Source organism: Nocardia sp. NPDC004654 (assembly GCF_040609595.1).
Lineage (GTDB): Bacteria > Actinomycetota > Actinomycetes > Mycobacteriales > Mycobacteriaceae > Nocardia.
Window position 1 is genome coordinate 889,359 of record NZ_JBEXKI010000001.1, and the last position, 57,454, is coordinate 946,812.

Consider the following 57,454-nt stretch of genomic DNA (forward strand, 5'->3'; position numbering starts at 1 on the left):
TCGTGGAGTCCGGCGGCGCCGACTTGCCCACGCAGAAGGAGGTTTTCGTCCCGGGCGGCCGGATGTTCCGCGACCTGACGAAGCTTTCCGCGATGGGCATCCCGACCATCGCTCTGGTGTTCGGCAACTCCACCGCGGGCGGCGCGTACATCCCCGGCATGTCCGACTACACGGTGATGATCAAGGAGCGCTCCAAGGTCTTCCTCGGCGGTCCGCCGCTGGTGAAGATGGCCACCGGTGAGGAGTCCGACGACGAATCCCTGGGCGGCGCCGAAATGCACGCTCGGACTTCGGGTCTGGCCGACTACCTGGCCGCCGACGAGCAGGACGCGATTCGCATCGGCCGCTCCATCGTCAAGCGTCTGAACTGGAAGAAGCAGGGTCCGGCGCCGCGCGCGGAGGTGATCGAGCCGCTGTTCGATCAGGAGGAGCTCCTCGGCATCGTTCCTTCCGATCTGAAGATTCCGTTCGACCCGCGCGAGGTGATCGCGCGCGTCGTGGACGGCTCCGATTTCGACGAGTTCAAGCCGCTGTACGGCAGCAGCCTGGTCACCGGTTGGGCCGAGCTGCACGGTTATCCGGTCGGCATCCTCGCCAACGCGCGCGGTGTGCTGTTCTCCGAGGAGGCGCAGAAGGCGGCGCAGTTCATCCAGCTGGCCAACCAGTCGGCTACGCCACTGTTGTTCCTGCACAACACCACCGGCTACATGGTCGGCAAGGAGTTCGAGCAGAAGGGCATCATCAAGCACGGCGCGATGATGATCAACGCGGTCTCCAACTCGAAAGTGCCGCACATCTCGCTGCTGATGGGCGCCTCCTACGGCGCGGGCCACTACGGCATGTGCGGTCGCGCCTACGATCCGCGCTTCGTCTTCGCCTGGCCCAGTGCGAAATCCGCGGTCATGGGCGGTGCGCAGCTGGCCGGTGTAATCTCCATCGTCGGCCGGGCCGCCGCAGAGGCCAAGGGCATGCCGTTCAACGAGGAGGCCGACGCGGGCATGCGCGCCATGATCGAGGCGCAGATCGAGGCCGAGTCGCTGCCGATGTTCATGTCGGGCAGGCTCTACGACGACGGCGTCATCGACCCCCGCGACACCCGCACGGTATTGGGCATGGCGCTCTCGGCCATCCACAATGCCCCGATCAAGGGCGCCGAGGGCTTCGGCGTCTTCCGGATGTGAGGCAGCCGTGAACGAAATCTCGACTGTACTCGTCGCCAATCGCGGCGAGATCGCCCGACGCGTCTTCGCCACCTGTCGGCGGATGGGCTTGGGCACCGTCGCGGTGTACTCCGATGCGGACGCCGCGGCACCGCACGTCGGCGAGGCCGACGCCGCGGTCCGCCTGCCCGGCAATACACCCGGCGAGACCTATCTGCGCGGCGAGTTGATCGTCGAGGCCGCGCTGTCGGCAGGCGCCGACGCCATCCACCCCGGCTACGGATTCCTTTCGGAGAACGCCGAATTCGCGCGCGCCGTGCAGGCGGCTGGTCTGGTCTGGATCGGACCGCCGATCGAGGCCATCGAACAGATGGGCTCGAAGGTCGCGTCCAAGAAGATGATGGACGCCGCGGGTGTGCCGGTGCTCGCCGAGCTGGACCCGGCCGGGGTCACCGAGGCGCACCTGCCGGTGCTGATCAAGGCGTCCGCCGGTGGCGGCGGACGCGGCATGCGGGTGGTCCGCGAACTCGCCGACCTGGAACCGCAGATCGCGGCGGCCCGGCGCGAGGCCGAGTCGGCGTTCGGCGACCCGACGGTGTTCTGCGAGCGGTACCTCGAGACCGGCAGGCATATCGAGGTCCAGGTCATGGCCGATACGCACGGCACGATCTGGTCGGTCGGCGAGCGCGAGTGCTCCATCCAGCGGCGTCACCAGAAGGTTGTCGAGGAGGCGCCCTCGCCGCTGGTCGAGCGCGTCGACGCCATGCGTGCGTCAGGCCCGGAGGCGGTAGCGGAGCGTGACCACGCAGGGCCCGCGCGCGTGGCAGGCGGGCAGAGCATGCGGGATCGGCTGTTCGAAGCAGCCCGGCTCGCCGCGGGCGCCATCGGTTACACGGGCGCGGGCACCGTCGAATTCCTCGCCGACGAGCAGGGTGATTTCTTCTTCCTGGAGATGAATACCCGTCTCCAGGTGGAACATCCGGTCACCGAATGCACTACGGGGCTGGATCTCGTTCGCCTGCAACTGGAAGTGGCCTCCGGCGCGGCGCTGCCCGCCGAACCGCCCGCCATGCGCGGGCACTCCATCGAGGTCCGGCTCTACGCCGAGGATCCCGCACACGACTGGCAGCCGCAGAGCGGCACCGTGCACCGACTCGAGATTCCCTCGGTCATCGCGGAATTCGATCTGCTCGACCGTCCGGGCGTGCGCCTGGACACGGGTGTCGTCGACGGTTCGGTCGTCGGCGTGCACTACGACCCGATGCTGTCCAAGGTCATCTCCTACGCCGAGACCCGCACGGAGGCAGCGCGTCTGCTCGCCTCGGCATTGCAGCGGGCCCGCATCCACGGTCTGGTGACGAACCGCGACCTGCTGGTGCGGGTGCTGCGCCACCCCGCTTTCCTGGCGGGCGACACCGACACCGCGTTCTTCGAGACGCACGGATTGGATTCGCTCGCCGAACCTTTGGCGTGGGAGTCCGACGAGGCGCTGTCCCTCGTCGCCGCAGCCCTCGCGGATGCCGCTGCCAACCGCGCGGCGGCGCGGGTCGGCGGCGGGCTGCCGAGCGGCTGGCGTAACCTGCCCTCGCAGTCGCAGCGCAAGTCCTACGAGAGTCGTACCAGTGGCGTGCACGAGGTCGGCTACCGGTTCACCCGCGACGGTGTGGTGGTGGACGGCCACGAGGGCGTCGAGCTGGTGGAGCTGAGCCCCGAGCGAGTGGTGCTGAACGTGCCGGGCGAACGCGGTCCGGTGCGGCGGGTGTTCACCGTCGCGCGCTACGGCGACCTGGTCTGCGTCGACTCCCCGCTCGGCCCGGTGAGCGCGCGCAGACTGCCGCGCTTCAGCGATCCGGCCGACCAGGTGGCCACCGGTTCGCTGCTCGCGCCCATGCCGGGCAGCGTGATCCGGCTCGGCGCCGAGCTCGGCAGCCGGGTGGACGCCGGTCAGCCCATCCTGTGGCTGGAGGCGATGAAGATGGAGCACACCATCGCCGCGCCCACCGCGGGTGTGCTGAGCGCGCTCAATGTCACCGTCGGCCAGCAGGTCGACATCGGCGCCGTCCTTGCCGTCGTGGATCCCGACGACGCGGTCAACGAAAACCAGGAGCAGTGATGTCCTTCATCGAATCCGACGAGCGCAAGCAGCTGCGGGCCGCGGTGGCCGCGCTCGCCGCCAAGTACACCTACCGCGACTACGTGCTGCCCAGGGCGCGCAAGAACGAGCCGCTCACCGAATTGTGGGACGAGGCGGGCAAACTCGGCTTCCTCGGCGTGAACCTGCCGGAGGAGTACGGCGGCGGTGGCGCGGGCATGTACGAGCTTGCGCTGGTGATGGAGGAGCTGTCCGCGCAGGGCGCGGGGCTGCTGCTGATGGTGGTGTCCCCGGCCATCTGCGGCACCATCATCACCAAGTACGGCACCGACGAACAGAAGCAGCACTGGCTGCCCAAGCTCGCCGACGGCACCGGCAAGATGGTCTTCGGCATCACCGAGCCCGACGCCGGGTCGAACTCGCACCAGATCACCACCACCGCCCGCCGCGACGGTGACGACTGGATCCTCAACGGCCGCAAGATCTTCATCTCCGGCGTGGACCAGGCCGAGGCGGTGCTGATCGTCTCGCGCACCGAGGACCACAAGACCGGCAAGCTCAAGCCCGCCCTGTTCATCGTGCCCACCGACGCGCCCGGCTTCACCAAGGTGCCGCAGGAGATGGACATCATCGAGCCGGACCACCAGTACAACCTGTTCCTCGACGACGTCCGCCTGCCCTCCGACGCCCTGGTCGGCAAGGAGGACGCGGCGCTGATGCAGCTGTTCGCGGGCCTCAACCCGGAGCGCATCATGGGCGCCGCGATGGCCGTCGGCCTCGGCCGCTACGCCATCGATCGCGCCGTGGAATACGCCAAGGAGCGCACGGTGTGGAAGACGCCGATTGGTGCGCACCAGGGCATTTCGCATCCGCTGGCCCAGGTGAAGATCGAGCTGGAAATGGCCAAGCTGATGATGCAGAAGGCCGCGACCCTCTACGACGCGGGCGAGGAGATGGGCGCGGCCGAGGCCGCGAACATGGCCAAGTACGCGGCGGCCGAGGCCAGCATCAAGGCGCTCGACCAGGCGATCCAGACGCACGGCGGCGCGGGCCTCACCGCGGACTACGGTCTGGCGGCCATGCTCGCCGCGTCTCGCATCGGCCGGATCGCGCCGGTCAGCCGCGAGATGGTGCTCAACTTCGTCGCCCAGTTCTCGCTGGGTCTGCCGAAGTCGTACTGACGCAGCCGATTTCGCCCCGGCCATCGACAGCGCCGGGGCGGAATCACCGGATCGACGAACCAGAGGAGACCCGATGACCGACACTTCCACCGCGCCGCTCGTTCGCTACGAGATCCGCGACGGCTTCGCGGTCCTCACCTTCGACTCACCGCACAACCGCAACGCGCTGTCCTCGCGGCTCGTCACCGAGCTGTTGCGCGGCCTGGACGACGCGGCCGCCGACCCCGCGGTGCGCGGCATCGTGCTCACGCACACCGGCAACACCTTCTGCGCCGGCGCGGATCTCAGCGAGGCCAGCGACGCCGACCCCGCGGTGGCCGCCGACCAGCGCACCCGCGTGATGATCGGCGTGCTGCGCAAGCTGGTGGAGGTGCCCAAGCCGGTGATCGCGCAGATCGACGGCAACGTGCGCGCGGGCGGCATGGGCATCGTCGCGGCCTGCGACCTGGTGGTGGCGGGACCGGGCAGCTCTTTCGCGCTCACGGAAGTGCGAATCGGGTTGGCGCCGTTCATGATCTCGCTCACCCTGCTGCCGCGGCTGAGCCCGCGCGCCGCGAGCCGCTACTACCTGACCGGCGAGAAGTTCGGCGCCGACGTCGCCACCGAGATCGGGCTGGTCACGGTCACGGCCGAGGACCCGGCCGCCGAGGTCGCGCGGTTGATCGGCGAGCTGCGCAAGGGGTCGCCGCAAGGTCTGGCCGAGGCGAAGCGTCTGGTCAACGCGGACATCCTCGCCGGGTTCGACGCCTCGGCCGAAGAACTGGCGCGGCGTTCGGCGAGTTTCTTCGGCACGCCGGAGGTGCACGAGGGCATGCTGGCCTTCCTACAGCGGCGCGCACCGAGCTGGGCAGAATAGCGCCATGGCGACACCCCACGAACCCAAGCAGGACCGCAGCCGAGCGACGAGGCAGCGCCTGCTCGAGGCGACCATCGACTGCCTGGCCGAGATGGGCTGGGCCGCCGCGACGGTCGCGGTGGTCGCCGAACGGGCGGGGGTGTCGCGCGGTGCGGCCCAGCACCACTTCCCGACCAGGGAAGACCTGATCACGGGCGCGCTGGAGTACATGTTCGACACCCGCATGGACCAGGCCAAGGCGGAGGCCGTGACGATCGCCGGAGTGGCCGAGGGCGCGGGCCGGACCCAGGCCGTCGTGGCGGGCCTCGTCGAGTCCTACACCTCGCCGCTGTTCAAGGCGGCGTTGCAGGTGTGGACGCACGCGGCCGCCGACCCGGTGCTGCGCGAACGTATCGTGCCGTTGGAGGCGAAGTTCGGCCGCGTCGCACACCGCAGGGCCGTCGAGGCGCTCGGCGTCGACGACTCCGATCCCATCGCGCACCACTTGGTGCAGGCCACGCTCGACCTGGCCCGCGGTCTCGGCCTCGCCGACGTCCTCACCGACGACTCGGCCCGGCGCAAGGAGATCGTCCAGCAGTGGTCGGCGACACTGCATTCGGCGCTCACCGCGCCGCGCTGAATCTCTCCGGCACGGATCGCGGCCGTCGAAGCGCGTGCCGTGCGGTCGCGTGCCGTGCGGCTCCGCGTGGCGCGGCGCTGGATTCACCCGAGGACTGCCGTCGACCTGCGCGTTCGTCCCGATGTCACACTCGCCCGACCTGCTTCGTCCCCTCTGTGAACGCGGAACACCGCAGCGCAGCAGAAGGAGCAGGACATGAACGCCAGCAAGAAGATCGCCGTCGCCGGAGCCACCGGACGCCTCGGCCGCCACGTGGTCGACGTGCTGAACGAGCAGGGCCACGAGGTGGTGGCCTTCTCCCGCGCCAACGGCGTGGACATCGAGACCGGCGCGGGCCTGGTCGAGGCGCTGGCCGGGGTGGATGTGGTGATCGATGCCTCGAGCACGCCCTCCGCGGACAAGGACATCGCCACCGAGTTCTTCACCGCTGCCGCGCGCAACCTGCACGAGGCGGGCAGCAAGGCGGGGGTAGAGCGGCTGGTCGTGGTGTCCATCATCGGCATCGACGACAGCGTCGCGGGCTACAACGCCGCCAAATTGGTGCACGAGCAGGAGCTCGCCAAGGGTCCGCTGCCGGTGCAGATCCTGCGGGCCGCGCAGTTCCACGAGCTGGTCGAGGTGATGACGCAGTGGGGAACCCAGGGCGACGTGGCCTACCTGCCGAAGATGCGCACCCAGCTGGTGGCCGCCCGCGCGGTCGCCGAGAAGCTCGTCGAGATGGCGGTGAACCCGGCTCCCGCGCGGACCGACGGACCGTTCCCGGAGATCGCCGGGCCCCGGCCGGAGACCATGGCGGGCGCGGCCGCGGTGCTCGCCGCACGGCGTGGCGACGCGATCCAGGTGCAGGAGGTCAGCGACCCGGCCAACCTGGACCGGGACCAGTTCGAGAACGGCGCTCTGCTGCCCGGCTCGCATGCCACGCTGGCGGGCCCGACCTTCGCGGAGTGGGTCGACGCGAACTACCCCACCGCGAACTGAGCGCTGAACAGACGCGCACCGGCTTACGAAAGAGTCGGTGCGCGTCCTTGTTTCAATAACGGCTCCGCGGTCGGCGGTGGAGCTCCGTGGGATCGGGCTGTGAGGTTCCTTGGACCGTGTCCGCTCGGCGGTGGAGCAAGCGCCGGTACGCCCGGACGATGCTGCCGGACTCAGTCCGTCTCAGACCGCGCATGACCGGAGCGAAGGCTGAGGTACGCCTAACGCAGGCGGCGGATACGCAGCACCGTGTCCTCCCTACGGCCTTCCTGCCCCTCGGGCCCGACCCATTCGCGCTCGACGACGTCCTCGGTTTCGACCCGCCAATCCTCGGGCGAGAGCGCGAGGGCGGCGAGAGTGCCTGGGATGGTGGGGAATTCGAAGAACGGCGGCTCGACCATCCAGGTCGGCCAACCCGCGTGCGCCACGATCAGCAGCGTGCCGCCCGGGGCGACGGCATCGGCGGCGTGCCGCAGGATCTTGTCGCGTTCGCCGTCCCCGGCGACCGGCGAGTGCAGGAATTGCGCCGAAACGAGATCGTAGGAGCCCTCGGGGAAGGAGTGCGCGAGATCGTGCCGCGCCCAGGTGATGCGATCGGCGACGCCCGCGGCCGCGGCGTGCTCGGCGCCGCGCGCCAACGCGATGGCCGAGACGTCGACGGCATGCACCCGCCAGCCGCGCTCGGCCAGCCAGAGGGCGTCCCCGCCCTCACCGCAGCCGAGATCGAGCGCGGTGCCCGGCGCGAGGTCGGCGGCTTCGCGGACAAGCAACGCGTTCGGTTTGCCGGTCCAGACCCGCTCGCGCTCGCGGTAGAAGTCTTCCCAGTACTCCTGAGCGGTGGTTTCGGTCATCGAACACCCTTCCTGACCTGCGTATGCCCGGTGCTTGTCGAGCGGAAAACCCGCACAGGGCATGGTGCGCTCAGTCCGCGACCCCACGCCAGTTTCCTTGCCAATCCGGCAACGGTCCCTGGAGGGCGCACTTGTGCGGAGAAGGCGTACCGCAGGCCGTGTGATTTCCGTTGGCAGGCATTCGCGCAGAGAACCACACTCTATGACCAGGCAAACCCGTCCCTGGCGGGCGCACATGTGCGGAGAAGGCGTACCGCAGGCCGTGTGATTCCCGTTGGCAGGTATTCGCGCAGAGAACCACACCATGAGCAGGCAAACCCGTCCCTGGCGGGCGCACATGTGCGGAGAAGGCATACCGCAGGCCGTGTGATTCCCGTTGGCAGGTATTCGCTCAGAGAACCACACCATGAGCAGGCACACCCGCCCCCGTCACTGATCGAAGTCGATGCGGACGTGGTCGGAGACGGGAAGGGCTTGGCAGGCGAGCGTCAGACCGAGGGCGAGGTCGGCGTCGACGAGCGTCTCGTTGCGCAGCATCCGCACCTCGCCCGCGCGGACCGTGCAGGCGCACGCGCTGCACTCGCCCGCCCGGCAGGAGAACGACGCGTCGTAGCCGTTGGCGAGCAGCACGTCGAGCAGCGTGCGAGAGCGCGGCCATGACAGCTCCAGCGTGCGTCCGTCGAGGGTCACCGTGGCGGTGGCCGCGCCCGATTCGGCGTCCGCGCCAGAGAGTTCGATGTCCGCGAACGGGTCGCCGGTCAGCGACTGGAACTTCTCGTGGTGGATGTGCGACCCGGGCATGCCGATCGCCCGCAGCGCCGCGGTGCCCGTCGCCATGAAAGGCGCTGGGCCGCAGAGGAACGCGTCGTAGCGCGGGTAGGGCGTCAACAGCTCGCGCAGCCCGGACACCGTCGGCAGGCCGCGCTCGTCCACCAGCCAGTGCACCACGGTGAACCGATCCGGGAACTCGACCGCCATCTCCTCGAGTTCCGCGCCGAAGATCACCGCGCCCGCGTCGTCGTTGGCGTAGACCAGCAGCACCGTGCCGGAACCCGCGATCAGCGCCGATTTCGCGATGGACATGATCGGTGTGATGCCGCTGCCCGCGGCGAGCAGGAGCAGATCGGCGTCCAGCGACTTCGGCACGAACACCCCGGACGGCGCGAGCACGCGCAACCGCATGCCGACGGAAGCGTTGTCGCACAGCCAGTTCGACGCGTAGCCGCCGGGCGTACGCTTCACCGTCACGATGGCGTCGTCGTCCAGATGCGGTGAGCTGGACAGCGAATAGCAGCGCGCGACCGATCCGGTGCGCTCGCTCGGCACCTCCAGCGTCAGGAATTGCCCAGGGTGGTAACGGAATCGGGGAACCAGCGCGTCGGGAACCTCGAAGACCAGCGAGATCGCCGCGTCTGTCTCCTTGATCACCTCCACCACTTCCAGGGTGTGCACGTGCGAATTGGACTGCGCCATAGCCCCTCCTACAGTTCGATGCCGAAACGGCCCGCGGCCCGCTTGCCCAGCCGGTACAGCGGTACGCCGAGATCCGCGTAGTGCGGCCCGAGCAGCCGCGGCACCAGGTCGAAGCCGCGCGCGTCCGGCCCGATCAGCACCCGCGCCTTGTTCTTGCGCACGCCGCGCAGGATGATCTTGGCCGCGGCTTCCGGGCTGGTCATGGTGATCAGCCCGAAGCCGCGGCGCACCGTCTCCCGATCGATCCCGCTCGGAATGCCGCGGGCGTTGACGGCGATATCGGTCGAGACGCCGCCGGGATGCACGCAGGTGACCCCGACCGGGTGCCCGGCGATGCGCATCTCCTGCCGCAGCGCCTCGGTGAAGCCGCGAACAGCGAATTTCGCGGCGTTGTAGGCGCTTTGCGACGGAATGCCCATCAAGCCGAAGACCGAGGACACATTGACCACGTGCCCGTCGCCGGAGGCGATCAGGTCGGGCAAAAAGGCCTTGGTGCCGTGCGCGACGCCCCAGAAGTCGATGTTCATCAGCCAGTCGAAATCGTCCCAGTCCATGTCGAGGACGTCGGCGCTCAGCGCGACACCGGCGTTGTTGATCACCAGGTCGACGCCGCCGAACTCCGCGCGCACGTCCTCGGCGTGCGCGTAGACGGCGGCTCGCTGCGCCACGTCCAGCTGGTACGGAATGGCGGTGGCGCCGAGCTTTTCGCAGCGACCTGCGGTGTCGGCGACCGCGCCGGTGTCGATGTCGGACAGCGCGAGGCGACTGCCGTTGCGCGCCAGCTCCAGCGCGAGCGCCCGGCCGATGCCGGAGCCCGCGCCCGTGACGACGGCGACCTTGTTGTCGAAGTGGCGCACGGGAGCCCCCTGTCAGTTGCCTGTGAGAGTGGTCGGAAAGGTTTGGGACGGAAGGTTTTCCAGCACGACGGTCGATCGCACCGGCGCGCTCGGCGGTGGCCCGATGAACTCGTATTCGTCCGGACGCAACCGCCTCGTCCGCAACCAGTACTCCCAGGTGAAACCGGACCACAGCGTGCGGTTGTTGCCGTGCTCGTCCAGGTACCAGCTGCGGCAGCCGCCGGTGTTCCACACCGAACGGGCCAGCTTGCGCTGGAGTCCGGCGTTGTAGCGGTCCTGCGCCGCCCGCCGTGGCGCCAGCGCCGCCGCCCCGCGCGTCCGCACCTGCCGGATCGCGTCGAGCACGTAGTGGATCTGCGACTCGATCATGAAGATGATCGAGTTGTGGCCGAGACCGGTGTTCGGACCGAGCAGGAAGAAGGCGTTGGGCATGTCGGCGACGGTGATGCCGCGGTGCGCCTGCACGCCCTCGACGGTCCATCGCGCGCCGAGATCGACGCCGTCGCGGCCGGTGATCGACAAGTTGGTGAACGAGTCGATGACGTGGAAGCCGGTGCCGTAGACGATCACGTCGGCCGGGTGCTCGACGCCGTCGGCGGTGACGATGCCCGCGGCGGTGAGATGGTCGATGCGGTCGGTGACCACGGTCGTCTTCGGGTCGGCGAGCGCCGGATAGTAGGTGTCCGAGCCGAGCAGCCGTTTGCAGCCGGCCCGATAGTCCGGCGTCACCGCGGCGCGCAGCGCGGGATCGTCGATCTGGCGCGCGATGTGCCGTCGACCGACCCATTCCACCGTCTTCAGCAGGTCGGGTCTGCGCGTCATCGCGTAGGCGGCGACCTCCGCGCCCCAGTAGATGCCGTTGCGCAGCGCGAAGCGCAGTCCGGGCACCCGCCGCAGCGCGGTGCGGAAACGCTCGGAGAAGACCACGTCGGCGCGCGGCAGCACCCACGGCGCGGTGCGCTGGAAGACCGTCAGAGCGCCGACTTCGTCGATGATCTCCGGCACGAACTGGATCGCGCTCGCGCCGGTCCCGATCACCGCCACCCGCTTGCCGCGCAGATCGACATCGTGGTCCCACTGCGCGGAATGAAAAGCGGCGCCGGTGAATTCGGTTCGGCCGGGGAATTCCGGAATGCTCGGAATGTGCAGCGCGCCGATGGCCGAGACGATGAACCGCGCGACGTACTCGCGGCCGTCGGCGCTGAAGGCGTGCCAGCGCCGTTCGTCCTCGTTCCAGTGGCCGCGGACCATGTGCTGGCCGAACCGGATTCGCGCACGCAGCCCGTACTTGGCGACGACTTCCTTCAGGTAGCCGAAAATCTCGGGCTGATCGGAGAACAACCGGCGCCAATTCGACCGTGGCTCGAAGGAATAGGAGTACAGGTGTGTCGGCACGTCGCAGGCACAACCCGGATAGGTGTTGTCGCGCCAGGTGCCGCCGATCTCGTCGGCCTTCTCCACGATCAGGTAGTCGCCGAGCCCCGCCTTGTCCAGCGCGATCCCCATGCCGAGGCCGGAGAACCCGCTGCCGATGATCAGCACCCCGGTGTGCACCGGGGTCGAGGATCGCGCTGCCATCGCGTCACTTCCGATCGGATCACGCCGCCGCGCGGCGCTCGAGTTCATCGAGGATGTCCTGCGGCACGCTCCGCGAGAGGCGGTACAGCCGCCGTGTCACGGCGCCGTCGAGCATGCCCACCTCGTGCGCGAAACGCAGCAGCGGTTCGCCGGCGAAGGTCGCGTTCACCCGGAAGTTCGGCGAGGTGAAGGCGGCGACGAAGCCACGGAGCGGATCGATGCCAACTGACCGGTACACGCGCGGATTGATCAACACGGGGTACACGCCCAGCACCATCACCGCGAAAACCAGCCGGTGGAAGGCGTTGGACACCTTGCCGCGCTCCTCGATGGCGCGCACCAATTCCTCACGGGCGTAGGTGATGTGGCGCGCTTCCTCCAGTACGTGGATCTTCATCAGTTGGCGCACATGGGGTTGCAGGTCCGGATCGTTCATCGCCTCGCGCTGCAACCGGTCCAGGATCTCCTCGATCAGCAGGGTGCCCGCGTAGGCCGAGGGACCGAGCGGGATGAACGCGACGAGGCGGCCGAGCTTGCGCCCGGTCTTCGGCAGCAGGTACGGCCGCAGGCCGGTGAGGTTCACCAGGCGGCTGAACATGGTGGAATGCCGTGTCTCCTCGCCGATTTCGGCCAGCGCGTAGCGGGTGTGGTCGTCCACCAGCCGCTCGCTCTCCAGCACCGTGCGCAACAGCATTGTGCTCAGTCCGGCCTCGGCGAGGATGCCGAAACTGAGCACGCTCACCAGCTCGTGCAGGCCGAGCTCGGTGCGCTGCTCGGGGGTGAGCCGTTCCCACAGCGCGGTGCCGTACAGCGACTGCCGGTGTTCGGGTATCCAGTGCTTGCCGGGCTCGATCGGTGCGTCCCAATCGATGTCGAGCTCGCCGTCGTAGGCGCGTTCGGCGGAGGAGCGCAGCAGCCGCCGGGCGGTCTTCTGTCGATCGCCGACCGTCTTGCGGCGCACCGTCGATGCGCCCGCGGTGGTGACGATGGGTCCGGGGGTCTCGGTGGTCATCGCACCGCTCTCCTGTTCCTGGTCGAGCGAACGCCCGGGTGGTGCGTTTCGCGGAGGAAGTCGCGCACGGTCGCGGTCGCGGCGCGTGCGTTGCTCCGGTAGGCGCCGGTGGTCAGCGCGGCCGCCGCGCCCACGAGAGGGTGAAGTCCGACGGCGCGGTACACGGCCGGATGCACGAGCGCCGCGTAGGCGACGGCGGTCACGGCGCTCAATGCCCAGCGGTGCAACGCGGCGCGAATCGGTCCGCGAGAGTCGATGGCGCGCAACAATTCCGCGCGCGTCGCCTCGACGTGCCGCGCGCTGGACGCGGCGTGCAGCAGCGCGAGCTGGCGTAGGTGCGGCTGGATGTTCGGATCGGTGGTCAGGTCGCGCAACAGCTGCGCCGCCAGCTCCTCGACGAGCAGACGGAAGCCGAGCGCGGTGGGACCGTCGGGGATCCACAGCGTCAGCTTGGTCAGCGCGCGCAGCGGCGGGGGCAGGCGATAGGGCGGCAGGCCGGTGGCGTTGATCAACCTGCTGTACATCGTGGAGTTGCGGCTCTCGTCGTGAATCGCCGCGAGGGTGAACCGGGTCTGATCGTCGACGGGATCGCGGCTTTCGATGACGTCGCGGAACATCAACATGGACAGCATGGATTGCGCGTAGATGCCGACGCTGAGCATGCTGACCAGCTCGTGCTTGCCGAGTTCGCGTCGCTGCTCGGGGCTCAGCCGCTCCCACAGCCCGCTGCCGTACAGCGAAACACGTTCGGGTGGAAGCCAATTCAGCGCCGGATCGGGCGTCGCGTCCCAGTCGATGTCGAGATCGGGGTCGTAGGCCGCTTCGGCGACGCCCGCGAAAAGCAGCCGTCGGGCGATGCTCTGCCGATCGCCGATGTGGCGACGGCGGCGCACTTGCGCGCCGGACGGCGTGGTGGCAGGCCGAAAGCCATGGTTGTGGCTGGACGTCATTGTCCGCACCAGCTCTCTGTGCGGGGTCGCCAGCTGTGCTCGAGTGCTGCGCTGGGACCGCTGCGTCGGAGACGCGGTACCGGGAAAGAGGAGGACCGTGAATGCGGAACTTCTAGTACCCAATACCGCCGGTTCCGTGTACATTTACGAGTGTGTCCCACGTCTCACTCGATGTCAACGGCCGAGGTGAGGTGGGGTTCCGAGGAGTCGAGATGAACAGCGACAGTCCGCATGCGCGGTCCGACTATCTAGGCGCGGCAACCCTCGTCGTGCACGGCCGCGAAATTCCGGTGCAGGTCGAGTTGCGCGGTTACCGGGAACCGATCGACGGCATCTACCGGTGGTTCGGCCGGATTCGTCCGAACGACGATCTCGCGGCCGCGCTCGGTGACGAGCCGCGCACCGGGGTCGTCATCCGCACCGAGCACGGCGCCCGCGACGGGTACGTCGGCGACCCCGATCCATGGCGGCGGTTCCGGATAACGGGAAAGAGCACGCCTCCGTTTCCGGTGCCGACCGAGTTGACCGAGGTGGAGTGAAGAATTGGTACGGTCGGATTCGTGATGCACAGCCGCCGGGAAGTCGACCAGGCGCGGCCCAAACGGGTCGACGCCCGGACCGAGCGGTGGCGCGCGCACCGGGTGAAGGTGCGCGACGAGTTCGTCGACGCCGCGTTCCGCGCGCTGGACAAGTTCGGTCCGGAAGTCAGCATGGGCGATATCGCCAAGGAGGCGGGCGCCGCGAAGCCGAAGCTGTACCGGCACTTCGAGGACAAGACCGACCTCTACAACGCGATTGTCGACCGGGTGCGCGACATGCTGTGGGAACGCATCATCTCCAGCATCGATCTGAGCAACGACTCGGCGCGTGAACTGGTTCGGCGGGGGGCCGCGGAATACGCGCTGGTGGTCACCGAGCACCCGAACGTCTTCCGTTTCATGCTGCACAGTCACTTCACCCAGCAGGCCGACGAGTCCGAGCGGGCGCTGCAGTCGGCGCGACAGTCGGCGCGGCGGGCCGCCGAGATGTTCGCCGGGCTTGTCGAGGACGAGTCGATCGACGTGGCCAGCATCGAGCTCGTCAACTATTCGATATTCGGCGCGGTCGCCTCGGCCACCGACTGGTGGCTCGGCGCGAACCGGCTCCAGGCCAACGCGATGCCGATCGAGAAGTTCGTCGCCTATATCGCCGAGATAGTCTCGGCGCTCGCCGAGGCCAATGCTCGCCTCAACGGCATCGTCATCAATGCCGATCTACCTCTGCACTGCGCCTTTTCGAAAATCTGAGCCTTTTCGAAGATCTGAGCCTTTCGGCAATCCGAGCGCCTTCGGCCACCTAGCGCCTTTGGACCGACTCAGCGCCTTTCGACCGACACGACTCAGCGCCTTAAGGCGCAACCATGCGTCTCGCCCCGGCGGTGCCGCCCGAGGGCGGCACGGGGGCGTAAGGCCAGCGCTGCCGGACGTCGTCATGCCGCGCATGGCCGGAGCGAAGGCGGAAGTCCGCACAACATGCGCTGCTGGACGTGTCCGTCCTCAGGCTGCGCATGGCCGGAGCCTATGCGGGACACGCATAACTTGCGTGTCCGGATGGAGTCCGTCCGTCGGACGGCGCATGGCCGGAGCTAGTGCGGAGATACGCCTTGTCGCGTCCACTGCGAACGCCGTTGTTCTCAGCCGAGCCGCGCCGTTGAGGCCGACCGTGTTCGCGACATACCCAGTATGGACCCGCCCACCGACAAGTTTCGGTGCCCGGATCGGTAGGCGAGACAGCCTGTTCTTCGCGGAATATCTCAGGAGGAGTGCAGCCGCCACAGCGGAGAGACCGGGCCGTGGCCGGCGCCGAGATCGTAGGAGGCGGCCAGGCAGCGGCGTGTCCATTCCTTGGCGAACTCGACCGCCTCGGGCACCGGGTAGCCGTGCGCGAGGGCGCACGCGATGGCCGCGGCGAGGGTGTCGCCGCCGCCGTGGTCGTTGCCGGTGGTGATGCGCGGCGCGGGGAATTCGTGGAAGTTCTCGCCGTCGAAGAGGAGGTCCGTGCTCAGGTCGGAAGAGCGCATATGTCCGCCCTTCACGATCGCCCAGCGCGGGCCGAGCGCGTGCAGGGCCTCGGCGGCGCGTCGCGCCTCGGCCTGGTCGGTGACCGTGATCCCGGTGATCAGTCTGACCTCGTCGAGATTGGGCGTCACGATCGTCGCCAGCGGAATCAGGGTGTGGCGCACCGCGTCCAGCGCCTCGGCGTGCAGCAGCGCGTCGCCGTGCATGGAAGCCGCGACGGGGTCGACGACCAGCGGAATCTTGCCGTCACGCCCGATGCCGACTTCGCGGCAGACCCCCGCGACCGCCTCGATGATGGCCGTCGAGGCGAGCATGCCGGTCTTCGCCGCGCCGACGCCGATGTCGCCGACCACCGAACGCACCTGATCGGCGACGATCTGCGGCGGAATCTCGTGGAAGCCGCTCACGCCCACCGAGTTCTGCACCGTCACCGCCGCGACCGCGACGCACGCGTGCACGCCGCACATCGCCATGGTGCGCGAGTCGGCCTGGATTCCGGCGCCGCCGCCGGAGTCGGTGCCTGCGATGGTGAGGACGCGGACCGGGGTCTGTCCGTCGGCGGGGAGGGGCAGCAGTTTCACAGGGCGACCATAACCGGCGCGGTCGGACGCGGGTCCGTCGAGAACCTCGCCCATGGCTGGGGCGGTGGCGGAGGTGCGCGGATCTCGCGGTTCCCGGCCGCATGGCGTCTCAGAAATGAAAACCATTACCATTAGGCCGTGACCACTTCATCGCGCACCGATCCGCTGCCCGTCACCGTGCTGTCCGGCTTCCTCGGGGCGGGCAAGACCACGCTGCTCAACCACATCCTGGCCAACCGCGAGGGCCGCCGGGTCGCGGTCATCGTCAACGACATGAGCGAGGTGAACATCGACGCCGCACTGGTCGCGGGCCAGGGACACCTGGACCGCACCGAGGAGAAACTGGTCGAACTCACCAACGGCTGCATCTGCTGCACGCTGCGCGAGGACCTCATCGAGGCGGTCGGCAGGCTGGCTCGCGAGGGGCGCTTCGACCAGCTGGTCATCGAATCGACCGGCATCTCCGAGCCGATGCCGGTCGCGGCGACCTTCGACTGGGAGTTCGAGGACGGTTTCAGGCTCGGCGACATCGCCCGGCTGGACACCATGGTGACGGTGGTGGACGCCTCGACCTTCCTCGCCGAGGTGGTGCGCGGCCAAGCGCTGGCGGAACGAAAACTGGAGGCGGGGGAGGGCGACGAGCGCACCATCGCCGATCTGCTTGTCGACCAGGTGGAATTCGCCGACGTGCTGTTGATCAACAAGACCGATCTGGTGAGCGCGAATGCCGCGGGAACTGTGGAAGCCACACTGCGGCGGCTCAATCCGCGTGCGCGGGTGCTGCGCACGTCGCATGGAGTGGTGGAACTCGGTGAGGTGCTCGGTACCGGTCGCTACAACCCGCTGGTTGCCGCGGAAGCTGAGGGGTGGGCGGAAGAGCTTGCGGGCGGGCATGTTCCGGAGACAGAGGAGTACGGCATTCGGAGTATCACCTATACCGCTTCGCGCCCGTTTCACCCGGCGCGGTTGGCTGGGGCATTGGAACAGTTGCGAGGGGTATTGCGCAGCAAGGGATTCTGTTGGATCGCCAGCCGTGCGGGACTGGCGGCCGTGTGGTCGCAGGCGGGGCCGAATCTGAGCTTCGAGCCTGCTGCTTGGTGGTCGTCGATGGAAGTTCCCGCGGGGCAGGAGATCGTTTTCATCGGGGTGAAGTTGGATGGGGATCGGGTTCGGGCGTTGCTGGATGGTGCGCTGCTGACCGATGCGGAATATGCGGCTGGGGCTGAGGTTTGGAGTGCGTTCGATGATCCGTTTCCGGCTTGGGGTGAGTTGCACGAGCATGTGTGAACGGTGCGTCGGTTGACTGGGGGCGTCCGGTCAGAAGCCACCATATGACTACCGTGGAATCCATTTCTCTATCGACGGTAGTCATATGGTGGTTGGAGGTTGACAGGCTGGCGGCTGTTTTCTGTCTGCCACCTGTAGCGGCAGCCGACCACCCGCAAAGCCAGCGCCTGTTCAGTGCGAGATCCCCGGCGCCTGGTACAGATAGGTCGAGTCGGTGAGCTGCTCCAGCAGGAACTCGGCGATGTCCGCCCGCGCGATCTTCAATGTGAGCCCGCGCTCGGATCCGGGGAACGCCCGCCGGTAACTGCCGGTCCGCGGCCCGTCGGTGAACGCGCTCGGCCGCACGATGGTCCACTCCAGGCCGCTCGCTCGCACGTACTCCTCCTGCTTGACGTGGTCGTTGTAGGCGCGGCGCAGCAACATGCCGAACAGCAGGTGCTTCCACAGGAAGTTGAGATTGTCGCGGCTGTCGCCGATGCCCAGTGTGCTCTGGCAGATCAACCGCTTCACGCCGGTGCGCTGCATCGCCTCCACGACCGCCTTGGTTCCGCCGAAGCGAACGAGACCCTTGCGCCCGTCGCCGAGCGCGATCACCACCGCGTCCTGGCCGGTGACCGCCTTCTCGGCCTGGTGCGTGTCGAAGACGTCGCCCTCCACCACGCGCAGCCGCTCGTGCCGCTGGGTGACTCCCGCGGCGTTGCGGGTGAACGCGGTGACCTCGTGGCCCTGCTCGAGCGCCTGCTCGACGACCAGTCGGCCGACGCTGCCGGTGGCTCCGAAGACTGCGATTTTCATGGTGTTCTCCTTGCGGGGAAAGCTTGTGTGCCGTTGGTGAATCCAGTACATCAACGCGAAGCGAGACGAACCATGGCCGTGACTCTCGATGACATAAGCGAACGTCCACGCACCGCGGCGCACACCCGGAGCCGGATGTGCGCCGCGGGTCGGCCCGCCGACCGCACCGCCGGGTCGGGACCGATGTGCCCCGACCCGGCGGCGAACCTCGATGGCACCTACCGATACATCGCGAAGAACTCGGTGATCTCGCCCGCGATCAGCTCCGGCGCCGAGTGGTGCAGGTAGTGGGAGTGCACGTCGTGGGTCTTCCAGGACGCGATGGCCTTGTGGTCGCGGTCCGCGAAGCGGCGGATGCCGTGGAAATCGCCGGTCGATCCGCAGAGCGCCAGCGGCACCGTGGTCGGCTCGGCGGGCTGCGGCGCCTTGGCGTTCTCGAAGTACTGCCGGATCGCCGAGCCCGCGGTGCCGGTGAACCAGTGGATCGCGATGTTCGTCAGCACGAATTCGTCGTCCAGCTCGGGGCCGAGCAGCTGCGCGTTCCAGCCGACCAATCCGGTCGGCGAATCGGTGATCGCGTGCGCCAGCGTCTGCGGCTGCTGCGCCTGGAGGATGTTGAAGCTCATCTTGTTCTGCGCGAACCACTCCAGCGTCGCGAGCGCCTGCTGCTCCTCCTCGGTGAGGTCGGTCAGCTCGGCCGGATCGCCGGACGGGAACGAGTACACCTGCGAGACGTGCACGCCGACAACATGTTCCGGATCCACCCGGCCAATCTCGGCGGAGATCTGCGCGCCGCCGTCGTTGCCGACCGCGCCGTAGCGGTTGTAGCCGAGCCTGCTCATCAGTTCCGCCCACGCCTTGGCGATGCGGGTGTTGTCCCAACCGGATTCCTTTGTCGGACCCGAGAATCCGTAGCCGGGCACCGACGGGATCACCAGGTCGAACCCGGCAGCGGTGAGCGGGGCGACGATGTCGAGGAATTCGATGAAGGTGCCGGGCCAGCCGTGACTGAGGATCAGCGGAAAGGCGTTGTCCCGCTTGGACTTCACGTGCAAGAAGTGCACGGTCTGGCCGTCGATCTCGGTGGTGAACTGTGGATGGGCGTTGATATTCGATTCGATTGCGCGCCAATCGAATCCGGTGCGCCAGTAGTCGACCAAGTGGCGGACGCGGTCGACGCTCACGCCGTAGGTCTCGCCGGAGCCGGGGATCTGATCGGCCCACCGGGTACGGGCCAGCCGTGACTGGAGGTCGTCGAGCTCGGCCTGCGGGATGTCGATGCGGAAGGGGGTGATGGCGGGCATCGGGCGCTCCTTGTTCTGAAACGGAATGCTTCGTTCTGTTAAAACCGTAGCAGAACGGATCATTCCGTTTCAAGTGCTAGGCTGAACTCATGCCGAAGACATCCGAAGTCCCAGCTCGCAAGGGTCTGCCCGGTCGCAAGGCGCAGGCCGCCCGCAACGACGGTCTGATCCTGGAAGCGGCGCGGGCCGTGTTCCTCGCCGATGCCAACGCGCCGATCGCCGCCGTCGCCGAACGCGCGGGCGTCGGCATCAGCGCGCTCTACCGCCGCTACCCGAGCAAGGAGGTGCTGCTGCGCACCCTCTGTCACGAGGGATTGCGCCGCTACAACGCGGAAGCGGATGCGGCACTGGAGGATTCGGACGGCTGGCGTGGGCTGGTCGGCTTCTTGGAGCGCGTGGTCGACGCCGACGTCCACTCGCTCACCGTCCACCTGGCGGGCACCTTCACCCCCGACGAGGCGATGCTGCCCGACGTGGTGCACGCGGACGAGGTCAACGAAGAACTCATCCGCCGCGCCCACGCTTCCGGACGGCTGCGAGCGGAGGTGAATCCGCTGGATCTCGGGCTGATCCTGGAGGCATGCGCGGCCATCACCATGCCGGACCAGGAACGCACCGCCCAGCTCCGCCGCCGCACCCTCGCCCTTCTCATCGCGGGGCTCGCCGCCGACGGTGAGCTACCGGGGCCACCACCGCAGCCTGGTGAATTCGCCTGGCGCTGGCAACCGCGGGTTTGACGCGGCCCGCTCCCGGTGAACCTGCCCGGCGACGAGGCACGCGAATGGGGCGCGAAGTCCGGATGTGGACTGGTAGGAACGAACCATCCGTGCGAGGTGAAGGGGACAGGCATGAACTGGACGCCCCCTCGACGACGTCGGCTTCCTCTTCTTCTCGGACCCCGACGGCAACGGCTGGGCGATCCAGCAGATCTCCACCCGGCCGTAGTTCAGCGCACGCCGAGATAGAGGGTTTGCGTGCTGCGGCCGAGGGGGCCTTTCTCGTCGAAGAGGGCCGATTCGGCGAGGCCGATGCCGTGCGGTTGGGGGTAGGTGACCGCGTCGAGGCAGACCCATTCGCCCACCGGCTGGCGGTGCAGGGTGACGGTGAGGTCGGTGTTGATGAACAGGAAGCGGTTCCAGTCGAGGACCGCGCTCACGCCGTTGCCCGAGTCGGCGGCGGCCAGGGTGCGTTCCAGCGGGCTCGGCGTGGTGCCCGCGACGATCGGATACTTCAGTCGAATCCAGCAGATCGCCGGGCCCGGTTCACCGAAAGCGCCTGTGACGAAACGGTATTCGATCGCGGTGTGGAAGCCGATCTCCTGTGCTGCCGGGAACGGCGTTGGTGCGGGCGCGTGGTCCGGACCGGGCCGCGCGCCCACCGGATGGAATTCCTCGGGCAGCGGAAGTTCGGGCTCGGCAAGCTTGAACCGCCAGGCATTGGCCTTCATGACCGGACCGCGCTCGGTCGAGAGCATCGCCTCCACCAACTCGACGCTGCGTCCCGGCCGAGTCACCCGCGCCTCCGCGATCAGCGGCTGCAACGGCACAGGTCCGAGGATCTCCACCGCGACCCGCCCGACCTGGAACCCCTCCCGCGGCTCACACCGCTCGATGACGTGCCCGAGCAACGCCGAGGGAGGTCCCGCGTGCTGCGCGTCCGGCGACCACGGCCCACGCGTGAGTTCGGTGGAGATGAACCGTTTCGGGTCGTCCGGATCCGGGAGGTAGAAGGCATCACTCACGTCATCGTCCGTCCCTCGGACCGGCCGCACTGCCGGTTGTCGAATAGTTCGTCCGGTTAACGATTCTGCCACGCGGGGTAGCGGTGGACCGGGCCGGTCGACGCTCGTGGCAGGTGCGTGAGGCAACCCGACGACCGGAAGTGTCGGGTGGCGGCGGGATGCCCGGTGTCCCGAGTCGGCGGCTCGATGCGGTCGTGCCGCAGCGATGGCGCGCGTCCGGCGTGATCGCCGGGCGGGTGGCTCACGCCCGTCCGAAGGTGAGGGCCACGTTGTGTCCGCCGAATCCGAAGGAGTTGTTGACGGCGTAGTCGATTCGTTGGCGGCGGGGTGCGCCGGCGACGATGTCGAGGTCGATGTCAGGGGCCTGGTTGTCGAGGTTGAGGGTGGGCGGGATGATCTGGTCGCGCAGGGCGAGGACCGTGAGGATGGACTCGAGCGCGCCGACCGCGCCGATGGAATGGCCGAGCGCGGATTTCGGGGCGTAGACCGAGGCGTGCGGCGTGGCGGCCGCGATGGCGTTCGCCTCGGAGGCGTCGCCGATCGGGGTCGAGGTGGCGTGCGCGTTGACGTGGGCGATGTCCGACACCCCGAGGCCCGCGGTCTCGATGGCCTTGCGCATGGCGCGGGCCGCGCCGATGCCCTCCGGGTCGGAGGCGACGATGTGGAAGGCGTCGGAGGTGATGCCCGCGCCGAGCACGCGAGCGTGGATCTCGGCGCCGCGCGCCCTGGCGTGCCGCTCGGATTCGAGCACCATGAGCGCGCCCGCCTCGCCGAAGACGAAGCCGTCCCGGTCCCGGTCGAAGGGGCGCGAGGCGCGCTCGGGTTCCTCGTTGCGGGTGCTCATCGCGCGCATCATGGCGAAGCTGGCGATCGGCACGGCGTGGATGTTGCCCTCGACGCCTCCCGTCACCACCACGTCGGCCTCTCCGGAGCGGATCAGCCGCCAGGCGTGCGCGATCGCCTCGGAACCCGAGGAGCACGCCGAGACCGGCGCGAAAACCCCTGCCTTGGCGCCGATTTCGAGCCCGACCGTCGCGGCGGGCCCGTTCGGCATCACCATCGGTACCGACATCGGCGACACCTTCCGATAACCGCCCGCGCGCATGGCATCGACCGCGTCGATCAGCGCGTCGCCGCCGCCGAGTCCGGTGCCGATGGCCACCGCCAGTCGCTCGCCCTCGACCTCCGGCGCGCCCGCCGACTGCCACACCCGCCTGCCGAGGACCAGCGCCAGCTGCTCGACGTAGGAGTGCCTGCGCTGTTCGACCCGGGTGAGCTGCGCGGCGGGATGCGCCTTCAACTTGCCGCCGATGCGGACCGGCAGGTCGTATTCGGCGACGAAGTCGTCATCGAGTACGCCGATGCCCGTCTCCCCTCGCAGCAGCCTCGACCAGGTGGTTTCCATGTCGTCGGCGAGTGAAGTGGTGGCCGCGTAGGCGGTGACGACGACGGAGTCCGTAGTTTCTGAAGCGAGTGTTACAGTCACGGTCTTCATGAATACCTGTAGCAGTCGGTACAGTCAACCCATGGCCCGCCCACTCGACCACGCCAAACGCGCCGAACTCCTCGACGGCGTCGTCGGCTACATCGCCACGCACGGCCTCGCCGAACTCTCCCTGCGTCCCCTCGCCGCGGAACTCGGCACCAGCTCGCGCATGCTCATCTACTACTTCGACACCAAGGAAGAGCTGCTGGTCCAAGCCCTCGCCACCCAGCGCCCGGACATCAGGGCGCTCTTCGCCGACATCGCCGACGCCGCCGCCCTCCGCGCTCGGCTGTGGGATTTTTGGTGCGCCAACACCATTGGGTCGGGGGCGACCAGTGTGAAGGTGATGTTGCAAGTGCTCGGCGCGGCTTGTGCGTCCGACGGGCCGTACGCCGGGTATGCCACCGACGCCATCGGCACTTTCGTCGCGGCGCTCGCGGACGGGTTGCGTGGGTTCGGCGTGGAGGATGCAGAAGTTGTTGCGACGGTGCTTGTTTCGGGATTGCGGGGGATACTTCAGGATCGCGTGATCACCGGGGATGTCGCGCGGACCGACAGGGCGGCTCGGTGGCTTATCGAGAGCGCTGTTCGTTAGATTCGGGCGCGGCCAGCGGCTTTACGAGAAGCCGAAAAAGCGAAGCGGCCACCCTCTCCAAAGAGAGGATGGCCGCCCGCTGCGAGTGGGCCGGGTGCGCCGCGGAGGTCTCCAGATGCCGACCCGACGCGCAGCAACCCTACGAAACCACCGGCAGGTAGACCTGCTTCCCCGCCCCGGCGAACTCCGCGGACTTCTCCGCCATCCCCGCCTCGATGGCCTCCACTTCCGTCAAGTTGTTCTTCTCCGCGTACTCCCGCACGTCGGCGGAGATCCGCATCGAGCAGAACTTCGGCCCGCACATCGAACAGAAGTGCGCGGTCTTCGCTGGTTCCGCGGGCAGCGTCTCGTCGTGGTACTCGCGCGCCGTGTCGGGGTCGAGCGAGAGCGCGAACTGGTCGCGCCAGCGGAATTCGAAACGCGCCTTGGACAATTCGTCGTCGCGCTGCTGGGCGTGCGGGTGGCCCTTGGCCAGGTCGGCGGCGTGGGCGGCGATCTTGTAGGTGATCACGCCGACCTTGACGTCGTCGCGGTTGGGCAGGCCGAGGTGCTCCTTCGGCGTGACGTAGCAGAGCATGGCCGTGCCCGCCTGGGCGATGATCGCGGCGCCGATGGCCGAGGTGATGTGGTCGTAGGCGGGCGCGATGTCGGTTGCCAGCGGGCCGAGGGTGTAGAACGGCGCCTCCTCGCACAGTTCTTCCTCGAGCCGCACGTTCTCCACGATCTTGTGCATCGGCACGTGGCCGGGGCCCTCGATCATCACCTGCACGCCATGGGATTTCGCGATCTTCGTCAGCTCGCCGAGGGTGCGCAGTTCGGCGAACTGGGCCTCGTCGTTGGCGTCCGCGATGGAGCCGGGGCGCAGGCCGTCGCCGAGGGAGAAGGTGACGTCGTACTTCGCCAGGATCTCGCAGAGCTCCTCGAAGTGGGTGTACAGGAAGGATTCCTGGTGGTGCGCCAGACACCACGCGGCCATGATGGACCCGCCGCGCGAGACGATGCCGGTGACCCGCTTGGCCGTCAGCGGGATGTAGCGCAGCAGGACGCCCGCGTGCACGGTCATGTAGTCCACGCCCTGCTCGCACTGTTCGATGACGGTGTCGCGGTAGATCTCCCAGGTCAGCTGAGTCGGATCGCCGTTCACCTTCTCCAGCGCCTGGTAGATCGGCACGGTGCCGACCGGGACGGGGGAGTTGCGCATGATCCACTCGCGGGTCTCGTGGATGTTCTTGCCGGTGGACAGATCCATGATGGTGTCCGCGCCCCAGCGGGTGGCCCACACCATCTTCTCCACCTCCTCCGCGATCGAGGAGGACACCGCCGAGTTGCCGATATTGGCGTTGATCTTCACCAGGAACTTCTTGCCGATGATCGTCGGCTCCAGCTCCGGGTGCTTGTGGTTGGCCGGGATCACCGCGCGCCCGGCCGCGACCTCGTCGCGCACCAGCTCGGGCTCGACGCCCTCGCGCGCCGCGATGAACCGCATCTCCGGCGTGATGATGCCTTGCCGGGCCCAGGCCAGCTGGGTCGGCGGGCCGTCCACCTGCGGCTTGGCCCAGGTGTCGCGCAGCTTGGGCAGCCCGGCTTCGAGGTCGATGGTCGCGTTGTCGTCGGTGTACGGGCCCGAGGTGTCGTAGACGTCGAAATGCCCCCCGGTCGTCAGATTGACACGACGTACCGGAATGCGCAGGTCGTCGACTTCCTGGTAGTGCTTGACGCTGCCCTCGATGGGCCCGGTGGTCACGGTGTCGACGGCGGCGCCGTTGGCGGTGGCCATGCTTCTCCTCCCTACGCCGGCATTACCCGGTCAGGTTCATACGGTCGACGGCCCTGATCGCCCCGTAAGGGCTAGCCGTCCTCTCAGCCCGCTGGTGCGAGCCCCCGTTGGCGATGTGAAATTTCCCGCCCGACCATACCCGCCCGCCGCATGGACACGCCCGGCGATGACCCGAACCCGCGCGTGCGGGCGCAGGCCAGCGCCTCACCTCGGTAGATCGGGCCGAGTGAGATTCGGCTCGGAAGATGGTCGATCCGGCTGGCCAGGCCCTCCGCTCGGGCCTGGCCGCCGAACAAGCCCGCTCAGACCGCCTCGTACGCGTCCCGCATGGCCTGCACGTCGATCTTCTTCATGCCGAGCATGGCCTTGGTCGCGCGGGTGACGGCGGCGGGGTCCCCTTTGAGCAGCTCGTTGGCCTGCACCGGCCAGATCTGCCACGGGATGCCGTACTTGTCGTTGAGCCAACCGCACTCGATCTCCTGACCGCCGTCGGCCAGCAGCGCCAGCCACAGGCGGTCGACCTCCTCCTGGCTCTCGCAGTTGACCAGCAGCGACATGGCGTGCGTGTAGTGGTACTCGCCGCCGCCGTTGATCGCGGTGAACTTCTGACCGTTCAGTTCGAAGTCGACGACCATGACGAGCCCGGCCTCGCGCGGCCCCGCCTCGTTGTAGTACTGGATGTCGGTGATCTTGGAGTCCTGGAAGAGCGAACAGTAGAACTCCGCGGCCTCCTCGGCCTGGGTGTCGTACCAGAGGTTCGTGACGATCTTCTGCATGGCCATCTCCTGACGTGGGGTAGGTCCTCGCGTGTGCAGACTTCCCAACGCCGCCGAATTCATCGCATCGCGGCCGGGAAATGTGCGGCCCCGACCGCCGGTCAGCGTTCGCGGGGCCCGATCGGGAACCCGAGCGCGCCGAAGGTGGCGTTGAGGTTGATCTCGATCTGGCTCAGCAGCGCGTCGACGTCGGCGAGCATCGAGACGACGTTCTCGGTCCGGCAGCCGACCTGATCCGGCGCGTTCGGCGCCAGCCTGCCCTTCAGCCAGTTGAAGGTGTCGGCCATGCCGAGGGAGGGCAGCGTCAGGTGCTCGCTCAGGTGGTCGCGCTTGTAGACGACCGAAGCGCCTCCCGCGCAATATTGTTGCGCGAGAGCGTCGTTGGTCCACACGGGCACCGCTTCATCGAACACGCCTTGGTACAGGTGGATAGGCATGGTCGGCGTGTTGCCGCCGAGAACCGTCGCGTCGAACACCTCCCGAATCTCGGGAAGGGCGAGGTAATCGGCGATCGGAATCGTCAGCAGCCGTTGGTAATCCACGAACATCTGGGTCAGCGCGTTGCGCGGGAGACACTGCGTGTTGGTGCGGTCCATCAGCGCGCGGCCCTCCGGCGTGAGGTGCCGGTAGGTCACCTCCTCGAAGGTCGGATACGCGTTGGACAGGGAGGCGATGCCGATACCGATCAGGCTGGCGAACATGGAACCGTTGACGTGCAACAACGATTCGACATCCGAGACCGGCGCGCCCATCGCGGCGCCCTCGACGTTCAGCTCCGGCGCGTAGCTCGGCTGCATCTCGGCCGCCCAGCCGGTGGCCATGCCGCCGCCGGAGTAACCCCACAGAGCCACAGGGGTATTCGTGTTCAGGCCCATCGGCTCGAAACGTTGCGCGGCCCTGATCCCGTCCAGGGTCATGTAACCCGGTTCCTTGGCGACCGCGAGATGGCCATGCGGCCCCTCGTAGTCCGGGATCGACACCGCCCAACCCTGGCTGATCAGCGCGGCGAGCGCGATGAGCTCGCTGTTGGAATGGATGCCCTCGACGCCGGGCAGCCCCGCGCCCTGCCGGAGCACGTACGACGGTGCGCAGGAAGGGCTGGCGCTGTCGTAATAGAACTGGAGGGAGACCAGCGGGCGGGAGCGGCCGGGGTCGGCGCCCGCGGGCAGTATCACCGTCGTGACCGCGACCGCGGGTTCGTCGAACAGGTCGGTCGTGCGGTACAGCAACTGCCAGGACCGAACGTTCAGCGGCAGCACCGTGAGCACCGCGAGCCGCACCTCGCGCGAGCGCAGGATCGTCCCCGGTTCGGCGCTCGCGAAGTCGGCGGGCGGCTCGTAGAACGAATCATGTTGCGGTAGCGGCATTGCCGACGCCGGTCTCGCCGCCACAGCGCTCGTCAGCACGGTCGCCGCGACGATCATCGCGACCGCGACGGCGCGCACGAACACTGGGCTTCTTCCGGCCGGATCGCCTTTGATCACTGACACCCCAGGTCCCTTCCTCATCGGTGCAGCGATTACAGCACGAGTTCGAGTTACCAACAAGAACTCTTTTTGAAACAAGTGCCGCTATCGTCGTGACATGACCCGCAGCAAATCCGCCGCGCGGCCCGCCCCGACTCCGGATCGGCGCCGGATACGCGGCCTCGACGCCGAGCAGCGCAGCGCGCAGCGCCGCAGTCAACTGCTGGACGCCGCCACCGAACTGTTTGCCGAACAGAGCTTTTCGGGGACGTCGATCGAACAGATCTGTCAGCGCGCCTACGTCGGGACGAAGGGGTTCTACGACCACTTCGACAGCAAGGAGGCGTGCTACATCGCGCTGCTCGAGCAGATCACGGCGCAGATCCAGCAACGCGTCGCCGAGGTGGCGGCGGAAGTCGCGGGACGGGACTGGGGAGAGCGCGCGGCTGCGGTCGTCGGTGCGTTCGTGCACGCCATCGCCGACGACCCGCGCCTGGCGAAGGTGACTTTCGGTGAGGCGGGCGGTATTTCGCCGATGGTGGAGAAGCAGCGCCGCGGCAACCGGCGCTGGGCCGCGGCGTTTCTGGACAGCCAGTGGTCATCGGATGCCGCGCCGGACGAACGCGCTCGACGCAGGCGGCTGGCGTTGGCGCTCGCGACCATCGGCGGGATGTTCGAGCTGATCGCCGACTGGCTGCACCATCACGACGACGGTGGCGCGCGTGATGATGTGCAGACGCTGATCGACGATTTGGTCGAGTTCGTCGGCGTGGTTTACGCCGGGCGGGAGATGCTGTCGTAAAGGGCTGTGGTGCAGACGGATCCGCGTCAGAGCGGCGTCGTCGACGCAGCGTCGCCGGTGCCTGCGCCCTCCACCTCGACCCGCAGCGCCGGACCGTCCGTATCTTCGGCCGACTCCGAGCGTCGGTGCTGGTTGTGCGGTGCGCTGCTCACAATGGCAGTGCCATTCGCGCGTATGCGTCGCCGTTCGTCCGGCTACCGCAGCGTAGTGCGTTCAGGCGCAGCGCTATTCGCTGACGAGGTCCGCGACCCTGTCGGCGCGGGTCCGCGATGCGGCGTCGCCGGTGCCTGCGCTCTCCGCCTCGACTCGCGGCGACGGGTCGTTCGTCTCCTCCGCCAGGCCGAAGCGGCGATGCAGCGCCGCAAGGGGTTTGGGCGCCCACCAGTTGGCGGTGCCCATCACCCGCATCAGCGCGGGCGCCAGCAAGGCGCGGATCACCGTGGCGTCGCTGAGCACCGCGAGTGCGCACCCGATGCCGAACAGTTTCATGGCGGCGACGCCGGAGCTGGCCAACGCGAGGAAGACGATGCTCATCAACAGGGCGGCGGCGGTGAAGATTCGACCGGTTCTGGCGACACCCATGGCGACGGCGTGGGTGTTGCCCGCCGCGGTCTTCTCGCCCGCCAGCCACTCCTCCCTGATCCGGGAGAGCAGGAACACCTCGTAGTCCATCGAGGCGCCGAACGCGAGGCTGAACATGAGGATCGGCATCGCCAGGTCGAGCTTGCCGGTCGGCGTGAAGCCGAGCAGCCCGGACAGGTGCCCGTCCTGGAAGATCCACACCATCGCACCGAAGGTCGCGGCGAGCGAAAGAATGTTCAGCAGAAGCGCTTTGACCGGAAGCAGCAGACTGCCGGTGAACAAGAACAGCAGAATCAACGTGGTGACGGCGATGAGCGCGGCGGCGAGCGGCAGCCGGTCGGCGATCGCCGAGACCGAGTCCTGGTTCAGCGCGGCGGCTCCGCCGAACAGCACGTCGCCGGGCGCGGGGACCGCCCTGATCTCGGCGAGCTGATCCTTGCCCGCCGTCGAATACGGATCGAGCCGCGTACCGATCGACAGGAATGTGCCCGCCGGACCGGACATCTCCGGTGAAGCGGCGGCAGCGCGCAGACCGTTGACGTAGACGCCGTCGCTGGACAGCACCGCGGGAACGTCGGCCACCTTCGACAGCGCCGCCGCGTACGCGCCGATTTCGCCTTGGCCGCTGCGGAAGCCGGGCAACACCGCGTAGGCACTCGCGCCGAGGTCGGCGGAGAAGTCGCTGCGCAGCGCGTCGCCGACCTGACGGCTCGGCGCGGACTGCGTCAGCGCGCGATCGTCGGGATAACCGAAATGCGCGGACAGGAAGGGCGACCCGAGCAAGAGCAGCGCGATCGTCGTGACCACCGCGACCGGCGCGGCACGCTTCATCACGCCGACAACCCAGCGGTACCAGAGGCTCCGCTCCGGTTGCGGCTCGGTAGGTTCGGGTCGACGGAACATGCGGCGCAACGGAACCCGCAGATCCAGCGCGTTCACCCGATCGCCGACCAGCACCAGAATCGCTGGCAGAACGATCACCGCCGCGCCCGCCGCCGCGGCGACCACCGCGATCCCCGCGTACGCGAACGACTTGAAGAAGTACTGCGGGAACACGGCGAGCGCCGCCAGCGAGAGCGCTACCACCAACGCCGAATACACCACGGTACGTCCGGCGGTCTGGATCGAGCGCACCACGGCCGCACGAGAATCCAGACCGTTGGCCAGTTCCTCCCGATAGCGGCTGACGATGAACAGGCTGTAGTCGATGGCCATCGCGAGACCGAGCGCGGTGGTCATGTTCAGCGCGTACATCGAGACGTCGGTGACCACCGTCAGCGCCCGCAGGATGCCCAGCGCGGCCGCGATGGCGAACAGGCCGATCGCGATCGGCAGCGCGGCGGCGACCACGCTGCCGAACACCAGGATCAGCAAGAGCCCGGTCAGCGGCACCGCGATGGCCTCCGCGACGATCAGGTCCTCGCTGATCTGGGCGTTCATGTCCGCGAAAACGGCGGCCAGCCCGCCCGCACGGACGGTGACGCCATCGCCACTGGTCTGCACCGTCTCGCTGATCTTGGCGGCGCGCTCGCTGAGCTCACCGTCGTCGCCCTCGATACTGGCCACGACGATCCCGCTGCGACCGTCCTTGCCGCGCAGCGCCTGCGCGAGGTCAGGCCGCGCCGACCAGTACGACTGAATGCCGCTGACCTCGGGATACGTGCGCAGCTGATCGGTGACCCGTTGCGCCGCCGCCTTCGCCGCAGCGCTGTCCACCCCGTCCTCGGCTTGGATGAGCAGCACATAGTTCGGATCCCCACCGGTGAAGTGGTCGGCGATGAACTCGGCGGCCCGAACCGACTCGAGGTCTTCGGTGACGAACCCACCGGACTTCATGTGCGCCTGCGCCGTCGCCCCGAACAGACCGCACAGCACCATGAGCAGAAGCGCGATACCGAGAACAACGCGAGGACGCGCGGCGGCGAACCGTGCGAGGGTGGTCAGCATTGACGCGGGCTCCCGTCCCGATGGAGGTGATCCCCCGAACGGTAAACCGGCCGGTCGTCCGAACAGAATCGGACGAGAGGGTGATGCTGGCCACGTATGCGCTGAAAAGTGAGCGACATCTCCATCGCGCAGGTAGCGCTATCTCCGCGCACTCGAAAGTCGCCGCACCTCGAAACCCAAATCACCCCCGCGACCCGGCAGGCAGAACCCGCCCCCGCACCTCCCCCAAACCCACACGCCTCCCGCCAACCCCTGGCGCAGACGCGGTAATCACGACCTCATCCCCATCCTCCAAGAACGTCCGCCCCTCCCCGCCAACCACAACCGGCTCCGCACCGCCCCAAGACAATTCGATGAACGACCCCCGCTGCCCCGGCTCAGGCCCCGAAATAGTCCCCGACGCAAACAAATCCGCACTCCGAGCAGCCGCCCCATTCGCGGTCAGATGCGCCAACATCTGCGCGGGCGACCAGTACATCCGCCCATACGGCGGACGCGAGACGACCTCCCCGTTCCAGCTCACGGTCAGCTCGATATCCAGCCCCCATGGCTCGTCCACCGTCAAATAGGGCAGCGGCGGCGGTGACTGCTCCGGCAGCGGAATCCGCGCCGAATCGAGCGCGGCCAGCGGCGTCACCCATGCCGACAACGACGTGGCGAACGACTTACCGAGGAACGGCCCGAGCGGCTGATACTCCCAGGCCTGGATGTCCCGCGCGGACCAGTCGTTGACCAGCGCCACACCGAACAGGTGATCCTCGACATCGGCGATATCGATCGGCGTGCCGAGCGAAGAGCCGACACCGACGACGAAGCCGAGTTCGGCCTCGATGTCCAACCGCCGGGAAGGACCGAAATCCGGCACACCCGAGTCTGTTCGGCGCTGACCTCGCGGCCGCACCACTTCCGTGCCCGAGACGACGACGGTTCCGGCTCTGCCGTGGTAGCCCACCGGAAGATGACGCCAATTCGGCAGCAGCGGTTCGGCATCCGGACGGAACAATCGTCCGAGATTGGTGGCGTGGTCGATGCTCGCGTAGAAGTCCACATAGTCGCCGATGCGAATCGGCAGCGCCAGCGTCACGTCAGCCAGGGGATGCACTGCGTCGGCGGGGATTTCCGCAGAGACCAGTTCGCGCACCCGCTCACGAACCGCACGCCAACGCGTAGGCCCTTGCGCGAGAAAGGCATTGAGGTCGGCAGCCGCGAATACCGAGTCCTCGAGGGCGACAGCCAGATCGACGACGAACTCGCCGAAGCGCACCCCGACCCGATGCGCACCCCCGCGCGGCGCGAACACCCCGTACGGCAGATTGTCCGCGCCGAACAGCGAATCCTCGGGAACCTCGAGCCGCGTCCTCACCGCGGGCCCCGACCCGACCACGTCCACGCGTAGGCCGGATCCTCGCAGGCCAGCGCGCCCTCGCCGAGTTCGAGCGGGCGGAAGGTGTCGACCATGACGGCGAGTTCGTCGAAGAACTCGATGCCGATGCTGCGCTCGTACGCACCGGGCTGCGGTCCGTGCGCGTACCCGCCGGGATGCACCGACACCGAACCCTGCCCGATGCCGGAACCCTTACGCGCCTCGTAGTTTCCGCCGCAGTAGAACATGATCTCGTCGGAGTCGACATTGGAGTGGTAGTACGGCACCGGGATGGACAGCGGGTGGTAGTCGACCTTGCGCGGCACGAAGTTGCAGATCACGAAGTTGATCCCCTCGAACGCCTGGTGGACGGGCGGCGGCTGGTGCACGCGCCCGGTGATCGGCTCGAAATCGGCGATGTTGAACGTGATCGGGTACAGGCATCCGTCCCAACCCACCACGTCGAACGGATGCGTCGCGTAGACCATCCGCGTGCCGACCACCCGCCCGCCCGCGCGATGCTTCACCAGAACCTCGACATCGGTACCGGATTCGAGGATCGGTTCGCCCGGCCCGTGCAGATCACGTTCGCAGTACGGCGAATTCTCCAGCAGCTGACCGAATTTCGACAGGTACCGCTTCGGCGGAGTGATGTGACTGGACGCCTCGATCGCATACGCGCGCAACGGACCCGGCCCGGCGGGCAACCAGCGGTGAGTGGTGGCGCGCGGAATGAGGACCTGGTCGCCCTGGCGGGCGGCGAGCCTGCCGAACACGGTCTCGACGGTCGCCTCGCCCGCCTCCACGTAGACCAGCTCGTCGCCGATCGCGTTGCGGTACAACGGAGAAGCGCCTTTGGCCGCGACATAGGAGATGCGCACGTCGGCATTCCCGAGCAGCAGCCGCCTGCCGGTCACCGGATCGGTCTCGGCCGCGGTGTCGCCTGGGAAGAGATCGTGCAGGCGCAGATGCCGGTGGCGCAGTGGATGGTTCGGCGTCGTCGTCTGGTCCGGTAGTTCCCAGACCGTGGCGTCGACGATCGCGGGCGGCAGACCGCGGTGATAGAGCAACGAGGAATCGCCCGAGAAGCCTTCCTCGCCCATCAGCTCCTCGTAGTAGAGCCGCCCGAGGTCGTCGCGGTGCTGGGTGTGCCGTTTCGGCGGCACCGCGCCGACCTGCCGATAGAACGCCATGCTCGCACCTCCCGCCAGATCGTGGTCGGATCGGTCGGTCTCCATCGTAATGATCGGATGACTTCGGCGACCGGGAAAACGCGCCCTCGCGACGGCAAAACCGACCATGCGCCACGCTGTCGTGCGGCATTTCATCGGTAGTCGCGCGTGACTGCCGGAGAAATGTCGGCATGGCTTGCCTTTGCCGCAACTGGATGCAGGCTGTGTACGGCCGCGGCGACGGACCTCCGCGCCGCCAACGTTCCCCGCGGCGATCTGGGCGGCTCAGCAGGACCCGGCCGACAGCGCCTTACGCCTGCCGCAACGCCCGATAGACCGCCGCGCCCACGAAAGCGCCGAGTGTCTGCGGCGTCCATTCCCCCTCGTCGGCGAGCAGCGACCGCACCGCCCCCTCACCCGCCGACACCCACTGCTCCACCAGAATCGGCAGCTTCCGCTCGGCATCCTCGGTCCCCCACGCGCGCAGCGTCGGCCGCAGCAGCTCGGTGCATCGCTCGACCGCCAACTTGCGACCGCGTCCGAACGAATCCGCGACGGCGGGATCGGGATTGCCGTACAGCAACCGCCACGAGTCGGGCCGCGCGGCAGCGATCTCCAGCAGCGTCTGGAAGCCCTCCACGAAGACCGTCTCGCCCGCGTCGACCGCGCGGCGCGGCGTCGCCTGGAGCAGACCCTCGACGAGGTGGTTCTCCTCGCGGCGGATCAGTTCCTGGATGAGTTCGACGCGATCGGCGAAGCAGGCGTAGACGACCGGCCGGGTGACGTTCATCCGCTCGGCCACGGCGGCGATGGTGACGGCCGCGACGCCGTGTTCGACGGCGATGGCCAGCGCGGTGTCGAGCACCTGCGGGCGGCGGCGTTCCGGTCCGAGGTGCCGCGCCCGCTGACGCGGTCGCACGACTTGCTCGGTACCCATGGGCACCAACATATCGTGGGCAGGTGCCCCTGCTTGTGGGGTGGTTCTCTGTGGGAGTGCCTGCGGCGGGACTGCGGGGGTTGCTTGTGCGCTGTCTCCGCACAAGTGCACCTGCTGGGGGCGGGGGTGCCTGCTCATGGGGTGGACCTTTGTGTGAGTGCCTGCGGCGGGACTGCGGGGGTTGCTTGTGCGCTGTCTCCGCACATGGGCACCTGTCGGAGCGGTGGCGAGGGGCGGCACTCCGGGTTTCCTGAGGAGCGCGTGCCAGGCGCAGGTGTCGGGGCGGGTCTTGCCGGGGTTCCTACACTTGTGAACAATAATGCTACATTCGCGAATGAAGTGGCCCGGCCGGATGCCGGGCGTCGAACCGACGGCCGAGGAGTCACCGATGCCGGAAACCCTGTTCAACCCGAAGACCTGCGAGTTCGCCGAGTTCGATGCCGAGACGCGGCGGCTGCTGCGCGCCACGGTCGACTGGTTCGAGACGCGCGGCAAGGCGGCGCTGAAGCGGGACGACCGGGAGCGCGTCTGGTACTCCGAGTTCCTCGACTTCGTCAAGCGCGAGCGGGTCTTCGCGACCTTCCTGACTCCCGCGGCCGAGGCCAACGGCGATCCGAACAAGCGCTGGGACACCGGCCGCATCGCGATGATGAGCAAGGTGCTCGGCTTCTACGGCATGTCCTACTGGTACGTCTGGCAGGTCACCATCCTCGGCCTCGGGCCGATCTGGCAGAGCGACAACAAGGCCGCCAAGCAGCGCGCGGCGGCGCTGCTCGACTCCGGTGAGATCTTCGCGTTCGGGCTGTCGGAGAAGGAGCACGGCGCCGACGTGTACTCCACCGACATGGTGTTGGAACCCAAGCGCGGCGGCGGTTTCACCGCGACCGGCGGCAAGCACTACATCGGCAACGGCAACCTCGCCGGGATGGTCTCGGTGTTCGGCCGCCGCGCCGACAAGCCGATCATCGACAGCGCCAAAGCGCTGAATGCCAAACCGGCGCAGGACGATTACGAGGGGTATCTGTTCTTCGTCGCCGACAGCAAGCACAAGAACTACAAGCTGCGTCGCAACGTGGTGGACAGTCAGATGTACGTGGCCGCTTTCGATCTGGAGAAGTACCCGGTCGCCGAGGAGGACATCCTGCACCGCGGTGAGGCCGCGTTCCACGCCGCGATGAACACCGTCAACGTGGGCAAGTTCAACCTCGGCTTCGGCGCCGTCGGCGCTTGCGAACACGCCTTCTACGAATCGATCACGCACGCGGAGAATCGAATCCTGTTCGGACACAGGGTGACCGAGTTCCCGCAGGTGCGCTCGCTGCTGACCGACTCCTACGCGCGGCTGATCGGCATGAAGCTCTACAGCGAGCGTGCCATCGATTACCTGCGGTCGGCGTCCCCCGAAGACCGGCGCTACCTGCTGTTCAACGCGATCGAGAAGATGACCGTGACACGGCAGGGTCAGCGCGTCATCGAAGACCTCGCCGACGTGATCGCCGCCCGCGGCTTCGAGAACGACATGTACTTCCCGATGGCGATGCTCGGCCTGTTCGGGCTGCCGCGGCTGGAAGGCACCGTGCACGTGAACATGGCGCTGTCGCTGAAGTTCATGGCCAACTACATGTTCCACCCGTCCGACGCCGGGCTCGCCGCGCTGCGCGTGCTGCCGGACGCCGCGCCCAAGGGTGCGGTGCGGGCGGTGTCCTCGGCGTTGAGCTGGTCCAGCCGCAAGCTCGCCCCGCGGGCGGGCGCGGCGGTGCCCAAGCTCCGAGCGGAGCTGGCCGCCGCGCGGTATCCGGAGGTGCCGACCCGCCGCGACGCCGCCGACGACGAATTCCTGTTCCGGCAGGGTCCGAGCGCGGGACTCGGACGCATCCGGTTCACCGACTGGCGTCCGCTGTTCGAGAAGTACGCGCACGTGCCGAACGTCGCGATCTTCCTGGAGCAGGCCCTCGCCTTCCAGACGTTGCTCGCCGCGGCCCCGCCCACCGCCGACCAACAGCGCGACGTGGACTTCCTGTTCGCCATCGGCGAGCTGTTCACCGCGATCCCGTACGCGCAGCTCATCCTGGAACAGGCCGCGATCGAGGGCACCGACGCCGCCGTGCTCGACCAGCTCTTCGACGTCTTCGTGCGGGAGTTCGCCAAGAACGCCCTCGCCCTGCACAGCAAGCCGACCGCGACCAAGGCACAGCAGACCAGGGCGCTGGATCTGGTGCGCCGCCCCGCGGCCGACGCCACCCGCTTCGACAAGGTGCTGGCCGAGGCCCGCGCACACGCGGGCGGCTACGAAATGAACCCGTAGCGGCCGGTCAACGCGCCAACCACCGTCCGCCGGGGCAGCCGCCTGTGCGTCGGCACGCGGCCGCCGATCTCGCTGGGAGCCGGGACGGTGCCGTCAGCGCGACTCGACGGGAATATCGAACTCGGCCACAACCGGCGCGTGGTCGCTGGCGCCTTTACCTTTTCGCTCCTCGCGATCGACACCCGCGTCCGTCGTCGCGGCGGCCAGCGCGGGCGAGGCGAGGACGAAATCGATGCGCATGCCCTCTTTCCGTGGGAACCGCAGCTGCGTGTAGTCCCAGTACGTGTACACACCCGGCCCCGGCGCGAACGGCCGCATCACGTCGGCGAAGCCGGTGTCGACGATGGCGGTGAAGGCGTCGCGTTCGGGCTGGGAGGTGTGCGTCTTGCCCGTGAAGAACTCGGGCGACCACACGTCGTCGTCGGTCGGCGCGATGTTCCAGTCGCCGACCAGCGCGATCTTGGCTTGCGGGTCCTCGGTCAGCCAGTTCGCGGCGGTGGCGCGCAGCGTCTCCAGCCACTCGAGTTTGTACGCGTAGTGCGGGTCGGCGAGGGCGCGCCCGTTGGGCACGTAGAGGCTCCAGACCCGCACGCCGCCGCAGGTCGCGCCGAGCGCGCGCGACTCGACGACCGGTGTGCTGATGAGGGATTCGCCCGCGTCCTTGTCGAAACCGGGCTGATTGGGAAAGCCGAGTTCGACGTCTTCCAGGCCGACCCTGGACGCGATCGCGACACCGTTCCACTGGTTGATGCCGAGGTGGGCCACCTCGTAGCCGCGTTCCTCGAAGCGCTCGAACGGGAACTGGTCGTCGCGACACTTGGTTTCCTGCATGGCGAGCACGTCGATGTCCTGGCGGTCCAGCCAGGCCGCCACCCGGTCGAGCCGGGAGCGGATCGAGTTGACGTTCCAAGTCGCCAGACGCACGAAATGCCTTCCTTCTGCGGTCTTCGATCTATTCTCCGCCGTGCGGAGCGGCGTAGCGATAGCCGTGGTGGTCCAGGAAACCGAGGCCGCGGTAGAGCTCGAGCGCCGCCGCGTTGTCGGCCTCGACCTGGACGTAGGCGTGTGTCGCGCCGCGCTCGTGCCCCCAGCGGATCAGCTCCGCGCACACCAGGGTGGCCAGGCCGTGCCTGCGGTGCTCGGCGGCCACGGCGACGCAGGTGAGCCCGATCCAGCGGCGTCCGTCCGGCGCGGTGGTGGTCGCGCCGCGTCCGATGGCGATGGGGCTCGGCAGCCCGAGCGAGGCGAAACCCAGTTCGCCGTCGCGCACCGCGGTGAGCACCTCGGGCACCGGAACAGGCTGTGCCGCAGGGTCTTCGCCGCGATAGCGGTGCAGGCGCAGCCACGCCTCGTCGGGCCGCGGCGCGATCCGGACCATCGGGGGACCTTGCGGCAGAACGAAATTGTCGATGTCGATACCGAGCACCAGGGTTTCGTTCCAGGTGCGCCAGCCGGGCGGCGCCGGTGCGAGCCGGTCGGGCAGCAGCAGTTGCAGCGGCAGGCCGTGCGCGGTGTACCACGCGCCGATGCGGTGCAGGGTATCGGTGGAAAGTTCGGCCGGTCGTCCCGGTTCGCCCAGCGGCACAGCGGAATTGGCGCGATTGGTGTAGCCGTGTCCGGCGCGCAACAGCCAGCCGTCGAGCCAGTCGTTTTCGGCGCCCGGCCACGCGTCCGCCGCGGCCGCTTCCAGTGCCCTGATCTCCCTGGTGCGAATCGGCCTCGGCCCGATGGCTTTCAGCGCGACCACCCGATCGGGTGTCACCGAGACCATCTGTCCGTCGGCGTCGCGCACCGTCGGCGGGTCCAGCGAAACCAGTTCGCCGATCACGTCGGTCAGCGGTTGTGGATATCCGGCGGGCAGTTGATAGCGCATCACCACCCGGCGGCCGAGCGGAATCGGCGCGGGCGCCGGCTCAGTCGTCATGCCCGAAGGGATCCGGAACGGTGCCCGGCACCCAGCTCAGACCCGGTGCGCCCCAACCGTTTCGCTTGATCGCCTTCTTCGCCGCGCGCGCGTTGCGGCCGATCAGCACGTCGACGTAGAGGAATCCGTCGAGGTGGCCGACCTCGTGCTGCAACATGCGAGCGAAGAAGCCGTTGCCCTCGATCGAGACCGGCTCGCCCTGCTCGTCGGTGCCGGTGACCCGCGCCCAGTCGGCCCGGCCGGTGGGGAACTGCTCTCCGGGCACCGAGAGGCAGCCCTCTTCGTCGTCGTCGGGGTCCGGCATCGTCTCCGGTAGCGCGGAGGTCTCCAGCACGGGGTTGATCACCGCGCCGCGGCGCCGGACGGCCGTGCCGTCGGGACCGAAGTCCGGGCAGTCGTAGACGAACAGTCGTAGCGGCACGCCCACCTGGTTGGCGGCCAACCCGACGCCGTTGGCGGCGTCCAGGGTCTCGTACATGTCCGCGATCAGCGGGGCCAGTTCCTCCGGCGAATCGGTGACCGGCTTGGTCGGGTTGTGCAGCACGGGGTCACCGACGATCACGATGGGGAGGATTGCCATGGAAAGCAAGCCTACCGGCCGCTCAGCGGAGGCGAGTGGCCGCCGTCCGGCGCAGGTGAGACGCCCGTACCTGCGCGTAATCAACACGCCGGACCGAAGGCGGATCATCCCTGTGACCCCGTGGTTGAATGATCCGCGACGTACAAGCACCATTTTCGTCTGGTGGCAACTCGGCGAGGGAGCGAGATGGACGGCGCAGCGGCACGGAATCTTTCCGCGATCCAAGACGACCCTTCCGCGAGCGAAGAGACGACGGCGGGCGCATCGGCCCAGGCCGGGGCGGACGAAGGCAGCGGCCTCAGCCGCCGCGAACACGAGATTCTGGCCTTCGAACGGCAGTGGTGGAAGTACGCGGGCGCCAAGGAAGAGGCCATCCGCGAACTGTTCGGCATGTCGCCGACCCGGTACTACCAGGTCCTCAACGCCGTGGTGGACCGGCAGGAGGCCCTCGCCGTCGACCCGATGCTGGTGAAACGGTTGCGCAGGCTTCGCGCGAGCAGGCAGAAGGCCAGAGCCGCACGGCGTCTCGGTTTCCAGGTATGACACGTCTTCGGATCGTGATGCGGGCACCCCGGACCGATGTGCGACTAGGGTCGACAGCGTGAGTCAAACCAATCCCACCTCCGGCGGGCCGCCGTTGCGCGCGCTGGCGATGGTTTTGATCGCACTGGCCATCGTGTTCGCGGGTCTCGGTGCGATGTCGCTGTCGAGTTCCGATTCCGACGCCACGAACGCCGAGGAGTCGTCGACCGCGGCCCAGCAGGTCACCTCGGCCGCGCCTGTGACGACGGCCGCGACCACCCCGGTGACGACGACCCCGGTCGCGACGACGGTGGCGCCGACCACGACCGCCGCCGCGCCGACGCCCGCGGCCGGTGCGCCCGCGGCGGGCGTGAACCGGGCCGTTCCGGTCCGTGTTCTGAACAACAGTCTGGTCGCCGGTCTGGCGGCCCGTACCGCCGAAGAATTGACGGCGAGCGGCTGGACGAACGTCGCGCCGGGCAACTACGCGGGCGGCACCATCGCGAAAACGACTGTGTATTACGGGAATACGCCCGGCGAGCGGGAGGCGGCGCTGGCGATCGCCGCGGAGATCGGCGCGACCGCCGAGCCCAAGTCGGCGGGAATCGGGGACAACGGTCCGGGTGTGGTCGTCATCTTGACGGGTAACTGAAAACCGAGCCCGGCGCGCACGGCCCCTTGGCGGCGCGACACGGCGCTCGTGGCATCATCTTGTCCGGTAACGACAGTGTCCACCCAGCTTTACTCGTAAACTCGGTACTCGTAAAGGAGTTCCCCCGATGGCCCCGTCCACAACTCGTCGCCCGTCCTGGCGGACTGTGACCCCGGTGCTTGCGGTCGCGGTCTTCGGCCTCGCTGCCTGCACGAACAGCCAGGAGTCGAGTGACGTCAAGGGAACCACCCCGCCGGTGTGGACCGGTGCCTCCGCCCCGGCTCAGGAGCACGGGACCGGTACCGAGCACGGCAGCCCGGCCACCGATCCGGGCACCAAGGTCGAGCTGAAGGACGCGTCGGGCAGCTCGGTCGCCACCGCGAACATCGCCAAGGACGGCGAGCACCTCGTGATCACCGTCGAGGCGCACGGCCTGAAGCCCGGATTCCACGGTCTGCACTTCCACCAGGTCGGCAAGTGCGAGCCCAACTCCGTGGCGCCCACCGGCGGCGCGGCCGGTGACTTCCTCTCGGCGGGCGGCCACCTCCAGGTGGGCAACGCCAACGCCCACCCGGCCAGCGGCGACCTCACCTCGCTGCAGGTCCGCTCGGACGGCCAGGGCAAGCTGGTCACCACCACCGACACGGTGACCCTCGACGACCTGAAGAATCGCGCGCTGATCATCCACGCCGATGCCGACAACTTCGGCAACATTCCCAACCGTTACGTCCGTGCCGACGGCGTGGCAGGCCCGGACGACAACACACTGGCGACCGGCGACGCGGGCGGCCGCTTCGCCTGCGGTGTAGTCCAGTAGACAAGGTGCCGATATGGGCGGGGCAATCGAGAACGTTCCATTTCCAGGTTCGCCCCGGCCGACCATCGGCATCGAATGGGAGGTCGCGCTCGTCGACAAGGTGACGCGCGATCTCTCCAACACCGCGGCCGCGGTCTTCGATGCCGTCGGTGACCTGCGGGCCTGGGACGGCACTCCGCAGGTCACCAAGGAGTTGCTGCGCAACACCGTCGAGATCGTCACCGGCGTGCACGACACCGTCGGCGCGGCGGTGGACGATCTGAGCGGCACGATGGACACCGTGCGCCGCGCCGCCGACCCGCTCGGCGTCGACCTGTTCTGCGCGGGCACCCACCCCTTCGCGCAATGGTCGGCCCAGCAGCTGACCCGTTCGCCGCACTACGACGAGTTGATCGAGCGCACCCAGTGGTGGGGCCGCCAGATGATGATCTGGGGCGTGCACGTGCACGTGGGAGTCTCGCACCGGGAGAAGGTCTTTCCGATCCTGAACGCGCTGTTGTTCACCTACCCGCACCTGCTCGCGCTCTCGGCCTCCTCGCCGATGTGGGCCGGTTCCGACACCGGGTACGCGAGCAACCGCACCCTGATGTTCCAGCAGCTGCCCACCGCGGGCCTGCCGTTCCAGTTCGACAACTGGAGCCAGTTCGAGCGTTTCGTGCACGACCAGATGCAGACCGGCGTCATCGAGCAGCTCGGCGGCATGCACTGGGACATCAGGCCGGCCCCCAAGTGGGGCACCATCGAGGTGCGCATCTGCGACGGCATCTCCACCAGGGCCGAGTTGGCCGCGCTCGCGGCGTTCATCCACTGTCTGATCGTGGATCTGGACCGGCGGATCGACGAGGGCGAGGATCTCGGGACGTTGCCGCCGTGGCATGTCCAGGAGAACAAGTGGCGGGCCGCGCGTTACGGCCTGGATGCGATCGTCATCACAGACGCCGACAACAGCGAACGACTGGTCACCGACGACCTGATGGACGTGCTGAACCGGCTGGAGCCGACGGCCAAGCGGCTCGGCTGCTCCGACGAATTGTCCTTTGTCGCCGAAATTCCCCAGCGTGGAGCGTCGTATCAGCGCCAGCGCAAGGTGGCGGCGGCGACCCAGGGCGACCTGATCGCGGTGGTGGACGCGCTGGTCCAGGAGCTTTACAAGTAGCGCGCCGGGCTCACGAGCGGTCGTCTGGCGTTCAGCTGGCCAGGGGGACGGCGTTCATCCCCCGTTTACTATGGTCGTCGTGCTTGTCGAAGACCCGGGTTCCAGCGTAGGAAGTGCGGTGCGGCGGTTGAAGATACCGCCGTCCCGGGTGTGGGTGACCGCGGCCGTCGCGGCGGTGCCCGCGTTGCTGATCGTGCTCCAGATCGTCGCGTTCCAGCAGGATTTCGAAGGTCCGTTGGAAAGCCTGTTGCGCGACTATGTCGGCACCCCGAAATCGATGTCGGTGCCGTGGGCCGGGCTGGTCCTCGCGCTGGTCGGTATCCCCATGCGGCGCAGGCTCGTCGCGCTCGGTGCGGCGGTGGCCATCGACCTGGTGTGCGCGGGGGCGCGGCTGCTCGCCGGTGATCCGCCCACGGTCGGCAACGGTCCGGTGCTTGTGCTCACCGCGCTCGCCCTGATCGCCTGGCTGCGCTGGACCGGCGACGAACGGCGCAACGCGTTGCACGCCGCCGCGCTCGGCGCGCTGCTGATCCTGGCGACCAAGGTGGGCGACGTCTGGTTGCACATCACGGTGCTGAGCAGTCCCGAGGTGCTCGACGAGTACGTGATGCTCGCCGATCACGCGCTCGGCGACCCGTCGTGGGTGATGGGCCGGGTGATCGACACGCTCGGCCCGGTGGTCTACGCCGTGCTGCACTGGGTCTACATCGAGCTGCCGGTGGCCGCCATCGTTGTCGCGGTGTGGCAGTTGCGCCGGGTGGTCGATTCCGGGCGGTGGCCGAGCCACTACCTGGTGCGGACCTTCCTGGTGCTCGGGTTGGTCGGACCGATCGTCTATGTCCTCTTCCCGGTGGTCGGTCCGATGTTCGCCTACGGCGCCGACGGCAACGGACTCCAGATCGGCAACTACTGGCCGGGCGTCCTCCCGCCGATCGACCGCAGTCCCGAGCCGCTGCCCTTCGACACGGCGACTCCGCGCAACTGCATGCCGTCCATGCACACCGCGTGGGCGCTGTCGGTCTTCCTGCACACCCGCCGCGATATCGACGGCTCCCGCGCACCCGCCTGGCTGCGCTGGGGCGGCACTTTCTGGCTGCTGGCCACGCTGGCCGCGACGCTCGGCTTCGGCTACCACTACGGCGTCGACCTGGTGGCGGGCGCGGTGCTGTGCCTGACCGTCGAGTCCGCGCTGCGCGAGCCGGAACGCGGCTGGGGATGGTTCCGTATCCGCCTGGTCGCGGGCGGCGTCGCGGTGCTGGCGGTCCTGCTGCTCTCCTACCGCTACCTGGCGGTGTCGATGGCGGAGTACGCCGTCCCGGCCGGAACCATCGTGCTCGCGCTGTTGGCGGGCATGGCGGCCGCCTTCCACGCGACCTGGTTCGCGGGGCAGCGGGAGCCGGTGGTCGAGGTGCGGGAGACCGAGCCCGCCGACCGCTGAACCCATCGAGCGCTGCCGAGTCCGGCGCCGGTGGACCGCTCAGTCGATCTCGTCGCCGAGCTCGTTGACGCGCAGCAACCCGTCGCGGTGCCGCTGTTCGCGGTAGGCGGTGCGGCCGATCAGGTGCGCGATCACCGGGGCGGTGACCAGCGTGAACAGCCCGACCAGCGCGAGCAGCCAGACATTGCCCTGGCCGCGCAGCTCGATCGCCGCGCCGCCGAGCACCAGCAGCAGCCCGACCACCTGCGGTTTGGTGGCGGCGTGCATGCGGGTCAGGGTGTCGGGGAAGCGGACGATGGCGATCGCGGCGGTGCACGCCAGCGCCGCGCCGCTGAGGATCAGCGCGGCCGATGCCCACTGCCAGCCCGTCATCGGTCGTCCCTGACGCGGAAACGGGAGACGGCGGCCGAACCGAGGAACCCGACCAGCGCCAGAGCGACGATGGCGGGCAGCACCGTGGCGTCCCGGTCGTAAGCGGCCCACACGGCGAGTCCCGCCATGGCGATGGCCATCAGCGAGTCGATGCCGACGACCCGGTCGAGCGTGCTCGGCCCCGCCAGGATGCGGTAGCTGGTGATGACAGCGGCGGCCGCGAGCAGGAAGCCGGCGAGCACGGCGACGACGGTCATGCGTTCACCTCCGGACGGATTTCGGTACGGGCCGCTCGAGTGCGGAGATCAGCAGCCGTTCCAGGCGGCGGGTCTGCTGGTAGAACCGCGCCACCGCGGCCTCGCTGCCGACGTCGAGCACATGCACGTAGACCAGGCAGCGGTTGCGGTCGATCTCGAGCACCATCGTGCCGGGGATCAGGTTGAGCAGGTCGGTGGTGAGCACCAGCACCAGATCCGACTTGGTGCTCAGGTTGACCCGCAGCACACCGGAGACCGGCGGCGGCGCGGGCCGCAGCGCGAACCACGCGATCTGCAAGCTGGATTCGAGCGCGTAGTAGGCGCTCACCCAGATCACCTCGATGAGCGCGACCAGGTTGAGCCGCCCGCTCACCGGGATTCGGGGCAGCGGCAGCGCCACCATGATCAGCGCGCCGACCACCAGCCCAGCCAGCAGGTTGGCGACGCTCAGATCGCCCCACAGCGCCATGTAGACGGCGGCGAGCCAGAGCAGCACGCCGACGCGGACCACGCTGTCCTTGCCGATCCGCCGCGAGCCGGATCCGCTTGTCCCGCCGGGGATCTCGTCGCCGATCCTCATGCCTGTGCCGCACTGGGCTCGGGCACGCGCGGGGTCACGATTCGCCCATCTCGTTCGCTCATCGAAACGCCTCCGGTTCGCCGAGTACCGCGCCGACGTACACCGCGGGATCGTTCAGGTCGGCCGCGGCGCGGTCGGCGATGCCGAGGATCGGTCCGGCCAGCACGGTGAGGCCGAGACCGACCGCGGCGAGCGCCACCGTCGAGAGCAGCATGAGCGGCGGGATGCGGCCGGGATCGGTGCGCTCGTCGTAGAGCACGTCGGTCGAATCCTCGATCAGGGTCGGCGGTTTCGCGGCCGCGAGGTGTCCCTCCGGAGCTTCGGAGCGCGGCCGCCAGAACGCCTTGGCCCAGACCCGAGCGACGACGTAGAGCGTCAGCAGACTGGTCAGCACCGCGCCACCGACCAGCACCCAGGCCAGCACGCCGCCGTCGGCCGCGCCCGCCTGGAGCAGCGCGACCTTGCCGATGAAACCCGAGAACGGCGGTATACCACCGAGATTCAGCGCGGGCACCAGGAATAGCACGCCGAGCACAGGACTCGCCGCGGCCAGCCCGCCGAGCCTGCGCAGCGAGGTGGAACCGGCCTGCCGCTCGATCAGGCCGACCACCAGGAACAGGGTGGTCTGCACCAGAATGTGGTGCGCCACATAGAACACCGCGCCCGCCAGACCGGCCGCCGTGGCGAGCCCGACGCCGAAGATCATGTACCCGATGTGGCTGACCAGCGTGAACGACAGCAGCCGTCGGATGTCGTGCTGGGCGATCGCGCCGAGGATGCCGATCACCATGGTGAGCATGCCGCAGATCAGCAGGATGTTGTCGAAAGCGCCGTCGGGGAACAGCAGCGTGTGCGTCCGAATGATCGCGTACACACCGACTTTCGTCAGCAAACCGGCAAAGACGGCGGTCACCGGCGCCGGTGCGGTCGGGTAGGAGTCGGGCAGCCAGTTGTACAGCGGGAACACCGCCGCCTTGATGCCGAAAGCGACCAGCAGCACCGCGTAGACCGCCGTGCGTACGCCTTCGGGGGCCGCGCCGAGGCGTACGGCGATCTGCGCCAGGTTCAGTGTCCCGGTGGTCGCGTAGACCAAGCCGATGCCGGTCAGGAAGATCAGCGACGACAGCATCGACACCATCACGTACGCCACCCCCGCGCGGATGCGTTCGGCGGTCGCGCCCACGGTGAGCAGCACGAACGACGCGGCGAGCAGCATCTCGAAGCCGACGAACAGGTTGAACAGGTCACCGGCCAAAAAGGCCGCCGAAACACCGGCTGTCAGAACAAGATACGTGGGGCGGTAGATGGAGGTCGGCTGGCGCTCGTCGCCGTCGCGGATATTCTGGCCCGCGCCGTAGACCGAGACGGCGAGCAGCACGATGGCCGAGATGAGCAGCATCCCCGCGGCCAGCCGGTCCACTACCAGCGTGATGCCGATCGGGGTGTCCCACCCGCCGACCTGCACCGCGGCGGTGCCGTCCCGGTCGGCCAGATAGAGCAGCATTCCGGTGATGACGACGACCGCGGTCAGCACGACCAACGTGACCGCGCGTTGAATGCGGGGTCTGCGGCCGAAGATCAGCGTCGCGGCGGCGCCGAGCAGCGGAACGAGCACCGGCAGCGGCGCGAGCGCGGGCAGAAGGTGCGGCGAGAGGCTCAATCTTCCGGATCCTCTCGGTCGCGCCGCGCCGCCACTTCCGCGTCACCGGGGTCGTTCTGCACGTCGTCGGTGGTGGTGAGCATGTAGGAGCGGTAGGCGAGGGAGAGCACGAACGCCGCCAAGCCCATCGTGATGACGATCGCGGTGAGCATCATCGCCTGAGCGAGCGGGTCCGCCATGCCCTCGTGCGCGCCCGCCTCGGCGCCGCCGACGGGCGGGTCGCCGGCCGGACCGCCGACGGTCAGGATCAGCAGGTTCACCGCGTTGCCGAACAGGATCATGCCGAGCAGCATCTTGGAGACGGCGCGCTCCAGGATCAGGTAGACGCCGCAGGCGGTGAGGACGCCGATGAGGACGAGCAGGGTCAGGTTCGACGTCATGCCTCCACCTCGCTGGCGCTCGGCTCCGGCATGCCGTCGGCGGGCTGGCACATGATTCGCTCACTTCGTTCGCTCATGCCTCCACCTCGCTGGCGCTCGGTTCCGGCATGCCATCGGCGGGCTGGCACATGATTCGCTCACCGCGTTCCCTCATGACCGACTCCCTCGCGGCGCCGGAGAGGGCTCGTCGCTCGGGGAGTCGCCGAGTTCGCTGTCCAGGCGGGCGCCGAGGCTGCGCAGCACGTCGAGGACCAGGCCGACCACGATCAGATAGACGCCGAGGTCGAACAGCAGCGACGTCACCAACTTGACGTGGCCGAACAGCGGCAGCGTCACCTCGATGATCGCCGAGGACAGCGGCGGCGCGCCGAGCAGCAGCGAGCCGGCCGCGGTGCCCGCCGCCAGCGTCAGTCCGGCGCCGAGGACGTGGCCCGCTTCCACCGGCAGCGCCTCGCCGAGTTCGTAGCGGCCGCCCGCGAGATACCGCAGCGTCAGCGCGAGGCCCGCGGTGAGGCCGCCCGCGAAACCGCCGCCGGGAGCGTTGTGGCCCGCGAAGAAGAAATAGATCGAGAGCACCATGATCGTCGGGAAGAGCAGGCGCGCGGTGATCTGCAAGACCATCGAGCGTTCCCGGCGGTCGACCAGCCGTCCGGCGGGCAGCCAGCTGACGAGGTCCGGGTTGTAGTGCGGCGAGTCGGCGGCGCGTGGCGCGGCGCCGAAACGCCTGGTGCGGAACACCATCGAGGCGACGCCGGTGGCGGCGACGATGAGCACCGAGACCTCGCCGAGGGTGTCCCACGCCCTGATGTCGACGAGCAGCACGTTGACCGCGTTCTTGCCGCCGCCGAGCCGGTAGGCGGCCTCGGGGATCCGGTGCCAGATGGGTTCCGCGCCGCGCGCCGCCGTGGCGAAGGCGGCCAGCACCGTGACGCTCGCCCCGACCGCGACGGCCAAGGCGGCGCGGCGCGTCTCGAACGCGGTGGTCCTGCTCTCCTCGATCTCGGCGGGGAAGGCGCGCAGGACGAGCACGAAGACCACCAGCGTCACCGTCTCGACGAGGAACTGGGTGAGGGCGAGGTCCGGCGCGCCGTGCAGCGCGAAGATCACGCCGCAGCCGTAGCCGGTGACGCCGACGACCAGCACGCTGGCGAGCCGGTTGCGCAGGATGGTCGCCGCGAACGCCATAGCCGCCATGATCCCGGCGATGGCGAGTTGCAACGGCGAATCCCACAGGCGCAGTTCCACTCCCGTCTTGGTGCCCAGCGCGAGCAGGACCGCGGGCAGGATGGTCAGGGTGCCGAGAATGGCGGCCTGCGTCAGCGGAAGCGAACCGCGCTGCACCGATCCGGTCATCCGCAGCGAGAGCCGATCCATCCCGCGCAGGGTGGCGTCGTAGGCGCGGTCGGCGTTGCCGAGGCGCGGGTGCGCCGTCTCGCCGAATCGGTTGCGCACCAAGAAGAGTGCCGAGCCCGCGGCGATGATCAGCACCGACAGCGCGAGCGGCACGGTGAACCCGTGCCACAGCGCCAGATGCGAAACCAGCTCGCCAGGAAGCGTTTCCGGATACCCGCGCAGCAGCTCGTCCAGCCACTGCGCGCCGATACCCGCGGCGAGGCTGGCGACGGCGAGTGCCATGGGCGGCGCGAGGAACAGCGGCCCCGGCGCGTGCCACGACGGTTGCTTGTCGAGTTCCCTGTCCCCGAACGCGCCCCAGACGAAACGGGCGCTGTAACCGACGGTCAGCATGGAGCCGAGCACGATCGCCGCGCACAACGCGATGCGCGCCGGAACCGTCAACGTGTCCGCCTCCAGGATCGCGCCGAGCGCGCTCTCCTTGCCGACGAACCCGAGCAGCAGTGGAATGCCCGCCATGCTCAGCGCCGCGAGCACGGCGACCCCGCACAGCACCGGAGCCCGCCGACCGAGCCCGGACAACTCGCGCAGATCGCGGGTCCCCGCGCCGTGGTCCACGATCCCGACCACCATGAACAGGCAAGCCTTGAACAGCGCGTGCGCCACGATCAGCGTCGTCCCGGCCAGCGCCGCGTCCGGCGTGCCAATGCCGAGCAGCACGATCAGGAAACCCAGCTGGCTCACCGTGCCGAAGGCGAGCAGCAGTTTCAGATCGGTCACCCGCAGCGCGCGAATGCCCGCGAGCAGCATGGTCACCGCGCCGAGGACGAGCACCATCGGATGCCACGGCGGACTGCTCGCGAACACCGGCGCGAGCCGCGCCACCAGGTACACGCCCGCCTTCACCATGGCCGCGGCGTGCAGGTACGCGCTGACCGGCGTGGGCGCGGCCATCGCGCCGGGGAGCCAGAAGTGCAGCGGAACGATCGCGGACTTGCTCAGCGCGCCGACGAGCACGAGCGCCACCGCCACCGATACCGCGATCCCGTCCGGAAGGCGGTCCATGGCCAGCAGTTCCGACAGCAGGTAGGTGCCGCAGGTCTGTCCGAGGATCACGATGCCGACCAGCATCGCCAGCCCGCCCGCGCCGGTGACCAGCAGTGCTTGCAGCGCCGCGCGTCTGCTGGTCGCCCGCTCGGCGTTGTGGCCGACGAGCAGGAACGACAAAACCGTCGTCGTCTCCCAGAAGACGTAGAGCAGCAGCATATTGTCGCTGGTGACCAGTCCGAACATCGCGCCCGCGAAGCCGACGAACTGGGCGGCGAAGACGCCGAGTCGCGGTTCGTCGTCCGTGAAGTAGCGGGTGCAGTAGAGCAGGATCAGCGTGCCGATGCCGAGCACGAGCGCGGCCATGACGGCCGCGAGCGAATCGAAGCGCAGCTCGATGTTCATCGCGATCGCGGGCGCCCAGGTCAGCCGAACCTGCTGCGCGCTATCCCAATTCGCGACCACCCAGCCGAAACCGCCGAGCGGCGCGAGAGCGAGCACCGCGAAAGCGTTGCGCCCCAACACCCGTACGCACCACGGCGCTGCCAGCGCGGCGAGCGCGTGCGCGAGCAGGATTACGAGCAAACTGCACTCCGTCAGGTCGTGGCGGGCGGTGGTGCGGTTCCAGCCTACGTGGAGCCAGGGTTTTTCGCGGGAGTGGCCGCTATGGCGTCAGCCATGTCGCGGCGGCTCGGCTATATATCCGCTACCTCGTCCCGGTGCGCGGGCGGCGCCGGTTTGCGGTAGGCGCGCGGCCGCAGGCGGTAGAGCAGGAGCAGGGCGAACGTGCACCCGGCCACGATCATCAGCGCCACCTTGCCGGGCGTGGTGGCGTGCGCCATGTTGTCCCGCGGCGGCCACGTCTCGTTCTCCACCGGCAGCGCGGTGACGACGCTCGGCAGGGCGAGCGCGGCGAGGGCGAGTACGGCGCTCGGGCCGTAGTGTGGTCGGGCGGCGCCGCCGCAGAAGCCGGCGGTCAGCGCGAGCAGCACCGTCGCGACGGAGTAGTAGACCGTGCCGTCGCCGTGCGCGTCCACCCACGCGAACACCGCGACGCCCATCAGCGCCAGCAGCGCCAGGAACGGCGACGGCGCGCGGAGACCGGCGAACAAGCCGAGCGCGGTGAGCGCGAGCACCACCAAGAGGCTCCACCAGGGCCGGGGCGCGTAGCCGAGCGAGTCGGCGGTCGCGACCAAGCTCACCGCGAGCAGCACGCCGATCCCATCGCGTCCGGGCAGCAGCATGGCCGCGATCAGCGCGGCGCTGATGATGGCCGCGACGGCGATCGCGATCTCCAGTCGGTTGTCGCCGGGGGCGGAGACATTGTTGTATTGGCCTGCCAGCCATTCGCTCGCCGCCAGGACGATCAGGCCGAGCACGATCGCCGCGAGTATCGGCGTGATCGGCAGATCGATGGGCACCGTCGAGTCGCTCTCCGGTTCGGCCCGGTCGCGATTGCGGGCGATGGCGACGAACAGCAGCACCACCGCGATGCCGATCATCGAGAACGGCGGCGTTTCCAGTACTACCCACGGGTCCTGCTCGGGCAGGTCGAGCAGGTCGGCGAGATCGCCGAAGACGAAGATGCTCGTCGCGCCGAGCACGTAGCCGATCGCCGAGGTGCGGCGGCGCAGCGCGACGACGCCCAACGCGCCCAACAGGATTCCGCCGCAGACCGCGTCGATATAGTTCTGCGTGGTGAGCAGATCCGCGGAGGCGACGTCGCGGCCCGCGAAGTGGTTGACGTACATGCCGAGCGCGCCGACGAACGCGACGATCCAGCCGACCAGCGGCCGGGCGAAGGTGGTGATCAGCACCGCGACCGTGACCGCGACGACCATGCCGATCGTCGCGCCGCGCGGCACGCTGTTGATCAGGCTGGCGATCCGGTACGGGGTGCTCTGCGCGGTCCAGGCGAAGGTGATCGGCAGGAACAGCGCGACTCCCGCGACCGCGGCCCCGAGGAGGGCCGTGACCACGTCGACTCCGTCGCCGATCCATCGCCGCACCAGGGCAACATACCCGCGCGACGGCGCCCAGCCCGTGATTACCGGCCCAGCGCCGTGTCCGTCAGCTGCGGTTTTCCGCGTACTTGCGCAGCGCTTCGACCTGATCCGGATCAAGCGACGGACGCACCACCGCGCGGGCGGCGGCGAGATCGGCGGCGGTGACGTCGGCGGCCGCCACGTCGCGGCGCATCGCCGCGAGCGCGGCCTCGCGCAGCAGCGCGGCGCAGTCGGCGGCGGAGTAGCCGTCCAGGTCGGCGGCCAGCGCGGTCAGGTCGACGTCGGCGGCCAGCGGCACCGAACGACCCGCGGTCCGCAGGATCTCCAGCCGCGCCGCGGCGTCCGGCGGAGGCACGAACACCAGCCGCTCCAATCGGCCCGGTCGCAGCAGCGCGGGATCGATCAGCTCGGGCCGGTTCGTCGCGCCGAGCACCACCACGTCGCGCAGCGGCTCCACGCCGTCGAGCTCGGTGAGCAGCGCGGCGACCACGCGGTCGGCGACACCGGAGTCGGTGCTCTGCCCGCGTCGCGGCGCGAGCGCGTCGATTTCGTCGAGGAAGATCAGCGACGGCGCGGAATCCCTTGCCCGCTGGAATAATTCGCGCACCGCCCGTTCGGACGCGCCGACCCACTTGTCCAGCAGTTCCGCGCCCTTGACCGCGTGCACGCTGAGCTGGCCCGAGCCGGCCAGTGCCCGCACCAGGTACGTCTTGCCGCAGCCCGGCGGGCCGTAGAGCAGCACGCCGCGCGGCGGATCGATGCCGAGCCTGGCGAAGGAATCCGGATGGCGCAGCGGCCAGAGCACCGATTCGGTGAGCGCCTGCTTCGTCTCGATCATGTCGCCGACGTCGTCCAGGCCGAGGCTGCCGATCGCCAATTCCTCCATGCCGGAACGCGACAGCGGGCGGATCACCTCCAGCGCGCCGACCAGGTCCTGCTGGGTCAGGCGTGGATCGGCCTGCTCCTTGCTGACCCGCGACGCCGCGCGCAGCGCCGCCTCCCGGCACAGCGCCGCCAGATCCGACACCACGAAACCCGGTGTGCGCGCGGCGATCACGTCGAGCTTCAGATCGTCGGTCGGCACCTTGCGCAACAGCTGCTCCAGCAGCGCCTTGCGCATCGCCGACGTCGGCAGCGGCAGTGCGAGCTCCCGATCGCACAGGTCCGGCGCGCGCAGCCGGGCGTCCACACCGGCCGGATGCGCGGTGGTCGCGATGAACGCCACGCTGGTCTCGGCCATGGCCGCCCGAAACTGGTCCAGGATCAGCGTCGCGACCGGCTCGGGGTCGGCGGGCAGCAGCGCGTCGATGTCGGTGACGAGCAGGATGCCGCCGCGCCCGGACGCGACATCGGCGACCGCCTCGGCCACCTCGCGCAGCCGGGCGCCGCCCTCCTGCGCGCCGACCGAAGGTCCGTCCAATTCGACGATGCGCCGCGGGGCGGTCACCGACCTGGCCAGCGTGGCCTTGCCGACACCGGCGGGTCCGGTGATCAGCACCCCGAGATGCGGTGTGGCGCCGAGGGTTCTGAGCAGTTCGGGCTCGTCGAGCGCGAGGCTGAGCCATTCGGTCAGCTTCGAGGCCTGGGCGTGCACGCCGACGAGTTCCTCCGCGGGAACACGCGGCGGCGCGGTGCGCACCGCGGTCGCGCCGTTGGTTCCCGCGGCGGCCTCGATCACCGCGCGGGAGGTATGGCCCGCGGCCGCCGCGCGTTCGGCGGCGTCCAGCGCCGCGACCGCCCCCGCGCCCCAGGCGACGGCCGTGTTGGGCTGCACGCTCACCGGCCCGCGCACCGGATCGGTGGCGGTGACGGTCAGCAGTTCGGTCGTCCACGCGATGCCGAAGGTGCGCGACAACGCCTGGCTCGCCGCCGACGAGGGAATATCCGGTCCCAGATCGCGCGGCAGCAGCGAGACCGCGTCGCCCACCGTGACGACCTTGCCGAGCAGCGCCTGACGCAGCGTGGCGGCCGGAATGCTGCGGCAGGCGTGCACCGAGCCGCTGACCGAGATCTGCTTGGCGCCGTACACCGAGGCGGGGGAGACCACCACGGTGGCGTTCTCGCGCAGTCCCGCGTTCGACAGCGTCACGTCGTCCAGCAGCGCGACGCCCGCCGGAGTGCCCGCGGGCGCGATGCCGACCACCGCGGCGGTGCGGCGCGATCCCGCCAGCGCGACTCCGTCCCACTCGCGCAGGCCGAGCGCCGTCAACGCCTCCGGATGCAGGCGGACCACCCCGCGTCTCGCATCGGCGGCGGACGTATTCAGTCGAGCGGTGAGCGCCAGTTCTGCCACTGTGCCATTCTGCCCGCGTTGGCGTGCCGGTGGACAGGGACCGTGCGTAGCCGCGCCCTCGTCGCGGCCGACGGGAACCCTGTCGCGGCGGCTAGCGGCGGCTAGATGATGCGAGCGGCGACGGCCACCGGCTTGTCCGCGTTGCTCGGCGACAAGCAAACCAGCTTGGCGGTGCCGAGCGCGACGTTCGGGCTGCCCGCGAACGAGCTTTCCGGGTTCTCGGCGAGGATCTGCTCGATCACCCGCTTCTCGGCTTCGCCGTCGAGTTCCTTGAACTCACCGCACGTGGTGCGCGAGGCCGGACCAAGGCCGGAGGTGTCGGCGGACTCCGTGGTCGCCGGAGCGCTGTCGGGGGTCGTTGGCGCCGAAACGGTCGTGGTCGGAGCCTGCGTCGCGCTGGCACTGGTGCCCGTGCTGCCCTTGCGTAGGCCGCTCGCATCGGAGGACTCGTCCGACCCGCCGCAGCCGGTCGCCGCCAGAGCCACCGCTCCCGCGGCCAGGACGATGACGGAAATTCGCTTCATTTGGTGCTTTCCCGGGTGCCACAGAGCGCCGGAGCCTCCGGCGTCGGCAGCAGCGTACCGGGAAGGATCGGGTTGTCGGCAAGCCCAGGCGCACGCGGGCTCAGTGAATGTGCGCCTGCCAGTCCTCGGGAACCCGCCCGCGCGGGCCGGGTACGCCCTGGTCCGCGGGATGGCTGTGCGGGGGAGCCAGCTCGGGTCCGCCGCCGTACATCTCCTCGCTGCGGAAATCCCAGAACCAGTCCTCACCTGGCTCGAAGCTCTGGATGAAGGGGTGACCGGTGTCCTTGGCGTGTTTGCTCGCGTGCTGGGCCGGTGAGGTGTCGCAGCAGCCGATGTGACCGCACTCGGCACAGCGGCGCAGATGAACCCACCAGCCCTGATTCTCTTCGCACTCGAGGCAGCCCGGCCCGCTGGGCGGGACAACCGGATTGATGCCTTCGATGGCTTCCGTCATGGATTCCCTCCTGTGGCGGTGCGTTCGGTCATGGGGCTTCCAGCGCGTCTTCATTGTGCTCCGGCCGGTGCAGCGGGAGGCGGACCGTGAAGCGGGTGTTGCCGGGTTCGGATTCGACTCGGATGTCGCCGTTGTGCTTGTTGACGACGATGCGGAAGGAGATGTCGAGGCCGAGGCCGGTGCCTTCGCCGACCGGTTTCGTGGTGAAGAACGGTTCGAAGACGCGGCGTCGGACGTCCTCGGGCATGCCGGGGCCGGTGTCGCCGATCTCGACGACCGCGCAGTCGTTCTCCTTGCCAGTTCGGAGGGTGAGGGTGCCCTCGCCGCGCATGGCGTAGACCGCGTTGTCGATCAGGTTCGTCCACACCTGGTTCAGTTCGGCGGCGTAGCAGGGCAGCGGCGGCAGGCTGCGGTCGTACTCCTTGACCACTTTCACGCCGTCGCCGAGCTTCCTGTTCAACATGACCAGGGTGCTGTCGAGCAGCTCGTGCAGGTCGACAACCTGGAACGGGGCCCGGTCCATCTGCGAGTACTGCTTGGCGGCGCCGACGAGCGTGGAGATCCTGGTGGTCGAATCGGCGATCTCGTTCATCAGCAGCTCGGTCTCGATGGTGTAGTTGAGCCAGCGGATCGCGCCCTCGAACACCTTGTTCGGGCAGCCCTCCAAGGTGCCCCAGACCCGTTCCAGCCAGTCCACGTCGAATCCGGCCTGCACGAAGTTCGGCGCCAGCGCCCAGCCGTCGCCGATCTCGTGCTCCTCGAGCCATTCACCGAGCATGTCCTCCCGGTCGGCGGCTTCCATCGGAGTCAGCTCGGGCGCCTTGGCCACCTGGGCAGCGGCCTCCTCCTGCAACCGCACCAGGGTGACGAGCACCTCCGGCTGGAACCGCCCGTCGGCCATCATGGCCAGCTTGTGCCGCATACCCGCGACCCGCTCGCGCAGGCCCGAGGTGGCGCGCACGGCAGCGGCGGCCGGGTTGTTCAGCTCGTGGGTCAGACCCGCCGAGAGCGAACCGAGCGCGAGCAGGCGCTCCCGTTCGGCGACGCGCTGGGCGGTGTTGCGGTTGCCGAAGAACGCGCCCTCCAACAGGTGCACCGCCATCGGGAACCACTCGTGCATCATCCGCGCGAAGGTGCCCGCGTCCAGCACGTAGAACCGGGACTTGCGGGTGACGTACATCGACCCGGTGTAGTTCGGATCGGCCTTGTCGCCCAGGTACGCGCTCCACGCGCCCGCGTAGACGCCCTTGTGATCGGTGCGGTTCAGCTCGATCTCGGTGCCGCTGGACAGCTTGGTCAGCCGCACTTCGCCGTCCATCAGGACGTAGAAGCAGGTGGCCGGGTCTCCCTCGCGGTAGACGAGTCCCGGCTCGATGTACTCGATGCGCCCGTCCGCGCACAGCCAGGCCAGCTGGTCGTCGTCGAGCTTCTCGAACAGGAACAGGGTGCGCAGCTCGGCGGGGTCGCAGACGAGATGCGAACGGCGCGCCGCGTTTTCGATGGTCACAACTGTCCTCCTGAGATCACGCCAGGTACCGGTGCACGAGCATGACCGCCATCGCGCCCTCGCCGACCGCCGAGGCGACCCGCTTGGCCGACTCGGCGTGCACGTCGCCCGCGACGAACACGCCCGGCACGCTGGTTTCCAAATGGTGTGGCGGGCGGGGCAATTCCCAGCCCGACGGACGCGCGCCGTCGACCATCAGATCGGGACCGGCCAGCACGTATCCGGAATCGTCGCGCTTGACGACGCCGTCGAGCCAGTCGGTCTGCGGCGCCGCGCCGATGAAGAGGAAGAGACGCTCGGCTTCGGCCTTCTCCTCCGTGCCTGTGACGTTGTCGCGCAACACGATCCACTCCAGGTGATCGTTGCCGTCCGCGGCGCTCACCTCGGTGTTGGTGTGCACCTTGATATTCGGGATCTGCGCGATCTGCTGGATCAGGTAGTGCGACATCGACTTCTCCAGCGAGTCCCCGCGCACCACCAAGTGCACCGTGCGGGCGTTGCGGGACAAGAAGACCGCCGCCTGTCCGGCCGAGTTGGCCCCGCCGACGATGTAGACCTCGTGGTCGGCGCATTCGGACGCCTCGGTCATCGCCGAGCCGTAATACACGCCGCGACCGGTGAATTCGTCGACGCCGGGCGCGGGGTGGCGCCGATAGTCGACGCCCGTCGCGATGATCACGGTGTGGCCGCACAGGGTGCCGCCGTCGGCGAAACGCACAGTGCGCGCGGAACCGTTGACCTCGAGCCCCACCACCTCGCGCGTGGTGATCACCTCGGCGCCGAACTTGGCGGCCTGCCGCCGCGCCCGGTCGGCCAGCTGCGCGCCGGACACCCCGTCGGGGAACCCGAGGTAGTTCTCGATGCGCGAACTCTGCCCGGCCTGTCCGCCGGTGGCGGTGCGTTCGACGAGCACCGTGCGCAGGCCCTCGGACGCGCCGTAGACCGCGGCGCCGAGCCCGGCGGGACCGCCGCCGACCACGATCAGATCGTAGAAATCGCCGGTGGGGGTGACGTTGAGCCCGACGCTCTCGGCCAGCGCGCTGTCGGTCGGCTGGACCAGCGCGTCACCGGCGGCGGTGATCACCACCGGACATCGGTTCGGGTCGGCGCCCGCGGCCTCCAGCAGCCGGGCGCCCTCCGGCTCGTCGGCCAGGTACCAGCGATAGGGCAGTTGGTTGCGGGCCAAGAACTCGCGCAACTGCGAACAGCGCGGCGACCAGCGGTTGCCGACCACCTTGGTCTCGGTCACCGGCCGGTGTTCGCTGCTGCGCCAGGCGTCGAGCAGGCCGTCCAAGACCGGGTAGAGCTTCTCCTCCGGCGGATCCCACGGCTTGAGCAGGTAGTGGTCCAGGTCG

At 68.7% G+C, this 57,454-nt stretch carries 51 protein-coding genes and 1 riboswitch (2 of these 52 only partly in view); of the genes, 18 read left to right on the forward strand and 33 right to left on the reverse strand.

Going from position 1 to position 57,454, the window contains the following annotated elements; translation table 11 throughout:
* The 6 genes from ABZV58_RS04030 to ABZV58_RS04055 all read left to right on the forward strand — a co-directional run.
* Positions 1–1,181, forward strand: partial view of a carboxyl transferase domain-containing protein gene (locus ABZV58_RS04030; protein ID WP_354998666.1) — the 3' portion only. It extends 418 nt beyond the left edge of the window; 1,181 of the gene's 1,599 nt are visible here — the last part of the coding sequence; its start codon lies beyond the left edge, outside the window; its stop codon occupies positions 1,179–1,181.
* Between the two features lie 7 nt (positions 1,182–1,188).
* On the forward strand, positions 1,189–3,273 hold the full coding sequence (locus ABZV58_RS04035) for a biotin carboxylase N-terminal domain-containing protein (protein WP_354998667.1): 2,085 nt from the start codon (positions 1,189–1,191) through the stop codon (positions 3,271–3,273).
* Entirely contained in the window at positions 3,273–4,433 is a 1,161-nt protein-coding gene (locus ABZV58_RS04040; RefSeq protein ID WP_354998668.1) for an acyl-CoA dehydrogenase family protein, read from the forward strand. Before ABZV58_RS04035 ends, ABZV58_RS04040 begins: the two co-directional genes overlap by 1 nt.
* Positions 4,434–4,506: 73 nt before the next feature.
* A complete protein-coding gene (locus ABZV58_RS04045; protein WP_354998669.1) occupies positions 4,507–5,289 on the forward strand; it encodes an enoyl-CoA hydratase family protein in 783 nt (260 codons plus the stop codon).
* Between the two features lie 4 nt (positions 5,290–5,293).
* On the forward strand, positions 5,294–5,908 hold the full coding sequence (locus ABZV58_RS04050) for a TetR/AcrR family transcriptional regulator (RefSeq protein ID WP_354998670.1): 615 nt from the start codon (positions 5,294–5,296) through the stop codon (positions 5,906–5,908).
* A 195-nt stretch (positions 5,909–6,103) separates the two neighbouring features.
* The gene (locus ABZV58_RS04055; RefSeq protein ID WP_354998671.1) at positions 6,104–6,886 is read left to right on the forward strand and encodes an NAD(P)H-binding protein; all 783 of its coding nucleotides are present in this window, start codon (positions 6,104–6,106) and stop codon (positions 6,884–6,886) included.
* Positions 6,887–7,104: 218 nt separating this feature from the next.
* On the opposite strand, the gene ABZV58_RS04060 is transcribed toward ABZV58_RS04055, so the two are convergent.
* From ABZV58_RS04060 to ABZV58_RS04085, 6 genes are all read right to left on the reverse strand, one after another.
* Positions 7,105–7,734, reverse strand: a complete 630-nt coding sequence (locus ABZV58_RS04060) for a class I SAM-dependent methyltransferase (RefSeq protein ID WP_354998672.1) — start codon at positions 7,732–7,734, stop codon at positions 7,105–7,107.
* A gap of 429 nt (positions 7,735–8,163) precedes the next feature.
* Positions 8,164–9,207 (reverse strand): ferredoxin--NADP reductase, encoded by a 1,044-nt coding sequence (locus ABZV58_RS04065; RefSeq protein ID WP_354998673.1) that lies wholly within the window; start codon positions 9,205–9,207, stop codon positions 8,164–8,166.
* An 8-nt stretch (positions 9,208–9,215) separates the two neighbouring features.
* Complete coding sequence (locus tag ABZV58_RS04070; protein WP_354998674.1) at positions 9,216–10,064, reverse strand: SDR family NAD(P)-dependent oxidoreductase; 849 nt, start codon at positions 10,062–10,064, stop codon at positions 9,216–9,218.
* 12 nt (positions 10,065–10,076) lie between these two features.
* The gene (locus ABZV58_RS04075; RefSeq protein ID WP_354998675.1) at positions 10,077–11,642 is read right to left on the reverse strand and encodes an NAD(P)/FAD-dependent oxidoreductase; all 1,566 of its coding nucleotides are present in this window, start codon (positions 11,640–11,642) and stop codon (positions 10,077–10,079) included.
* 19 nt (positions 11,643–11,661) lie between these two features.
* Positions 11,662–12,654: a diiron oxygenase gene (locus tag ABZV58_RS04080; protein ID WP_354998676.1), complete on the reverse strand. Its 993-nt coding sequence runs from the start codon at positions 12,652–12,654 to the stop codon at positions 11,662–11,664.
* Positions 12,651–13,604 (reverse strand): diiron oxygenase, encoded by a 954-nt coding sequence (locus ABZV58_RS04085; protein WP_354998677.1) that lies wholly within the window; start codon positions 13,602–13,604, stop codon positions 12,651–12,653. The genes ABZV58_RS04080 and ABZV58_RS04085 overlap by 4 nt, the downstream gene beginning before the upstream one ends.
* A 212-nt stretch (positions 13,605–13,816) precedes the next feature.
* On the opposite strand from ABZV58_RS04085, the gene ABZV58_RS04090 reads away from it, so the two are divergent.
* Both ABZV58_RS04090 and ABZV58_RS04095 read left to right on the forward strand, forming a co-directional pair.
* Positions 13,817–14,143 (forward strand): DUF4873 domain-containing protein, encoded by a 327-nt coding sequence (locus tag ABZV58_RS04090; RefSeq protein ID WP_354998678.1) that lies wholly within the window; start codon positions 13,817–13,819, stop codon positions 14,141–14,143.
* A gap of 24 nt (positions 14,144–14,167) precedes the next feature.
* Entirely contained in the window at positions 14,168–14,890 is a 723-nt protein-coding gene (locus ABZV58_RS04095; RefSeq protein ID WP_354999027.1) for a TetR/AcrR family transcriptional regulator, read from the forward strand.
* Between the two features lie 506 nt (positions 14,891–15,396).
* Here ABZV58_RS04095 and thiD read toward each other — a convergent pair.
* Entirely contained in the window at positions 15,397–16,242 is an 846-nt protein-coding gene (gene thiD, locus ABZV58_RS04100) for a bifunctional hydroxymethylpyrimidine kinase/phosphomethylpyrimidine kinase (RefSeq protein WP_354998679.1), read from the reverse strand.
* Positions 16,243–16,380: 138 nt separating this feature from the next.
* On the opposite strand from thiD, the gene ABZV58_RS04105 reads away from it, so the two are divergent.
* On the forward strand, positions 16,381–17,529 hold the full coding sequence (locus ABZV58_RS04105) for a GTP-binding protein (protein ID WP_354998680.1): 1,149 nt from the start codon (positions 16,381–16,383) through the stop codon (positions 17,527–17,529).
* Between the two features lie 171 nt (positions 17,530–17,700).
* Here ABZV58_RS04105 and ABZV58_RS04110 read toward each other — a convergent pair whose 3' ends face one another.
* A complete protein-coding gene (locus ABZV58_RS04110; RefSeq protein WP_354998681.1) occupies positions 17,701–18,324 on the reverse strand; it encodes an SDR family oxidoreductase in 624 nt (207 codons plus the stop codon).
* Between the two features lie 218 nt (positions 18,325–18,542).
* Positions 18,543–19,628 carry an epoxide hydrolase family protein gene (locus ABZV58_RS04115; RefSeq protein ID WP_354998682.1) on the reverse strand — a complete coding sequence of 362 codons (1,086 nt, stop codon included), beginning with the start codon at positions 19,626–19,628 and terminating at the stop codon, positions 18,543–18,545.
* A gap of 89 nt (positions 19,629–19,717) precedes the next feature.
* Here ABZV58_RS04115 and ABZV58_RS04120 point away from each other — a divergent pair, with 89 nt between their 5' ends.
* Positions 19,718–20,365 carry a helix-turn-helix domain-containing protein gene (locus ABZV58_RS04120; protein WP_354998683.1) on the forward strand — a complete coding sequence of 216 codons (648 nt, stop codon included), beginning with the start codon at positions 19,718–19,720 and terminating at the stop codon, positions 20,363–20,365.
* Between the two features lie 209 nt (positions 20,366–20,574).
* Here ABZV58_RS04120 and ABZV58_RS04125 read toward each other — a convergent pair whose 3' ends face one another.
* Positions 20,575–21,369, reverse strand: a complete 795-nt coding sequence (locus ABZV58_RS04125; protein ID WP_354998684.1) for a thioesterase family protein — start codon at positions 21,367–21,369, stop codon at positions 20,575–20,577.
* A gap of 241 nt (positions 21,370–21,610) precedes the next feature.
* Complete coding sequence (locus ABZV58_RS04130; protein WP_354998685.1) at positions 21,611–22,864, reverse strand: KasA/KasB family beta-ketoacyl-ACP synthase; 1,254 nt, start codon at positions 22,862–22,864, stop codon at positions 21,611–21,613.
* Between the two features lie 31 nt (positions 22,865–22,895).
* Here ABZV58_RS04130 and ABZV58_RS04135 point away from each other — a divergent pair, with 31 nt between their 5' ends.
* Positions 22,896–23,450 carry a TetR/AcrR family transcriptional regulator gene (locus ABZV58_RS04135; protein ID WP_354998686.1) on the forward strand — a complete coding sequence of 185 codons (555 nt, stop codon included), beginning with the start codon at positions 22,896–22,898 and terminating at the stop codon, positions 23,448–23,450.
* A gap of 139 nt (positions 23,451–23,589) precedes the next feature.
* Here the strand turns inward: ABZV58_RS04135 and thiC are convergent, their stop codons facing one another.
* From thiC to ABZV58_RS04150, 3 genes are all read right to left on the reverse strand, one after another.
* Positions 23,590–25,227, reverse strand: coding sequence for a phosphomethylpyrimidine synthase ThiC (thiC, locus tag ABZV58_RS04140; protein ID WP_354998687.1), 1,638 nt, complete (start codon positions 25,225–25,227; stop codon positions 23,590–23,592).
* Positions 25,219–25,346: riboswitch (TPP riboswitch) on the reverse strand. Its footprint overlaps the gene before it by 9 nt.
* A 183-nt stretch (positions 25,347–25,529) precedes the next feature.
* Entirely contained in the window at positions 25,530–26,003 is a 474-nt protein-coding gene (locus tag ABZV58_RS04145) for a VOC family protein (RefSeq protein WP_354998688.1), read from the reverse strand.
* 101 nt (positions 26,004–26,104) lie between these two features.
* On the reverse strand, positions 26,105–27,493 hold the full coding sequence (locus ABZV58_RS04150; protein WP_354998689.1) for a lipase family protein: 1,389 nt from the start codon (positions 27,491–27,493) through the stop codon (positions 26,105–26,107).
* 94 nt (positions 27,494–27,587) lie between these two features.
* On the opposite strand from ABZV58_RS04150, the gene ABZV58_RS04155 reads away from it, so the two are divergent.
* Complete coding sequence (locus ABZV58_RS04155; protein ID WP_354998690.1) at positions 27,588–28,271, forward strand: TetR/AcrR family transcriptional regulator; 684 nt, start codon at positions 27,588–27,590, stop codon at positions 28,269–28,271.
* Between the two features lie 225 nt (positions 28,272–28,496).
* Here the strand turns inward: ABZV58_RS04155 and ABZV58_RS04160 are convergent, their stop codons facing one another.
* The 4 genes from ABZV58_RS04160 to ABZV58_RS04175 form a co-directional block, all read right to left on the reverse strand.
* Positions 28,497–30,800, reverse strand: coding sequence for an MMPL family transporter (locus ABZV58_RS04160; RefSeq protein ID WP_354998691.1), 2,304 nt, complete (start codon positions 30,798–30,800; stop codon positions 28,497–28,499).
* Between the two features lie 181 nt (positions 30,801–30,981).
* Positions 30,982–32,190, reverse strand: coding sequence for a fumarylacetoacetase (gene fahA, locus ABZV58_RS04165; protein WP_354998692.1), 1,209 nt, complete (start codon positions 32,188–32,190; stop codon positions 30,982–30,984).
* A complete protein-coding gene (locus ABZV58_RS04170; protein ID WP_354999028.1) occupies positions 32,160–33,356 on the reverse strand; it encodes a homogentisate 1,2-dioxygenase domain-containing protein in 1,197 nt (398 codons plus the stop codon). The genes fahA and ABZV58_RS04170 overlap by 31 nt, the downstream gene beginning before the upstream one ends.
* Positions 33,357–33,645: 289 nt before the next feature.
* Positions 33,646–34,272, reverse strand: coding sequence for a TetR/AcrR family transcriptional regulator (locus ABZV58_RS04175; RefSeq protein ID WP_354998693.1), 627 nt, complete (start codon positions 34,270–34,272; stop codon positions 33,646–33,648).
* A 388-nt stretch (positions 34,273–34,660) separates the two neighbouring features.
* Between ABZV58_RS04175 and ABZV58_RS04180 the strand changes: the two genes are divergently transcribed.
* Entirely contained in the window at positions 34,661–36,577 is a 1,917-nt protein-coding gene (locus tag ABZV58_RS04180) for an acyl-CoA dehydrogenase family protein (protein ID WP_354998694.1), read from the forward strand.
* 93 nt (positions 36,578–36,670) lie between these two features.
* Here ABZV58_RS04180 and ABZV58_RS04185 read toward each other — a convergent pair whose 3' ends face one another.
* From ABZV58_RS04185 to ABZV58_RS04195, 3 genes are read right to left on the reverse strand one after another with little or no spacing between them, the layout of a single operon-like run.
* Positions 36,671–37,501, reverse strand: a complete 831-nt coding sequence (locus ABZV58_RS04185; protein WP_354998695.1) for an exodeoxyribonuclease III — start codon at positions 37,499–37,501, stop codon at positions 36,671–36,673.
* Between the two features lie 28 nt (positions 37,502–37,529).
* Entirely contained in the window at positions 37,530–38,501 is a 972-nt protein-coding gene (locus tag ABZV58_RS04190) for a GNAT family N-acetyltransferase (RefSeq protein ID WP_354998696.1), read from the reverse strand.
* The gene (locus ABZV58_RS04195; protein ID WP_354998697.1) at positions 38,491–39,081 is read right to left on the reverse strand and encodes a peptide deformylase; all 591 of its coding nucleotides are present in this window, start codon (positions 39,079–39,081) and stop codon (positions 38,491–38,493) included. The genes ABZV58_RS04190 and ABZV58_RS04195 overlap by 11 nt, the downstream gene beginning before the upstream one ends.
* Positions 39,082–39,267: 186 nt before the next feature.
* Between ABZV58_RS04195 and ABZV58_RS04200 the strand changes: the two genes are divergently transcribed.
* From ABZV58_RS04200 to ABZV58_RS04220, 5 genes are all read left to right on the forward strand, one after another.
* Positions 39,268–39,624, forward strand: a complete 357-nt coding sequence (locus tag ABZV58_RS04200) for a DUF3263 domain-containing protein (RefSeq protein WP_354998698.1) — start codon at positions 39,268–39,270, stop codon at positions 39,622–39,624.
* 58 nt (positions 39,625–39,682) lie between these two features.
* Positions 39,683–40,255 (forward strand): LytR C-terminal domain-containing protein, encoded by a 573-nt coding sequence (locus tag ABZV58_RS04205; RefSeq protein ID WP_354998699.1) that lies wholly within the window; start codon positions 39,683–39,685, stop codon positions 40,253–40,255.
* A gap of 127 nt (positions 40,256–40,382) precedes the next feature.
* Positions 40,383–41,072, forward strand: coding sequence for a superoxide dismutase family protein (locus tag ABZV58_RS04210; protein ID WP_354998700.1), 690 nt, complete (start codon positions 40,383–40,385; stop codon positions 41,070–41,072).
* 13 nt (positions 41,073–41,085) lie between these two features.
* Positions 41,086–42,228, forward strand: a complete 1,143-nt coding sequence (locus ABZV58_RS04215) for a glutamate--cysteine ligase (protein WP_354998701.1) — start codon at positions 41,086–41,088, stop codon at positions 42,226–42,228.
* A 70-nt stretch (positions 42,229–42,298) separates the two neighbouring features.
* Positions 42,299–43,666, forward strand: a complete 1,368-nt coding sequence (locus ABZV58_RS04220; RefSeq protein ID WP_354998702.1) for a DUF5933 domain-containing protein — start codon at positions 42,299–42,301, stop codon at positions 43,664–43,666.
* 39 nt (positions 43,667–43,705) lie between these two features.
* On the opposite strand, the gene mnhG is transcribed toward ABZV58_RS04220, so the two are convergent.
* The 12 genes from mnhG to ABZV58_RS04280 all read right to left on the reverse strand — a co-directional run.
* On the reverse strand, positions 43,706–44,038 hold the full coding sequence (gene mnhG / locus ABZV58_RS04225; RefSeq protein WP_354998703.1) for a monovalent cation/H(+) antiporter subunit G: 333 nt from the start codon (positions 44,036–44,038) through the stop codon (positions 43,706–43,708).
* Positions 44,035–44,295: a monovalent cation/H+ antiporter complex subunit F gene (locus ABZV58_RS04230; RefSeq protein WP_354998704.1), complete on the reverse strand. Its 261-nt coding sequence runs from the start codon at positions 44,293–44,295 to the stop codon at positions 44,035–44,037. Before ABZV58_RS04230 ends, mnhG begins: the two co-directional genes overlap by 4 nt.
* Positions 44,296–44,299: 4 nt before the next feature.
* A complete protein-coding gene (locus tag ABZV58_RS04235) occupies positions 44,300–44,875 on the reverse strand; it encodes a Na+/H+ antiporter subunit E (RefSeq protein WP_354998705.1) in 576 nt (191 codons plus the stop codon).
* A 58-nt stretch (positions 44,876–44,933) separates the two neighbouring features.
* Positions 44,934–46,535: a Na+/H+ antiporter subunit D gene (locus ABZV58_RS04240; protein WP_354998706.1), complete on the reverse strand. Its 1,602-nt coding sequence runs from the start codon at positions 46,533–46,535 to the stop codon at positions 44,934–44,936.
* Positions 46,532–46,915 (reverse strand): Na(+)/H(+) antiporter subunit C, encoded by a 384-nt coding sequence (locus tag ABZV58_RS04245; protein WP_354998707.1) that lies wholly within the window; start codon positions 46,913–46,915, stop codon positions 46,532–46,534. Before ABZV58_RS04245 ends, ABZV58_RS04240 begins: the two co-directional genes overlap by 4 nt.
* A gap of 150 nt (positions 46,916–47,065) precedes the next feature.
* On the reverse strand, positions 47,066–49,900 hold the full coding sequence (locus tag ABZV58_RS04250; protein WP_354998708.1) for a Na+/H+ antiporter subunit A: 2,835 nt from the start codon (positions 49,898–49,900) through the stop codon (positions 47,066–47,068).
* A gap of 110 nt (positions 49,901–50,010) precedes the next feature.
* On the reverse strand, positions 50,011–51,324 hold the full coding sequence (locus ABZV58_RS04255) for a hypothetical protein (protein ID WP_354998709.1): 1,314 nt from the start codon (positions 51,322–51,324) through the stop codon (positions 50,011–50,013).
* A 61-nt stretch (positions 51,325–51,385) separates the two neighbouring features.
* Positions 51,386–53,614, reverse strand: a complete 2,229-nt coding sequence (locus ABZV58_RS04260; protein WP_354998710.1) for an AAA family ATPase — start codon at positions 53,612–53,614, stop codon at positions 51,386–51,388.
* A gap of 101 nt (positions 53,615–53,715) precedes the next feature.
* On the reverse strand, positions 53,716–54,138 hold the full coding sequence (locus ABZV58_RS04265) for a hypothetical protein (protein WP_354998711.1): 423 nt from the start codon (positions 54,136–54,138) through the stop codon (positions 53,716–53,718).
* A gap of 100 nt (positions 54,139–54,238) precedes the next feature.
* A complete protein-coding gene (locus tag ABZV58_RS04270) occupies positions 54,239–54,592 on the reverse strand; it encodes a UBP-type zinc finger domain-containing protein (RefSeq protein ID WP_354998712.1) in 354 nt (117 codons plus the stop codon).
* A 28-nt stretch (positions 54,593–54,620) separates the two neighbouring features.
* Positions 54,621–56,099 (reverse strand): ATP-binding protein, encoded by a 1,479-nt coding sequence (locus ABZV58_RS04275; protein ID WP_354998713.1) that lies wholly within the window; start codon positions 56,097–56,099, stop codon positions 54,621–54,623.
* A gap of 16 nt (positions 56,100–56,115) precedes the next feature.
* Positions 56,116–57,454, reverse strand: partial view of an FAD-dependent oxidoreductase gene (locus ABZV58_RS04280; protein ID WP_354998714.1) — the 3' portion only. Its footprint extends 329 nt past the window's final position; 1,339 of the gene's 1,668 nt are visible here — the last part of the coding sequence; its start codon lies off the right edge, out of view; it ends in the stop codon at positions 56,116–56,118.

Bases quoted from the DNA above. Each gene is read 5' to 3' on its own strand.
- ABZV58_RS04040 (WP_354998668.1), top strand. From the start codon at position 3,273: ATGTCCTTCATCGAATCCGACGAGCGCAAGCAGCTGCGGGCCGCGGTG.
- ABZV58_RS04045 (WP_354998669.1), top strand. From the start codon at position 4,507: ATGACCGACACTTCCACCGCGCCGCTCGTTCGCTACGAGATCCGCGAC.
- ABZV58_RS04050 (WP_354998670.1), top strand. From the start codon at position 5,294: ATGGCGACACCCCACGAACCCAAGCAGGACCGCAGCCGAGCGACGAGG.
- ABZV58_RS04055 (WP_354998671.1), top strand. From the start codon at position 6,104: ATGAACGCCAGCAAGAAGATCGCCGTCGCCGGAGCCACCGGACGCCTC.
- ABZV58_RS04060 (WP_354998672.1), bottom strand. From the start codon at position 7,734: ATGACCGAAACCACCGCTCAGGAGTACTGGGAAGACTTCTACCGCGAG.
- ABZV58_RS04065 (WP_354998673.1), bottom strand. From the start codon at position 9,207: ATGGCGCAGTCCAATTCGCACGTGCACACCCTGGAAGTGGTGGAGGTG.
- ABZV58_RS04075 (WP_354998675.1), bottom strand. From the start codon at position 11,642: ATGGCAGCGCGATCCTCGACCCCGGTGCACACCGGGGTGCTGATCATC.
- ABZV58_RS04080 (WP_354998676.1), bottom strand. From the start codon at position 12,654: ATGACCACCGAGACCCCCGGACCCATCGTCACCACCGCGGGCGCATCG.
- ABZV58_RS04085 (WP_354998677.1), bottom strand. From the start codon at position 13,604: ATGACGTCCAGCCACAACCATGGCTTTCGGCCTGCCACCACGCCGTCC.
- ABZV58_RS04090 (WP_354998678.1), top strand. From the start codon at position 13,817: ATGAACAGCGACAGTCCGCATGCGCGGTCCGACTATCTAGGCGCGGCA.
- ABZV58_RS04095 (WP_354999027.1), top strand. From the start codon at position 14,168: ATGCACAGCCGCCGGGAAGTCGACCAGGCGCGGCCCAAACGGGTCGAC.
- ABZV58_RS04110 (WP_354998681.1), bottom strand. From the start codon at position 18,324: ATGAAAATCGCAGTCTTCGGAGCCACCGGCAGCGTCGGCCGACTGGTC.
- ABZV58_RS04115 (WP_354998682.1), bottom strand. From the start codon at position 19,628: ATGCCCGCCATCACCCCCTTCCGCATCGACATCCCGCAGGCCGAGCTC.
- ABZV58_RS04120 (WP_354998683.1), top strand. From the start codon at position 19,718: ATGCCGAAGACATCCGAAGTCCCAGCTCGCAAGGGTCTGCCCGGTCGC.
- ABZV58_RS04130 (WP_354998685.1), bottom strand. From the start codon at position 22,864: ATGAAGACCGTGACTGTAACACTCGCTTCAGAAACTACGGACTCCGTC.
- ABZV58_RS04135 (WP_354998686.1), top strand. From the start codon at position 22,896: ATGGCCCGCCCACTCGACCACGCCAAACGCGCCGAACTCCTCGACGGC.
- thiC (WP_354998687.1), bottom strand. From the start codon at position 25,227: ATGGCCACCGCCAACGGCGCCGCCGTCGACACCGTGACCACCGGGCCC.
- ABZV58_RS04145 (WP_354998688.1), bottom strand. From the start codon at position 26,003: ATGCAGAAGATCGTCACGAACCTCTGGTACGACACCCAGGCCGAGGAG.
- ABZV58_RS04155 (WP_354998690.1), top strand. From the start codon at position 27,588: ATGACCCGCAGCAAATCCGCCGCGCGGCCCGCCCCGACTCCGGATCGG.
- ABZV58_RS04160 (WP_354998691.1), bottom strand. From the start codon at position 30,800: ATGCTGACCACCCTCGCACGGTTCGCCGCCGCGCGTCCTCGCGTTGTT.
- ABZV58_RS04170 (WP_354999028.1), bottom strand. From the start codon at position 33,356: ATGGCGTTCTATCGGCAGGTCGGCGCGGTGCCGCCGAAACGGCACACC.
- ABZV58_RS04175 (WP_354998693.1), bottom strand. From the start codon at position 34,272: ATGGGTACCGAGCAAGTCGTGCGACCGCGTCAGCGGGCGCGGCACCTC.
- ABZV58_RS04180 (WP_354998694.1), top strand. From the start codon at position 34,661: ATGCCGGAAACCCTGTTCAACCCGAAGACCTGCGAGTTCGCCGAGTTC.
- ABZV58_RS04190 (WP_354998696.1), bottom strand. From the start codon at position 38,501: ATGACGACTGAGCCGGCGCCCGCGCCGATTCCGCTCGGCCGCCGGGTG.
- ABZV58_RS04195 (WP_354998697.1), bottom strand. From the start codon at position 39,081: ATGGCAATCCTCCCCATCGTGATCGTCGGTGACCCCGTGCTGCACAAC.
- ABZV58_RS04200 (WP_354998698.1), top strand. From the start codon at position 39,268: ATGGACGGCGCAGCGGCACGGAATCTTTCCGCGATCCAAGACGACCCT.
- ABZV58_RS04210 (WP_354998700.1), top strand. From the start codon at position 40,383: ATGGCCCCGTCCACAACTCGTCGCCCGTCCTGGCGGACTGTGACCCCG.
- ABZV58_RS04215 (WP_354998701.1), top strand. From the start codon at position 41,086: ATGGGCGGGGCAATCGAGAACGTTCCATTTCCAGGTTCGCCCCGGCCG.
- ABZV58_RS04220 (WP_354998702.1), top strand. From the start codon at position 42,299: ATGGTCGTCGTGCTTGTCGAAGACCCGGGTTCCAGCGTAGGAAGTGCG.
- mnhG (WP_354998703.1), bottom strand. From the start codon at position 44,038: ATGACGGGCTGGCAGTGGGCATCGGCCGCGCTGATCCTCAGCGGCGCG.
- ABZV58_RS04230 (WP_354998704.1), bottom strand. From the start codon at position 44,295: ATGACCGTCGTCGCCGTGCTCGCCGGCTTCCTGCTCGCGGCCGCCGCT.
- ABZV58_RS04235 (WP_354998705.1), bottom strand. From the start codon at position 44,875: ATGAGGATCGGCGACGAGATCCCCGGCGGGACAAGCGGATCCGGCTCG.
- ABZV58_RS04245 (WP_354998707.1), bottom strand. From the start codon at position 46,915: ATGACGTCGAACCTGACCCTGCTCGTCCTCATCGGCGTCCTCACCGCC.
- ABZV58_RS04265 (WP_354998711.1), bottom strand. From the start codon at position 54,138: ATGAAGCGAATTTCCGTCATCGTCCTGGCCGCGGGAGCGGTGGCTCTG.
- ABZV58_RS04270 (WP_354998712.1), bottom strand. From the start codon at position 54,592: ATGACGGAAGCCATCGAAGGCATCAATCCGGTTGTCCCGCCCAGCGGG.